Source organism: Paenibacillus sp. FSL F4-0100 (assembly GCF_037993005.1).
GTDB lineage: Bacteria > Bacillota > Bacilli > Paenibacillales > Paenibacillaceae > Paenibacillus_AQ.
The window spans coordinates 3,336,614-3,394,284 of record NZ_CP150303.1; the positions used below are offsets into that span (position 1 = coordinate 3,336,614).

Genomic DNA, 57,671 nt, shown 5'->3' on the forward strand with positions numbered 1-57,671 from the left:
GCGGGGGCCACGGCTCCATTCGCCAAATGGAGTCGCTTGTGCCACTTATCATTGCGGGAACTAACGAAAAGCCTGCAAATCTACGAATGGTTGATCTAAAAGCCTATTTACTTGATCTGTTGACGAATCACGTTCAGAAGACAAAATAATTTGCAAAGGCGATTCAGTCATGTTCCATGACTATGCCATTGTTGTGAAATTTTCAAGATATTAGGCACTCTTTTTCGATTTTATGGAAAAGGGTGCCTTTTTCGTAGAGATTTATTTGAACTTTACCGTTATAATATGATGTAACTTCGGCTTCTCGATGGTGAAGTGTAGAAGATAAATACACATAAATACACGGCAACGGAGGGAGAACATATTGAATCAAGCAGGGGAAGATAAAGAGCTGCAAATAACACCGCGGCAGGCATTAGGACGGTTGAAGCCTTACACGGCAGGTAAGCCAATCTGGGAAGTGCAGCAGGAATACGGCTTGGATCGCGTCATCAAATTGGCTTCCAATGAAAATTCGCTCGGTCCTTCGCCCAAAGCATTGCAAGCCATTCAGGATCAACTGCCTGGTTTACATCGTTATCCCGACGAACGTTCTTCGAGTCTCGGGCAAGCGCTTGGCGAGCACTTGGGATTGGCAGCGAATCAATTCATCGTGACAAACGGCGGCGATGAGCTTATCATGCTGATTTCTCGGGCATACCTTGAACCTGGCGACGAGATCGTGGTTCCTGATCCGACATTCAGCGAATATGAGTTCGGTGCTTTTCTAATGTCGGGTACGGTCATTAAGGTACCGCTGCGTGAGCAATACGCCTTTTCTGCGGAAGATATACTGTCCGTGATTACGGAACGAACTAAAATCGTGTATCTATGTACTCCCAATAATCCAACAGGCACCTACATTCCCGAGCTTGAAATGAAAAAGCTGCTGGACCGTCTTCCTACTCGCGTGCTGGTTGTCATTGATACGGCATATCGCCATTATGCAACAGCCCCTGATTACTCGGATGGGATCGATTTCATCAAGTCGGGATATCCGGTCATTACCCTCAATACATTTTCTAAAATTTACGGACTTGCGGGTATTCGCGTCGGGTATGGCGCCGCTTCGGAAGGCATCATCCGCACGCTCCTCCAGGTTAAGGAGCCCTTCAATGTCAATGCGCTGGCACAGGCGGCGGCATCGGCCGCACTTGGAGATGAGGAGCACGTCCAGGCATCATGCCGGATGAATGAACAAGGCAGACAGCAAATCTATGAGGGACTGAGTCGGTTATCAATTCCTTACTACGAGAGCATGAGCAATTTCATTCTGGCAGAGCTTGGAGAACATGCGGATATCCTATACCATAAGCTGCTGGAGCGGGGGATTATCGTCAGGTCCGCCAAAGGTTGGGGACTCCCCGGGCATATCCGGATTTCGGTTGGAACGGCGGAAGAAAATCAAGAGCTGCTTGATGCTTTGGGCGAAATCCTGGTCCCTGCAAAGTAAATCCATACAAATATGGAGCATTAAGAGGGATGCTGGAACTCAAAAAGCTAACAAGCAAGCAATTATATGAGAATAACAAAAGGGCCGCATGTGCGGTCCTTTTTGTTATGAATGAACATGCGGTTTGATCCGTTATCCTGGACTTACAAATTCTTAAGATTACCACGATTCTCAATGACGGTCGTTACACGAAGTTTAAAATCCAGATTAGGGTAGTAAGTGGTTCTCCAATCTCGCAGCTGTTCACGGTTCAGGTGGTTTCTGAAATATTGGCCCAAGGCAAAGATATCTGCTTGCTCTTTTTGCGTTTTCATAAACATTTGGATCCAGGCGAGAGGTCAGCAGGGCCTCCAGCTTCTTGTTGATCTGTTCTTCCGTCGGATGCCTCCTGGAGTCTAGGATGGTGACCTTCAGCCTGAGAGGGCTTCGGAGATTATTTATCATTTCCATCGCGGCCTTCGATTTATGCATAAAATCATAAGTTGATGTCACAATTGGATCGCCTTGTTTGTCTACATTATGATATAGATGAAAAAGGAGAGATATCAGATGGAGAACATGCTCATTATCAACGCACATCCGAAGGTGGAGTCAGCAACATCTGTCAGCTTGCGGGTGCTTCAGCATTTTTTGGAGGCGTACACGAAATGGAATCCAGCAGGAGCTATAGAACAAATTGATTTATACCGTGATTCTATACCCGCCATCGATCATATGGTTCTAGAGCTATGGAGCAAACAGGGAAGAGAGGAGCCGCTTAACGAAGAGGAGCAACAGATAACGGACCGAATGTCCGCCATCCTGCAGCAGTTTAAGGCGGCACGGAAGTATGTTATCGTCATGCCGATGCACAATTTCAACATTCCTTCCAAGCTTAAAGATTATATCGACAACATCCTGATTGCACGCGAGACATTTCAATATACGGAGAATGGATCGGAAGGTTTGCTAACCGATGGCCGCAGTTTGCTGGTCATTCAGGCCAGTGATGCCATTTACACGAATCATGACTGGTATGCCGAGGTGGAATACTCGCATAAATACCTTAAGTCTATGTTTAATTTTATGGGGATCATCGATTATCAGATCATCCGGGCACAGGGAAATGCGATCCTGGATCGAGATGATATCCTCGCACAGGCCTTTCAGGAAGCGGAAGAAGCTGCGAAACAGCTGGCAAGCACGAAGCCAACGATAAACATTAAATAGGAATGGATGCATGGAGAACAGAACAGTGACTTAAGCATTAAAAGGCTGCCTGATGGCAGCCTTCACTGTTTGGATGGAAGTTTGAAGGAATCTTGAGGTTGTTATAGGTACCCTTGATTCTTCAAATAAGCCTGCAGCAGTGAGATTCCACTGCGGATTTCAGCAGGTTCCAGGTGACCGTAGCCAAACAATAACTTGTTTGCATGGGTTCTTTTTTGAATACAATGGTAGTCCAGCGGCGTGATGCGTATCCGGTCTTGCCGGGTTTTCTGCCTGAAAGCCTCGTCAAAGATCCCCCCGGGAAATTCAACAGTCAAATGCAGGCCGGCTGCATCTCCCCAGGAACGCCAAGTATCTCCGAAAAACTCATGTAGCGAAGATAACAGGACCTGTCTCCGTTCGCCGTAGATCTTGCGCATTTTCCCGATATGCCTGTCAAATTTCCGGGTGTGTAAAAACTCGGCTAAGGCAGCTTGCTCAAAAGGGGGATTCTGCACATCGGTATGGGTACGCAGATGCCCCCAGCGCTGTTGAAGCTTACGGGGTACAATCGCGTACCCGATCCGAAGGGCCGGGAACAGCACTTTGCTGAAGGTGCCAACATAAATGACCCTATCGGGATCCATGGCATATAAAGGTGCGATCGAATCCCCGCTGTATCGGTACTCGCTATCATAATCGTCCTCGATGATATAGCTGCCGTTTTTTCTGGCGTAGCGGATGAGCGCAGCACGACGATCCGCCGGCAGAATCCCTCCAAGCGGAAATTGGTGAGAGGGTGTCACGTACACAGGACATCCAGGCTTGTCGTTCAAGTGCTCGGTCTGAATCCCGTGCTCATCCACGGGGACATGATGAATTCGATACCCTTTGTTTATAAACGTCTGCAGCATCTCGATGTTGCAGGGTTCTTCAAACCATATATCCTGATTTTCATGATAGAGTAAGTCCGCAAGGATATTCAGTGCATGTGTGGCACCTGCCGTTATGAATATATCTTGAGCATCAACCTTGAGGCCTTTGCTGCGATAAAGCCACAATGAAATTTCGTCACGAAGTGAGGGCAGGCCCTGAGGACCTGTATAACCTAGCAGAGTGGGGCTCATATCGCTGAGTGTTTTCATTGAAATTTGCTGCCATACGTACCGTGGGAATAGCCGGAGTTCAGGTTGTCCTGTCCGGAAATCCACTGCAAAATCAGGAGGAGCTTTTTTCCGCGGCGGCGGATCTACCTCAGCCAGGTTATCCAGTACAATGCCTTTCGCAACTCGTGTCGGAGCCCCTTGTCGGCTAACGACGTAGCCTTCGACGTTCAACATGTCAAACGCTTCATTGACCGTGTTACGAGATACCTTGAGTTCTATTGCTAATTGACGGGATGAGGGCATGGCTTCTCCTGGCTGCAAGATTCCTTGAACAATCCTTTCCCTTATAGCTAAATAAATTTGCCGTTTAAGCGATACTTCGCTGCTTCGGTGCAGTGTGATTCCCCACATGAGGCTCGTCCTCCAACTGGTCTGCATAATTTCACGTTTAACTGGATCTGTAACCATACCAGTCTATTCCCTATGATTGTAGCATAGATTCAGTCGCTATCGATCTGTGATATCTGGAGGATGTGATCTTATTGGAACGATGGAAAGGGATGTTTTATTTATGCGGGGCGTTCACGCTTGCAGGGACTTCGGTCATCACGGCATGGTTTTTGAACGGGAAATTAGGGACGTTTACGATCACAGCGGCCAGCTTGTTATTGGCTTTGCTATGTATGCTTCCTCTATGTAGGAAGGAGCTGGTGAGGACGGTTCGACAATTAACATTTCGGGAGTGGAGGCTTCTGTTCTTTCAGGCGTTACTCGGGATGTTTCTGTTTCGGATGCTTCTGCTGCAGGGCCTTCTTCATACCAGCACGGCAGAAGCGGGAATACTAACAGGCGCAACACCCGCCTTTACTGTCATGCTGGCATTTGGGTTTTTGAAGGAATCGGCGAACAGCATGAAGCTGGCAGGCATTCTTAGCACGGTGGCGGGCATTATGATCATACAAGGAATACTCACGCCGGGCCATGCATTCGAGGTACAACATCTGTACGGTAACCTGCTTGTGCTCTGCGCGGCATGTAGTGAATCCGGCTTTAACCTGCTGTCCCGCATCGGTTCGATGCAGCGCACGGCTTCACAAAACAAAGCCATTCATCCTATGGTCCAGACGACGCTGGTCTCGGTGATCGCCTTGATGTTATGCCTGATACCCGCATGGTTCGAGAATTCGCTGGCTTCACTGGCAGCATTAGAGCTGCAGGAATGGCTTGCGCTTGTTTGGTACGGACCGATCGTAACGGCCTTGGCCTTCATGCTGTGGTATGCCGGTATCAAGCGCTGCCCTGTATCCACAGCTGCCGCTTTTTCTGGTATGATGCCTTTTACGGCTTTGTTGTTATCGGTCCTCGTATTAAAAGAATCCGCAGGATGGGAGCAATGGTGCGGCGGCATCCTGGTTATTCTAGGCATGTTTCTCATCGGCTGGCATCAGGCAGCCATTAACCCGCTCCCTCAACAGCACTCGTCGGAACATGGAATCATCGATAAGGTTAGGATTGAGTAAAAAACAAAAAGAGGCAAGCTGGCCTCTTTTGTTGTATAGAAAAAGGGTTAGCGTCTGAGCAGATTAAGATGCCAACTGTCTGAGCGGCTAAGCGATCGCTTGTTGCGGGCTGTATTCACGGCGCTAACGAGTAAGAATATCAAGACAGAAGAACCCGTATTATTATTGAATAATACTTTATTGGGGTGCAAATCCCCGAAGCCTCCTCTGGCAATGAAAACTCCTGGAGAAGGTTGCGCCTCTACTTTAATGGCAAAAGCATCGTTATTGAATAAAAAATTAATGTCTTTTAAGACAAGTTTCTTGCCATTCCTCACATTGATTACAATTTGCTGTAATAGGACAGTTCTCCCGGGTCCCACATCAATGGAGGATTTACCGCCAACAATTCCATTCAACTGAAGCATCCAGCTTCACCCCTTCCAGTTAATTCTTACATTCTATTCAGGAGGGGATCATATGGTAATAGACAGATCGAAAACGAAAATTTTGAAGTGATAGAATTTAATATGATACAAACGAGATGAATAGAACAGAACAGCAAAAACACCCTGAGCTTCATCAGATCAGAGTGTTTTTTTGCTTGATTATACTATTCTCCTTCAGGTCTCTTGATTTGAAGCGGCGGCGGAATGAGCCAGCCTTTTTCCTTATTCATCTGAAGGATACGTACACCTAGCGCAGTCATGGTGAGATGATATTTAGCGAATAACGCTCCAATATCTTCTCGGATGGATTGTCCCATGATTTGACTGCATGCTACCAGTCCGAGCGATGTATCAGCAGCGATTTTGGCCGCAATTTCCGGATCCGTGAATCTTGCGCCCGCCGGAATATCCTCAAGTTTGACCGGGGGTCTTTCGGGAAGTACCGGTGCAGGGGCGATTCCGTTTTCGGTAAGCAATTCATCACATTCTTTAATCTCAAGTTTAGCTTGATCCAACAGATCATTGAGGATTTTTTTGAGGTCTTTATCGCCTGCATGATTCAAATAAGCCTCGTAGCAGGACACCATGCCTTTTGCCAACGTGGATGCTGTCCATACGCTAAATATTTCCCCATAATGCATGGGTTCGTTTTTAGGATTGCCGCTTAAAATTCCCAATCTTATTCGCTCCTTTAATATTTATTCAAACAGGGTTATTATGGACAGGAGATTGTTATTTAATTCTTTCGAAGTAAGCAGAATACATTCATTCAATTATGCAGGTTGGTTATTGAATAGAAAGAGGCAGTCATCGGGCTGCTTCTTTTTGTTATTTATTTGTTTTCAGTTGAATTTAGAGAGAAGTATAGATTAAGATAGAACACAATCCGATAGATCGGGATATCTCTTAAGATCATATAGTGCAACAAGGACGGGGGAGGTTGGCTTATGACTTTTGCTGTTGGCGGATGGATTTGAAGCTGTGGAAGCGAGTGTATTTACCGATGTACTGGGGTGGAACAAGCTGGAGGGCGACGGGACCACTCAGGTTGTGACAGCGGGGCTGCATGACAGGTTGAAATGCACATGGAACTTTACCGTCATTCCTGAGGTCACGCTGGACTCGGTTAAGGTGGAGGATTACGATGCTCTGGCGATTCCTGGCGGGTTCGAGGAAGCGGGTTTTTATAACGATGCATATGACTCCAGGTTCTCCAGGATCATTCAGGAATTTCATGCGCAAGGCAAGTGGATAGCTACAATTTGCGTTGCAGCCCTTACGCTTGGCAAAGCCGGCGTGCTGGAGGGACGAAAAGCCACGACTTATGATCACCCAACCAGTATCAGAAAATCGCAGCTGCGGGAATTCGGTGCCCATGTCATGGAAGAACAGATCGTTGTTGATGGGAACATGATCACTTCATGTAACCCGGCAACGGCTTTTGATGTGGCTTTCACTTTGCTGGAAAAGCTGACATCTTTGGAAAATACTCTGCATGTGAAAGAGCTTATGGGATTTACAAGCAAATCATGATTGAAGACTAAATGATTTTAAGCAGTAAGCCTGTCTGAAAGAAGACAGAGCTTATTGCTTTTTTTGTGATTACGACATACCGCGCTTTATATAAAAAATAGTTATAATCATACAGCCTATATGTAAGAGTTTGTCGAGGATGATACTCTTGAGTGCAAGGAGGGATTGGAATTGAGTTTATTTCCTGTCACATACTCGCTTCTGTCTAAACAAGCGGTAGGGTTACATATCCAACATCATTATGAGGTCGGTTCCGTTGTGAAAATTCAGTATTTTCTGCGGGGCATGAACGATACATACGAAGTAGAAACGGATGTTGATAAGTATATCTTCCGAATCTATAGGGCTGATCGAAGAAGCCTTTCTGACATCGAGTTTGAGTTGGAATTGCTGCGATTTCTCGGTGCGAACGGGATCAGCGTGTCAGAGCCAATTCCGGGAAAAGACGGCGCATACCTTAGAGGGTTTGACGTCATGGAGGGAATACGATACGGGGTCCTATTTCAATATGCGGAAGGGCACGAAAGGCCGATTCTCGCCGCAGCGGACAGTTATCGATTCGGTGAATCTATTGGCCATATGCATAAGGCGGCAGCGCATTTTGAAAGTCGTCATGCAAGGGAACAGTTGGATATGGAGTTTCTTATAGATCGACCTGTATCCATCATCGGACCCTATATGGAGCATCGGTTGACGGATTACAACTACCTAGGTGAACTGGCAACGCAACTAAAGAAACGAATCTCGGAATTCAAGGTTAAAGGGTTAGATTGGGGCGTATGCCACGGAGATCTTCATGGAAATACGAATGCCGCATTTGCAGAGGACGGAAAGCTGACCCATTATGATTTTGATTTATGCGGTTACGGCTGGAGAGCTTACGATATTGCCGAGTTTAGGCTGGCCAGAGAGATACATAGCGGGCATGATCCGGAGGAAGTGGAAGGATTATGGGAGACCTTTCTGAGAGGATATGGTAGTGTCAGATCTCTCAGCGAAAATGATCTTGCTGCGGTTCCTTTTTTTGTTGCCATTCGGCAGTTTTGGCTCTTTGGACTATGTTTTCAAGATTCGGAGTTTGTAGGGATTGCCGACATTGATGAAGGCTTTATAGATAGCAAAATGCAGTATTTCAAGAGTTTGGATTATGTCTAGGACGGAGGAGAACCTATGAAAGTTACCGTGGAGCTAACCGATACTTCCACCAAATTTATCATTAATAATATATATCCGCTGTATTTGCATGATTTATCAGGGATATGGGGATGGAAGCCGAATCGATATGGCGTCTATGAGGATGATGACACAAGAACCTTGAATGACCAGATCCAAGTATTTGATATATGGTGGGAGAAGCCCTCGATTTTGTTTCCTTACCTGATTCGAGTGGATGGCATCCCGGCAGGATTTGCTCTGGTAGCAACCCCGCCATATACATATGGCAGTGAATTTTACATGAATGAGTTTTTTGTTATGAAACCTTTCCGAGGCAAACATGTTGCGGAGAATGCTGCATCACAAGTGTTCGACAAGCATGCCGGAAGCTGGGAAGTCCAGACGAATGCCACAGATCGCAATAAGCGGGCGCAGGCATTCTGGAGAAAGACGATGAACAACTATGTTTCGGACTCGCGCGTGCAGGAATTTGTTGCTACGAGGGACGACAATGAGAAGTTGATCTTTCAGTTTGAATCATCGCGGGTATAGAAAAGCAGTAAGTCTTCATAGGTTGGCGAATGCTGTTTTCACGAAGCTAAGGAACGGTTTGGCCGTTTAAGCCGATATTTAAAAATAGATGATGCCCAGGTCCCCCGATCCTATGATCGGGAACCCGGGTTTTAACATGGGAAATAATGTTTAAGTTGCTTGGATGATAGACTCAATCTTATTGGGATCATCCATTACGGTGCGAATGGATTAAAGTATTCTGACCCGCAGCAAGGAGCCATGTGTCTTGGTCCTTGACCATCACATAGATTGCCAGGCTTCCTTGTCCGTCTTCGATGAGTTCCCCCTTCGATGTAGCCGGATACTGTCGTATATGCGCGATGGCCACATCCTGGCGTAAGAATACAAGTTTCTCAACGAAATACTTTGCGTATGAATGAAGAAGCGGCCCCTTTAAAACAACTTTATGTGCGTTATTTATTTGCTCCCAGCCTGAGAGCATCTCCCCCATAACATTGACCCAAGTGGAGTCTTGGGTAAAGTGACGATCCAAGGCATCGGCGGTATGTTGATTAAATGCAGATTCCATATCGGAAATCGTTTGTCTAATGATGCGACCTTCCTGCTCTTCTAGTACCTTGTGATTCTCCTGGTTGTTGGACATTGCATATAACCTCCTTTTATTTGTACTGCATTATGGGTCGAGAGCTCTTCATCCTTATCCATTGACTTCTGTGATTTCATCTTAGATGATAAGATATATAATTAAAAATATATTTTATGGCAAGAGTATATGCCCTCAGGTATATAAGCGAGATGTGGGATAATCAAGATGCTCGAAGATCTCGTTTCTGATAAAAGAAAAGATCGACATTGCATCAAAACAATTCATACTTGAGGTATGAGTTGTTTTTTTATTTATGTTACGGGTGTCCCTTTTTTGGCGGAAGAGGTGTTATACAAACGTAAATAAGATTTACGCGGAGGTGCGTCTTCGAATTGGATTCGATAGAGGAGTGCGTGAGGCGCGTTAAGGCCGGTGAGGTGGATTGTTTCGAGCCTATCGTTGAAACGTACAAAAAACAGATCTACATCTATTGCTGCCGGATGCTCGGCTGCAAGCAGGACGCGCAGGATGCCGTCCAGGATATCTTCATCAAAGCGTTCACCAAGCTTCATACCTATGAAGCGAAGGTTTCGTTCTCATCATGGTTATACAAGATTGCCTATCACCATTGCCTTAATCTGCTTCGCAAGAGACAGGTTCGCATGCGAGTGAGCCGTCTAATCAAACCAGCAGGTTATGCTGATAGCGTGGAACAGACACTCGAGCGCAGATGGTTCAGCGAACCGCTGGAATATGCCATGACGAAGCTCTCGGTGGAAGAGCGGAATCTGCTCGTGCTGCGGGTTTTCGAAGATAAACCGTTCACGGAGATCGCACAGATTCTGGATAAGAATCTTAGTGCAGTGAAGAAAAAGTATGCTCGAATGAAACAGAAAGTCATCAAGCTGATTCAGGAGAAGGAGGGGACGGAGTTATGCGAGATTCGGGAAAGCCGGAGCAAGATCGAATTCTGAGAAGCATGGAATTGCACTCCGTGGAAGAAGAGGTGGACGTGACCTCCGCTATCATGCATAAGGTGAGGCAAATCCACCAGAGTAAACAGGGGAGAAATTACGGGAATCGTAAAAAAACCTTTATTGCAGCGACACTCACTGCGGTTTTGATTCTTTCGTCAATTAGCGTTTACGCAAGCCAATACTTTATTCAGATCAAGAACAAGGAAGGCGAAGTCATTCTGTCTACCATGAAGCCATGGAAATACTCTGAATCGGAATATAATGCCAAACGTGTAAAAGAGTCGGAAGAAGAGTTGAGAAAGAAGTTAAAGCCGGGAGAACAGGCTGTATATTATATCAAGGACCTGCATATGACACCACTGGTCAAAGAGCAGCCATTGAATTATTTTTATATGTTGACTAAGCATTCAAATTATCAGGAACTCGCAAAAGAAATCGAGGAGAAGGGTGCTCCTGTGCTTCAAGAACCTGATTATGTACCGGATGGGTATCGATTTGATTTTGGACAGATTCAAATAAGGAACACGCCCGTATGGAATACGCCGGAGTATAAAATTCTTGCGGATGAACTCAAAGCGCAGGCTGAGAAGTCGGATGAAGAACAGGGACTGTTCTATAAGATTGTTCCTTGGTCCGATATTGCCTCTACAGGAATGGAATATCGTAAAGGCGAAAATCGGATCAAGATTGTAGCCTTTGCACGAGAGAAGGGCTCAAAAGCTGGGGTGCCCACAAACCAAGCCGTGAAATTGACGGTGAAAGGAAAAGAAATGATTTTGTCAGCCAGTCCCACAAGCCCATCGCGCAGCTTGACTTGGCTAAGCGACAGTGAAGAGGTACTGTATATACTTACGGATGATCCAAAGGATCCGCTGTCCAAGGATGAATTTGCGAAGATTGCAGCCGGTCTTGTTTCGGAATAAAAAGATTTCTACTTTTTTTTGGATAAATGTCCCTTTTGTTGTCGGCAAGGTGTTATACGAGATGTATTTAAAAATAACTTTAAAGGCCTTACCGCCGAAAGGAGCACACATTTTATCATGATGAAAAACAAGATGAAAGTCGCATTATTTCTCGCAGCAACGATGATGGTCGGATCCGCGAATGTTTACGCAGCAAGTAATGCAAGTACATCTGTTCCACAGATGACAGCAGCGGTTTCTTCTGCCATACCGGAGAATGCATCCGTTTCGTTTGATGATCGTATCAACGAGTTGAGTGACAAACTTAAGGCAGGACAGATGGTTGCCTATTATGTTGCGGACCAGGAATATAACCGTCTAGATGAAATCTATTTTACGTCTAAAGGTTTTGCCTATACCAAGTATGCGGACTATGTGGCAAAGGCGAAGGCCATGAACGCTCCAACGCTAACCATTCCTGCTGGCTTGCCGAAGAGTTATTCATTACAGAACGCGATTTTGTACTTAAAGAGTCCTGAAAGAACGTCAGACTTGTACGAGAAGCTGGACCAGGAATTGAAGGAGAAGGCCGCAAACGGCGAGAAATTCGTTTACTCCGACATCATGAAGGCGAATGAAGCATCCGTGGCGATCCTGAATTTTGATAAGGGAAAAGTAAATCTTAAAGTCATAGCGAGTTATATTGTTCCTGAACTGCCGCTGGGCGGAACGCCTGTGCCATATGAGAAACCGAACGAGAAAAAGGAAAATATTGTAATTAACGGAGTAGAATGTGTCTACACAGCCGACTCCAAGGGAAGGGATCACTTGGATTGGGTGGATGAAGAGCAGCAGATTCGGTACAGCATTTGGGCGGAGAGCGCAAAATCGGATGTACTGAACTATGCCAAGAAAATGATTGCAAAATAAGATTTCGCCTTAAGAATCCGGATTCATGTTGACCCATTTCCTGTCTGTTTTTATTTTTTCCTCTAGAGTCTACGCTCTTTGATATGACGAGCATAGGATGTTGTGTTCGGAAAAGTAAAGGAGGTTGGAACAATGGGTGAAGTTGCTGGATACGGTGGCGGAGGATACGGATCATCTGTTGGAGCAGTACTGGTTCTCTTTATTCTCCTGGTCATCATCCTTTCTGCTTTCGGATTTGGATTTGGGGTATAATAGGTAACGAAAAAGAAACCCGCACCGCTTACTGGTGCGGGTTTCTTCAGTTCAATGCAAAACATGTCTGACGGTTGGCAGGGTCCAACCATCATTCGGGATGGGTTCCAAAAGCAAGCTCAGCCACTTCCCATACAGCTCCCACGGTTTACCCGAGTCCAGCAGAGCCTTGCAAGTATAGATCCCTTCCTCGACGGATCTGACCTTATCCGCCAAGTGTAAGCGAACGGCTCCATTCAGCAGAACCTGGTAGACAAAAGCGATGTCCCCCTTACCCTGCAGAACCTGCTCGGTAACGTTAGCTTGTTCGGAGGGGGTCCAGCTTATGTCCGGGACGGGCGTATCGAGTCCATACGTTTCTGGATCGATGATCTGGAGGTTGGCTTCACCGTTCTCAACTCGGTAAGTCCGCGAGGGCCGGTGAATGAACAGTTCATCCGAGCCTTCACAGCCCTGAATGATGATCGCCTTCCGATATCCGAGTTTCGTGATTAACCGGCTTAAACGGTCAAAGACCGTGTTATGGTACACACCGAAGGTAAGGAACGGGGAATGGGAGTAATTCACAAACTTTTCGGCCGTGTTGAGTACGGTCCGCATACCCAGCTCCTCCCGGATCGGGCGAAGATGCTTAAGCGGGGGACACCAGTCTTCAGCATGTACATATAATACGCCCGATTGACGGGCAGCGCGGATGGATGATTCCTTTGCCAGTAACGGTCCGGTTATTCCCTTGGCCGCGAGTATATCCGACAATGTGATCCCCCATTTCGGGGGCAGTGATGCACTCCCGTGCAGAGTGACAGGCAGATCAGCAGCAGCCAGCACAAACGAGGTGGCTAACGTAGAGAAAAAGGAGGACTTTCTGCCATCATAAGGTCCTGCGCAGTCTACACCCTCATGTACAAACGAACGGTCCGCATATTCACGGCCAACCTTCACGAATGCCTCCAATTCTTCCACACTTTCCATTTTGATGCGTTCCGCAATGAAAAAGGCACCGATCTGTGCAGGGGTTGCCTGCAATCCGAGAATCGATTCTGCAGCCTGCAGCGCTTCCTCGTAAGTCAGGTCACGCGCGCCTCGTTTGCCGCGACCGACTTCTTTTAATAAGTGGATCATGATTTTTTTGCACCTCCTGAACCGGTCTCCTGGAGCAATTGATAGAACTTAACGATCGAGGTTGCGACATCCACCATTCTTTTTCTTTCATTCATCGCCTGTCTGCGCAGGACATCGTATGCTTCGGATTCCGAAATATTTTTCATCTTGCATAGAATGCCTTTGGCCATATCAATCCATTTTCGCTCTTCAATACGGGCAAGGAGCTGCGTTCTTTCATTATGCCACTGCTCTCGTTCGTAAAAATGCTTGGAACTAAAATGCAGCGTCCAATGCAGCTCATGCTCTTTCATAGTGGGAAATAAAAGTCCATCAACTGTAACATCATCCTCACATGCTTCGAGAGATTGTGAAGCGGCATGATCGCTGCACCACCACAGAACCGGAACGCGTTTTTGCTGATCGAGGGCGCTGAACCACGATTTGATTGCGGCAACCGGGAGGTGGAGAATCGTTCCGTCTGCTTCCATGATTTCGGCCAGCGCTTGCTTCTCACTGCAGGCAAGGTGGACCTTGTAGCCATATGAACGAAGGATAAACTCCGGAAGAAGCGCCTTGGCATCTGTGCCACTTCGCTCTGATGCAGGGACCGGATGGTGAATAACCAGCAATGAACGCATGGATTGACGCTCCTTTCATAACATAAATGATATCCTGTCAGAGTTTAAGCTGATAGCACAAAGCAGATTTTATGTTAAATTATATAACATAAATCACAGGTGAATGTCGACACTTAATAAAATTTCTATATTTAATGTCAAATATGTTGACAATGAGTTTGAGTGTAGTGTATATTTCCCTCAAGAACTTTAGATTTCCCGGATACAACGGTGTATCCATTAGCGGCAAAGAAGCCTGCTTTCGTTCCTGGTAAGAGTGTGCCTACTCTACTGGAGCGAATGCAGGCTATTTTAATTTCTTTAAGGCTTCTGATGCATGAACAAGTACATTCTAAGGTGTTAGACGGAGGGGAGCGAAAACCATGACAAAAAAGAAGTTAGTCATGATCGGGAATGGTATGGCAGGGGTACGGGCAATTGAGCATTTAATTAAGCTTGCGCCTGACGCTTATGAGATTACGATATTCGGATCGGAGCCTCATCCAAACTACAACCGCATCATGCTGTCATCTGTCCTGGCAGGTGGTACCGATATGAAGGAAATCATCATCAATGATTGGGATTGGTATAAGGAGAATCGGATCCAGTTATATGCGGGTCATACGGTGACACGGATCGACACCCAGAATCGTCAAGTCTTTTCCGATCAAGGAACTGTTGCTGACTATGATGTATTGATTATAGCCACCGGTTCCAATCCATTTATGCTGCCTTTGCCTGGTGCCGACAAGGAAGGCGTTATCGCATTCCGGGATATCAAGGACTGTGAAACGATGGTGAAGACATCGCAGCAATACAAGAAGGCGGCGGTTATCGGCGGGGGTCTGCTGGGTCTGGAAGCTGCTAGAGGGCTTCTGCATTTGGGCATGGATGTATCCGTGGTTCACCTTAACCCCTATCTTATGGAACGGCAATTGGACGAAACGGCGGCCAGAATGCTGCAGCGTGAACTTGAAACCCAAGGAATGAAATTTCTACTGAGTAAAAATTCGGAATCCATCTCAGGGCGGAAGCGGGTGAAGGCACTCCATTTTACGGACGGGAGCCGTGTCGATACCGATCTGATCGTGATGGCCGTCGGGATTAAGCCGAACGTTTCCTTGGCACAGTCCTCAGGGGTTGAAGTGCATCGCGGAATCATGGTTAACGACTATATGGAGACGAATATCCCCGGTATCTATGCGGTGGGCGAATGCGCTGAGCATCGCGGAATCGCTTATGGTCTTGTGTCACCACTATACGAACAGGGAGCAGTTCTTGCCAAGCATCTGGCGGGTGTGGAGACGAGTGGATACGCCGGTTCCGTAACGTCAACGAAACTAAAGGTATCCGGCGTGGATGTGTTCTCGGCAGGTCATTTTACAGACTCGGAAGGAACAAGATCGATGCGATATCAAGATGAAGTTGATGGAGTATACAAAAAAATCGTGATCCGCGAAGACCGGCTTATCGGAGCCGTTATGTTCGGCGATACGGGGGATGGACCAAAGCTGTTCTCACTTATGAAAAGCGGCGAGTCAATCAAGGGCCGAGAGAAGGAGTTTCTGTTAGGCTTCACGGGTCATGCCGGTACCGTATCGACGGAACAGCGGCTGGCTCAGTTGGCGGATGATGAGATCATTTGCGGCTGTAACGGCGTATCGAAAGAAGCGATAAAAGATGCTATTCTTACGAAAAATTGCAACACCGTTGCTTCCGTTAAAGCTTGTACAAAAGCATCGGGATCCTGCGGCGGCTGCAAACCGCTCGTTGAGGGACTGGTTCAGTTATACGCCGGAGATGCAGCAGGGAAGCCCGTGAAAGAAGGGGTATGCGGGTGTACATCGCTAGGACGGGATGAAATTATCAGCGAGATAACCCGTCTTGGACTTGGAACCGTCAAAGAAGTGATGAATGTGCTGGGATGGGACAATCCGGAGGGATGTTCTAAATGCCGGCCATCCTTGAACTACTATTTGGGCATGCTGTTTCCGGAATCCTACGTGGATGAGAAGGAATCCCGCTTCACGAACGAGCGATACCATGCCAACATTCAGAAGGATGGCACCTATTCCGTTGTTCCCAGAATATATGGCGGGGTGACGTCGCCTTCGGAGTTAAAGAAAATTGCAGAGATTGCGGAAAAATTCGATGTCCCGATGGTTAAGATTACAGGCGGACAACGGATCGACTTGCTTGGCGTTAAGAAGGAGGATCTGCCGAAGATGTGGGAGGAGCTGGATATGCCTTCCGGTTATGCTTACGGTAAAGCCCTCCGTACCGTTAAAACTTGCGTGGGGTCCACGTTTTGCCGATTCGGCACCCAGGATTCCATAGGCCTGGGTGTGCGCTTGGAGAAAGAGTTTGAGCGGCTGTGCACCCCGGCTAAAGTGAAACTCGCGGTTTCCGGATGTCCTAGAAATTGTGCAGAAGCGACCATCAAGGATTTTGGAGTCGTAGCGATTGATGGCGGATGGGAACTGCACGTCGGCGGTAATGGAGGCGTTCATGTTCGGGCAACGGAGTTATTATGCATCGTGAAGACGGAAGATGAGGTGCTCGAATGGGCCGGGGCATTTATCCAATACTATCGGGAAAACGCGCAGTGGAATGAGCGGACATCGGTTTGGATCGAGCGAGTAAGCTTGGACCATGTGAAAAAAGCATTAGAGAAGAAGGAGGACCGCGTCGCGCTCTTCTCGAGAATAAAGCTGGCTTTAAGCAAGCAGAAGGATCCGTGGAAGGAAATTACGTCGGACAGCGGGCTTCGTAAAAACTTCGTGCCTTTGCCTGATGCTGAACCTGTGACGAAATAGGGGGAATCCAAAATGACGAAACTTCAGGTAGGATATGTGAACGAAATTGATCATAAGGGCTCAAGGACCATTGAGGTCGGTGGAACGGAAATCGCGCTGTTCCGTTTATCGGATGGGGATATTCTGGCCGTGGAGAACAAGTGCCCGCATAAAGGAGGCAAGCTTTCGGAGGGAATGGTGTGCGGGAAGCAGGTGCATTGTCCGCTGCATGATTGGAAGATCGACTTATGCAGCGGGCAGGTTCAAGAGCCGGATACGGGCAATGTAAACACCTATCAGGTAGAAGTTGACCCGGTGAGCGGCGCGATTTACCTGCAGGATCGTACGGCTTAACGCATAAGAGAGGGTGCACGATATGGATTATGTGAAACCGAATCAGGTAATGAATGACATGATCGAGGCCGGTGCTGCGAAAGCCCGGCTGAAGACTTCGCAGATGCTCATCCGCGGCTTGTTGTCAGGCGCCATCCTGGCGTGTGCCACCACGCTAGCTTTTACCGCTTCAAACCAAACGAATATCCCGATGGTGGGCGCACTCCTATTTCCGGTTGGCTTTGTGATGATTGTACTTCTGGGCTTAGAGTTGGTAACTGGAAGCTTTGCACTCTTGCCATTAGCCGTCCTGCAAAAGAAGGCTTCAAGTGCTTCCATGCTTGCGAATTATGGATGGGTTATTCTCGGACATGTGATAGGCTGTCTGATTTATGGGGGGCTCTATGCTCTTACCGTGACCAAGATGGGGACGGATATGAGCCATCCGCTTGTTCAGATGATCATCGACACGAGCGAGACGAAGACACTCGGCTATAAGGAGCTGGGCATGAACGGCATGCTGCTGGTGATGATCAAGGCTATGCTCTGCAACTGGATGGTGACGTTAGGCGTTGTCATGGCGTTTACGTCAAGCTCAACGATAGGAAAAATCGTTGCGATGTGGCTGCCCATCCTGATCTTCTTCGGTCAAGGATTCGAGCATGCCGTGGTTAATATGTTTGTGATTCCGGCGGGCATGATGCTCGGGGCGGATGTCAGCATGGCCGATTGGTGGCTCTGGAACCAAATCCCCGTTCTCATAGGTAATTTTATTGGCGGAGCGGTATTTACCGGGGCGATATTGTACTTATCCCAATATGGATTCGGAAAGCGCAGCGAGGTTAAACCGATAGCGAAGACCCAGCATGGACTAAGGGTTATGGATGAGACGGCGGTTCCGGTCGATAAAAGACGATGAGGCCGGGCATGGTGTATATTGTTGGCGCAGGTCCGGGAGATCCGGAGCTGGTCACGCTGAAAGCCCTCCGGCGTATTCAGGAAGCGGACGTCATTATGTACGATCGACTGGTAAACGATGAGCTGCTGAGTTACGCGAAGAAGGATGCTTTGCTCGTATTCTGCGGTAAGGCACCCGGCAGCCATTCCCTTCCGCAGGAGAAAATTAACGAGAACATGGTGACTTATGCCCGTACCGGTCATCATGTCGTAAGGCTCAAGGGAGGCGATCCGCTGATCTTCGGACGAGGTGGCGAAGAGGCGTGCGAATTGGCTGCGCGAGGCATTCCCTTCGAGATCGTGCCCGGCGTTACCTCGGCTTTGGGCGCAGCCTCCTCCACAGGGATACCTCTGACCCACCGTGGAGCTAGCACTTCGGTAGCTTTTGTCAGCGGAACGAGCTGCCATGGAAACGAACGAAGCGTGAGGTGGGACTTGCTGGCTTACAGTGTGGATACGCTTGTGGTGTACATGGGCGTCAGCAGAATGGACGACATCTGCAAGGAGATGCTCGCTCATGGCAAGCCGCCGTCAACTCCCGTTGCTATCGTTGAACAGGGGACACGGGCAGAGAAGCGAACCATCACGGGAACGCTCGGAACCATCCACAAGAATGCCCTTCTTATGAACGTGAAGAATCCGGCGCTTCTGATCATCGGTGAAGTTGTGCGAGTGAGGGATCAGCTCCTGAAGCTGGCTTCGGAGGCGGAGGAACGAACAGGATAAAGCTTATGCAGGTGTGAGGACGATGGATGACGAAGCATGAGCATCGTTTAGTACATTGGAACGAAATACAGATACGCTGACAAAAAAAGTGAACCCTTATCCACTCGGGGTTCACTTTTATTTTGGTGTTAAACATGTTTGTGGCACAGGGAAGGCATACACTATATGAATGCGGCATGAGGTTCCACGATTCCAATTCGTAGTAAGAGGGAAACGCTTACACATCGGAGAATATCATGTTTACACAACCAGTCATGATATTGCCAGAGTGTCGTAGTTTTTGCTTGTTTATTTCTGAAAAAAATGGGGGTGGCACATATGAAATATGACGTAATCGTGGTGGGAGCAGGCTTATCCGGTCTGGTGGCAACCGCGGAGATGGCCGAGGCCGGCAAGCGGGTGCTACTGCTTGATCAGGAACCGGAAAGTTCGCTGGGCGGGCAGGCATGGTGGTCTTTTGGCGGGTTATTCCTTGTTGATTCGCCCGAGCAGAGAAGACTGGGCATCAAGGATTCCCGTGAACTGGCGTGGCAGGACTGGCTGGGAGCCGCTGGTTTCGATCGGGAGGATGACGAGGATCGATGGGGGCGGAAATGGGCAGAGGCCTATGTCGATTTTGCGGCCGGCGAGAAGCGGGCATGGCTTCATTCGTTAGGGGTTCGGTTCTTTCCGGTTGTAGGCTGGGCCGAACGCGGCGGATATCTCGCGGAGGGTCATGGCAATTCCGTGCCACGCTTTCATATTGTGTGGGGCACAGGTCCTGGAGTCGTACAACCATTCGAGTCCAGGGTCAGAGACGCCATACGTTCAGGAATGGTTGATTATCGCTCCCGTCACCAAGTGGATGAACTTATTACGCGGGATGGTGCTGTGACAGGCGTAAGGGGTTCAGTCCTTGCTCCGAGTTCGGCTTGTCGTGGCGAAGCAAGCACGCGGGAAGTGGTCGGCGACTATGAATTTTTTGCAGAGGCCGTCGTTGTCTCCAGCGGAGGAATCGGCGCCAACCATGAGCTGATCCGACAGCATTGGCCGTCTCGGCTCGGGAAGCCTCCCCAATCGATGCTCTCTGGCGTTCCCGCACATGTGGATGGACGGATGCTGGGAATTACGGAGCAAGCAGGCGGGCGGGTCGTCAATAGAGACCCGATGTGGCACTACACGGAAGGGATTAAGAATTGGAGCCCGGTGTGGTCACAGCACGGCATCCGGATACTGCCGGGTCCTTCTTCTGTTTGGCTTGATGCCAAAGGGCAAAGGCTCTCTGCCCCGAATTTCCCGGGCTTCGATACGCTGGGAACCCTGAAAGCCATTCAGGATACAGGCTTTGATTATTCCTGGTTCATTCTCACCAGAAAAGTGATAGAGAAGGAATTCGCCTTGTCCGGATCAGAGCAAAACCCGGATTTGACCGGAAAGAGCATCCGCAAAGTGTTAGGCAGAGCAGGTTCGGGTATCCCGGGGCCGGTGCAAGCATTCCTGGATCATGGGGAGGATTTTGTTGTTGCCGATTCCCTGCCCGAGCTTGTGGACGGTATGAATAAACTGACAGGCAGCGATCTGATCAAGCGGGTGGACATTGAGCGTCAGTTGGCCGCAAGAGACCGCGAGATGGATCATGCATTCACCAAGGATCTGCAGATTACGGCGCTTCGGGGAGCAAGGAATTACATCGGCGATCGGCTGATACGCGTAGCCAAACCGCATAAATTTCTTGATCCGGCCCACGGTCCTTTGATCGCGGTACGCTTACATATTCTTAGCCGAAAAACGTTGGGCGGGCTGCAGACGGATCTATCCGGGCGGGTACTGAATGCAAACGGCGAGCCGGTTCCCGGACTCTACGCGGCTGGAGAAGCAGCGGGATTCGGAGGGGGAGGCGTTCATGGATACCGTGCATTGGAAGGAACGTTTCTGGGAGGCTGCCTGTTCACGGGGAGACAGGCAGGACAGAGCATTGCGAAGCTCTGATGATAGGCTGTCCGTGTTTTGGGTCAACGTACGGCAGATTGCCGTTTAGTTAGCAAATCCTGTATAAGGAAGCGAAATGAAAATTTCTTCTTACTGTAAGATAGTCTATGGTATTCTGTTTGGTAGCACATGAAAGGAGAATGTCCATGTCCCATGAACAGGATATTACTGAAACCAACACAAAGCGGCTGTCTCATATTCAATCTTACATAGATTCGCCCGACTTGCAAAACAAGCTGTATAAGAAGACCCTCATCGTTGTGATCCTCTCGCAAATATTCGGTGGGGCTGGTCTGGCCGCAGGATTGACGGTCGGTGCGCTTTTGGCACAGGATATGCTCAAGACGGACGGATATGCAGGAATCCCGGTTGCTCTTATAACGGTCGGTTCCGCACTGGGGGCCTGGTATATTGGCCGGCTTACCCAGCGATATGGAAGAGGGCCGGGTTTGGCTGCCGGATTCCTGGCGGGCGGTATTGCCGCGATCGGAGTCATATTGGCTGCCGTTTATCAAAATATTTATCTGCTGTTCGCTTCGTTGTTGATATACGGTGCAGGTACCGCAACGAATATGCAAGCTCGTTATGCAGGCACGGATTTGGCTAAACCTTCACAGCGGGCAGGAGCGGTCAGCATGGCGATGGTTTCCACCACCTTCGGTGCCGTTGCAGGTCCGAATCTGGTGGGGGTTATGGGGAACGTTGCGGAATCCTTCGGGATTCCTGGATTGGCAGGACCGTTTATGTTGGCGGCCGTGGCTTTTATTCTGGCAGGCCTGATACTGCTAGTATTCCTGCGTCCGGATCCCTATGCGATTGCCCAAGCGATTGAGGAAGCTAACATTAAAATTTCCGGTGATTTTTCGGCCGGAACGGTAAACGGATCAGAACGAAACAAACGGGGAATCATGGTTGGAGCCTGCGTGATGATATTGACTCAGGTGGTCATGGTCTCAATCATGACCATGACGCCCGTCCATATGAAACATCACGGCCATGATCTGAGTGCGGTCGGTTTGGTGATAGGCATTCATATCGGAGCAATGTACCTGCCTTCGTTAATCACAGGTTTCCTCGTGGACAAAATCGGCCGCATCAGCATGTCAATCGCTTCCGGAGCCGTGCTTCTGAGCTCCGGGATTCTAGCCGCTGTGGCTCCTGACGAATCCATGGCGCTGATCATAACGGCGCTGGCTCTGCTGGGTCTGGGTTGGAACCTTGGCTTCATCAGCGGAACGGCACTCATCATAGATGCAACCCATCCTTCCGCCCGCGCCAGAACGCAGGGAACGGTGGACGTCTTGATTGCTTTAGCGGGAGCATCGGGCGGCGCTTTATCCGGTATGGTGGTTGCCCATACCAGTTACGGTACACTCTCGATTGCGGGAGGTTTGCTGTCGCTGGTGATGATACCAGTTTGTCTAAGCTCGCTGAACAAGCGCAAACCTTCGTCATCCTCAAACAACGCGGCATTATAATGAAACAGCCTCCTATCGTAGTCGATAGGAGGCTGTTTAGTAATGGCCATTAAGGAAGGATATTGCCTGCCGCACGGTAAATGGCATACCATTCTTCGCGGGTGAGCGTTACATCGCCGGCTTTAATACAGTCTTGCAACCGACTGATATTCATCGTCCCGATAATCGGCTGCATGTGTGCAGGGTGACGAAGAAGCCATGCAATGGCAATCGTCGTGTTGGTTACGTTGTATTTTTCCGCAATCTCATCGATCTTCTGATTAAGTTCAGGGAACTTGTCGCTTCCAAGGAACACGCCTTCAAAGAACCCGTATTGGAAAGGCGACCAAGGCTGAATCGTAATGTCGTGAAGTCGGCAGAAATCCAGTACGCTGCCATCACGGTTAACTGCGGCATCATTTTCCATATTGACGTTGATTCCGCTTTGAATCATGGTGGTGTTCGTGATGCTAAGCTGCAGCTGGTTGGCTACGAGCGGCTGCTTCACTGCTTTTTTCAGAAGCTGGATTTGCATCGGATTCTGGTTGGATACGCCGAAATGACGCACTTTACCGGAGCTTTCGAGTTGATCGAATGCTTCAGCCACCTCTTCAGGCTCAACTAACGCATCCGGACGGTGAAGAAGGAGTACGTCGAGATACTCGGTTTTGAGTCTTTTCAGGATGCCATCGACGGAATTCAAGATATGCTCTTTGGAGAAATCGAACATGCCTGGACGAATCCCGCATTTGGATTGCAGAATGATCTTCTCGCGGACTTCTGCATTCATATGTATAGCATCCGCAAAAATTTCCTCGCAAGCTCCGCCGCCATAGATGTCGGCATGGTCGAAGAAGTTAGCGCCTTCCTCCAGTGCGGATAACACAAAACGCTCGGCTTCCGCTTTTTCCAGCGAATTTATACGCATGCAACCCACGGCTACAACAGGTACTTCTAGTGAACTAGTTCCAAGCTTCATCGTTTTCATGATTACGGTCCTCCAATTCAAAAATAGGTTGATTGTGCGACCACCTCGCTGTAGTTGCAGGGGGCAGCAGAGAACTTGTAAGCGAAACTACGTAGATGAATAGGTCCATGCTAACAGTCTCTAGTTTATTGTGACATGTAGGTGGTGTGGTGTACAAGCTTAAATTTGACAAGAGTGCTGGGATGAAATAAATAGCATGGGACTTGGCTTATTACAGTCCTTTGACATTCCGGATGACGATACGGCTGTGAGGAAGAGACGGCATATTATGAAAGCTGAAGCTTGCGTCCTGTACAGGCACTTCATAACTCATCTTGTTCGCAAGAAAGTCGAGGCTCTCCTTCATGATCTCGAGCGTAATCCACTCCCCGGCACAGCGGTGTCCCATATGATGGTCTCCGCCTCCTTGGGGGATGAAATTAAAGGGGCTCCCGTTCCAATCGTCGAAACGATCCGGGTTGAACAGCCCCGGCTGATCCCATAGATCCGGATGATGGTTCGTTCCGTATAAATCGAGGATTGTGAGCACACCTTTATCGAATGCATATCCGTCCCAGGTAAAATCCTTCCGTGCACGCGCAGGCGCAAAGGGGAAGAAGGGGTAGAACCGCCGCACTTCTTGAACAAAATTCTTGAGCAGCTTCTCGTCGGACGTCATCAATTTCTCACGTTCTTCGGGCTGCTGAATGACAGCTAAAGCAGTAAAGCACACGTAAATGGCAACCGCTACGATGGGACGAAGAATGTTAAGGATTTCTACCGCTGCGGTTTCCTTGTCCAGGAGCTCGCCCCTAAGATCGCGGTGCCAGGACATCGTATGCAGGGTGCTGCCCTGTTGCGGATCTATTGCTCCACTGCGCACGTCATCTACGAGGTACTGTATCCATTTTTCCGCTTTGGCACGGGCATATCTTCCCTTCCTATGCTTGATACCCAAGGCTGCTGTAGCCTCAATCATGTCAGCAAGCCAGCCCGTTTTCTCTTTCACTTCCGCTTCGGGAAGTGGCACAGCCGCCACGGTCGCCTCCTGGATATTCAAGATTAGAAATGATTACGTGCTTCCAACACAATATCTTAAATACCCGTTCTCATCCGATTTGAACAAACCAAGCTTCTACTCCCATGTCTAAAGACTGGCATCTGTTTTAGAAATATGTGGGCTTATGGTCCATCCTTTGCAGGATTCTCATGCTTGCGAGAGAAATCAATTAGAATGTACATAACTAAAAATGAGCAGGAGGGTGAGGATCGTGACAGCAGGAGTAACCAAGGTATATAAAGAACATATCCCGTCAGCGCGCTTGATCGGCAAACGGTATTCCGATGAGCATCGGAATGCGGCCGGAAGCTTTGCGGACCGATGGGATGAATGGTCCGCCAATGGCTGGTTCGAAGAGATCGGGAAGCTTGGCGCACTGCCGGAATCTGAGGGTTCTTCTTACGGTATCATGCGAATGAGCGGGAATCAGTTTGAATATTGGATCGGGATGCTGTTCCCGGAGCACACGGAAGTGCCGGTAGGGTTTGATTATGCGGACCTGGCGGAAGGCGATGTGGGGATCTGTTGGTTGTACGGCAATAGGGATAATGGTGAGCTTTTCGGTATGGAACCCCATAACGCATGTATGGCTAAAATCGCCGAACAAGGCTGGATCATGGACGACAATCCGTGGTTCTTCGAACGCTATCACGATATCCGATTCATGACGCCGGATGAACAGGGGAATGTCATATTGGACTACGGTGTTTACGTGAAATGAGACGTACGATTCGCGTTGTATGATTAAGGGGGCCGTCCCAAAAGTAGAATTAGTTTCTTGGCGTACGGCTCTCCTAAACAGAAACCAGATGGTGCCTAAGGATATCTTCCTCCAAATCCATTGGCAGATCGAGTTGGTCCAAGGTAAATTGAATGTACAAAAGAAACCGTTCCTTTCGTAAATGGTTTGGGTCGCACCTCCATTTTACCAAAGAACGGTTTCTTGCGTCTAAAAGTAAGCAATCCGCACGGCGTAACGGAGAGGACGAATCGATTCCGGACAAGCGTCAGCGCTCGCCTTTGCTCCCACATTTCGTCCTTGCTCAGAACCATTCCAAGAAATGTGGGGGCAACAGCGATGGTAGGTACGATTCGTACATGGAGCGTCTTCTAACAGCAAAAAGGGGGCCTCCCGCAAGATCTAAGATCTTTTGGGACACCCCCCTTATCTATTCCTCTGATTCAGTTATGCAAACTACATGCCAGAACTTGATCGCCAAACGATCGGATAATATGAATGCTGCGCCTAGCTTCTGCTCGCGAATTTCTTAGCGTTGTCTACTTTCAGCCTTTTAACGTGTTGAGTAAATAGATTCTTATCACTTACGATCCAAGTGTGATTTTTGGAGTTCTGTCTCCGGTTCGCTATGAAATGGTAGGGACTGCCAGAGTATATTCTAAAGTTACGAGTTATACAATCAGCACAAAATTTGACGCACTCGCTGCGGTTTTGGTTCGGAAATGCTACCTGATTGAATACGTTCCGTTTAACTAGAAGGGTCGCCCCTTGAACAAGGGGAACCCATTGATTGGCCATGTTGGGGTAACGGTACAGAAGATCCTTTTGACCGGCAAGCTGCATGAAGTGAGCCCTTTTTCCTACAATATCAGCACGAGTCTTGATCATGAGGTGGACGCTATCTTTCAGATAATCGGGAGCGTAATAATCATCGTCGTCAAACTTAGCAATGACGCTGTGCTTAGAGACCTTTACTCCAAAATTGAGGCACCTGCCGAGCGATAATTCTTCAGGCTTACTATATATTCTCACGTTGCGATATGGCTTGGCTGCCATTTGATATTCCGATATCTTCAGGCTGCTATGATTTAATATGACGATTAACTCTTTGTGCCTGTAATTCTGTCTGGTGTAATTCTCTAACAGATCGTGTAGGCATTCCGCTCTTTTGGTACCGGTGATGATCGAAACAGTGGGCTGTGATGGAGAAATTGACGTTCTCGTCAAGTTCGATCGCCTCCGGATTTCCGTTGAACGAATGTTTTGTAGTCTTTTACGTACGGAACTTTAGGGTGATTGTTGGTGAGTTCTTTATCACTGATGACCCACGTATGGCTTGATACATTTTTCCTTCGGACTGCCGCGAAATGATACTTATCACCGGAATAGATCCTGTAACCCTTACTCTTACTTCTCATGCAAAATAGATCGTCTTCACCAACGTTTTGATTTGGGAATCGTACTTTGTTATGGACGTTCTTTTTAAACATGAGCGTAGCACCAGGTAGTTTGGTTACGGAGCGATTCTCATCGTTAGGAAAACGTAGAATTAGAGTTTTGGAGCCTTGTAAATACATATAATGTGCGCGTTTTCCTATAATATCGGCGTTCGATCTTCTTAATGACTTCAGGCTGTCCGACAAATAGTGGGGGGCGTAATAGTCGTCGTCATCGAATTTGGCGATAATGCTGTATCTCGTTTTGCTCACGGCGTAATTTAGGCACGCACCCAGCGTGACATGTTCGGGCATGCGGTAAACTTGTATGTTTCGATGCTTGTTGGCCAGTTGTTGGTAAGGAGAGAGGGCGATTGAACTATCGTTGATGACGATAACGAGCTCTTTCTTGGAGTGCGATTGTCTAGTGAAATTACGAAACAAGTTTTTAATATAATTAGGGCGATTGGTACAGGTAATAACCGATACGCCTTGCGGTGTTGAACTATTTTTAAAGCTAGCTGCCATTATATCACTCTCCTTATCTGTGAAGATAATTTCATATATCACATTAGAATATGTAAACTATAAATAGAGGTAACGGCATTACTGCATGTCAACTTTAAAATTTTTATAATAGGAGGGCATCGAGATGAAAGAAGGATGGGAACGCGCAGTGCCGCCGATGCAACTAGACATCACACAAATTCATGACATCATTTCACCCGTATTCCCCGGTAAAAAAGTAGCAACCGCGGAACGGATCGGTACCGGACTTAGCAATACCAACTACAAAATTCGTCTGGAAGGCAGTGCAGAGCCTTATGTGCTGCGCTTGTTCAGGAAAGGTCGGGAGATTGCCGAAAAAGAGCTTGCTATCATTCGAAGAGTACGCCAAACCGTTCCTGTTGCCGATTATATCTATGCGGATATGAGCTGCGGCGTATTCGATAAGCCATGGGCGATAATGGAGTGGAAGGAAGGCGGTCTTCTTCGTGACGTGATGCGCGACGGAAGCGAGCAGGATCTCGTTGCCGCTGCAGCCTCTGCCGGACGCACTCTCGCCAACATCCATAAACACACATTTACGGAATCCGGTTTCTTCAATGGGGACATGGAAGTCCAGGATCCGATGAGGATGGACGGGGAACGGTTTCTCGCATTTATTGAACAAAGCCTCTTTCAGGATCTATGCGGCCAATGGCTCGGGGAAGAGCTAGCTCAATCGGTATGGTCCTTCAGTCAAACGTACAGTCATTTATTGTCGGAGATTGAAGATACGCCTATGCTTGTTCACTCAGACTATAATGGCTTAAATATATTAATGCGGCATGGTCCTGAAGGTTGTGAGGTCTCGGCAGTGCTTGATTGGGAGGACGCCTTTTCATGGAACCGATACGTAGATATAGCCAATATGCTTCGATACGAACCCGATGGATCTGTATTTGAAAAGAACTTTGTTCGTGCATATCGTGAGGAAGGTGCGGTTCTGTATGATCATTGGAAAATCCTGTCCAAGCTTGAGGATCTTGTTGCCTTGTGCGATATGTTAACCCATTCCAGCTTGGCTACGCCCAATCGAATGCATGATCTTCAGCGATTAATTGCGGGAACCGTTCAGGTTACGAAGGGCTGAGTTTTTTTGATTCGTAAATCAAAATAAGAATTGCATTATAGACTCAGTTTATCTATAATAGACATTGTAAGTCTGTAATAATGAATCTTGGTGGCAGTCTTCCTTGAGCACGAAGAAAAACAAGAAGGAATGTCTTCTTGTACTTTTATTATAGACATTAAAGATCCAGAAAGGTGTTGGTATAAATGAGTGAACAAATGCATGATGTCCTTATTATTGGTGGGGGGCCGGCAGGCTTGAATGCTGCGTTGGTATTGGGGAGAGCTAGAAAACATGTGGTGCTGATGGATGAAGGGAAGCCGCGAAATCGGGTTACCCGCGAAACCCATGGTTTTCTTACCCGAGATGGCATTAGCCCATCGGAATTTCGCAGGATCGCAAGGGAACAGATTAGCGTTTATCCTTCTGTTAGTTTTGTAGAGGATACCGCCGCTTCGGTCGCAGGTGTCGATGGTGATTTTCAAATTACGACAGGACAGGGGACGGTATACCGCAGTAAAAAGCTGCTCTTTGCCGTCGGAAAGAAAGATAGCCCCTTGGATATTAACGGATTGGCAGACGTATATGGGAAAAGCGCCTTCGTCTGCCCATATTGCGATGGATGGGAACTGCGGGATCAGCCGCTTGTCGTGATTGCCAAGGGTGCGGGTGCAGCGCATTTAGCCAAAGTCATTGCAGGTTGGAGTGATCGTTATACGATCTGTACCAATGGGCCGGATGAACTGACGGATGAACAGCGCCAAGAATTGGAGGAGCATAACATCCCCGTATTCAGCTCCCCAATTCATCGCATTGAGTCGAACGAAGGGATGGTACGTCAAGTCGTGCTGGAGGATGGAGAGATCATTCCTTGCACAGGCATCTTTTTTGCGCCGAAGCTGGTCTCCGGCTCTGAATTGCCGGCCGCCATCGGCTGTGATATCAATGAAGCCGGAAGCGTGGTCATTGATGCCTTCGGAAAAACGAGCGTGCCAGGCGTCTACAGCGCCGGTGATGCAGCCACCCAAATGTATCAAGCCATTGCCGCCGCTTCGATGGGGGCCTTGGCTGCGGTAGCCATCAACGGAGAACTGCTTAACGAACGTTGGAATCGTTAAAACTTGAATAAACGAAAGGCAGGCTTGGTTTTATCTATGCCTGTCTTTTTTTATGCCATTAGGGGATTTTTTGATTATAAATGATTCTTACACTCCGGGGAGGTACTGTTTTTGGGTATGATGGAGTTATCAAGTAAAAGGAAGGGTGTTTAGAGTGAGAAAAACAATGGACTATATCATGAATCAAGTTTGGAGGGACATGAACATTTAACCCTCCGACATTATGGAGGAGATCGATTTGAATTCTCGAACCAAGAAATTTTTGTCCTATTATAAACCGTATCTGGGGTTATTATTTGCAGACTTGGCATGCGCTTTTGTGGTTTCGACCATTACACTCATGCTTCCGCTGTGTATACGATATATCACCATCAACGTGTTGGAAGGGAATTCCCCGAATCCGCTGAACCAAATCTATGCGGTGGGTGCCGTCATGCTGGCCATGGTCCTCATCCATACCTTCTGCGATATGTTCATTTCTTATAAAGGACATATGATGGGAGCTTATATGGAGAGTGACATGAGACGGGAGCTGTTTGACCATTTTCAGAAGCTGTCTTTTGGGTTCTACGATGAGAACAAAACCGGGCAGCTCATGACCCGCACCACCAATGACATTCTATCGCTAACCGAATTGTACCACCATGGACCCGAAGATATCCTCATTTCCGTTCTGAAGTTCCTCGGCGCATTCATCATCTTGATGTATATTGACGTGAAGCTTACCCTCATCGTGTTTCTCTTTCTGCCGGTGATGGCTGTGTTTGCTTTTTATTTTAATAAGAAGATGAATGTGGCGCTGCGGGTAAGCAAGGATCGGATCGGGGATATCAACGCGCAGGTGGAGGATTCTCTATCGGGTATCCGCGTGGTGAAGTCGTTTACGAACGAACATGTGGAGAGGAAGAAATTCGCCTACGCTAACGGGCGGTTCGTTGACAGCAGAAGGGAAGGGTATAAGAGTGAAACCTACTTTCACGAAGGGTTGGTCGGGTTTACCCAACTCATTACCATCGCGGTCATTGTGTTTGGCGGAGCCGCCATCGTGGATGCCTCGCTGGAACTGGCGGATTTGCTGACCTTTTTCTTGTGCATCGGCATTCTCATCGAACCGATCCAGCGGCTGGTTAATTTCGCTAGGCTGTATCAGGAGGGGATCACGGGATTCGACCGGTTCATGGAAATTCTGGAGGTAGAGCCGGATATCGAGGATTCCGTGGATGCTGCGGCGATCACGCAGGTTCAGGGGAATATCACATTTCAGAACGTGAGCTTTAAATATAAAGATAACTATGAATATGTGCTGAAACATGTATCGCTGGACATCGAGCCCAGCGAATATGTGGCATTGGTAGGCCCCTCCGGCGTCGGCAAGACGACATTGTGTTCGTTGATTCCGCGCTTTTATGAAGTGAGTGAAGGACGCATTATGCTGGATGGACGCGATATCCGGAATATCACACAGCACTCGTTAAGAAGTCATATTGGGATTGTTCAGCAGGATGTGTATTTGTTTGCGGGGACCGTCTTCGATAATATCCGGTATGGCAATATGGAGGCCAGCGAGGAGGAAATCATCGAAGCTGCAAAAAGAGCGAATGCCCATGATTTCATCATGGCACTGCCGGACGGTTATGATACGGATATTGGGCAGCGCGGCGTCAAGCTGTCCGGAGGGCAAAAGCAGCGGCTCAGCATTGCACGCGTGTTCCTAAAGAATCCGCCGATCCTCATTTTTGATGAAGCGACTAGTTCCCTGGATAATGAAAGCGAGAGAGCTGTCCAGGATTCGCTGGAGCGGTTAAGTAATAACCGCACAACGCTTGTCATCGCTCATCGCCTGACAACGGTACGGAATGCACAGCGAATCGTCGTTTTATCCGAGGACGGAATTAAAGAACAGGGCACGCATGATGAATTAATTGCTCGTCAAGGCGCTTATGCCAATTTATATAATATGCAGTTAACCATATAAGCAGGAAGAAAGGCGATTTGTGATCGGTTTATGCACCGGTCAGCAAATCGCCTTGTTCCTGTTGTTGGATCGATTTATGGATTACGTTGTCTTGTTTCATCCGAAACAGGATTTACCCTTGAAGCGTTTTTCCAGGCTGCTGATCTTCCACTTCCTTGATTGCATTGTCCTCGTCTTGTACCTTCTCTTTCGATGAACTAAACCATCCGATAACGGCAATCAGCACAAGAACAATATAGAAGGATGCCTTCCAGATCGTGCTCTCCGGGAAGTGATGGTCGATAAGGGCAACATCGGGATGCGCAAGGGTGATGACTGCAAGTTTGACCCCAACCCAACCGACAATGAGGAATGCCGCCACTTCAAGTCCGGGGCGCTGCTGCAGCAGCTTCACGAAGTAGGATGCCGCGAAACGCATGATGATCAGACCAATGAATCCTCCCAGGAAGATGACGATAAATTGACCTCCGTCCAAGCCGCCGATGTTCGCCAGACCGCTTGGAGGCAGTGCCACAGCCAGCGCTACGGCTGCAAGTATCGAGTCTACGGCAAATGCGATGTCTGCAACTTCCACTTTGAAGACGGTCATCCAGAAGCCGGATTGCTTCTTGGGTTTGTCGGGTTTCGGCTTGGCGTCTTCCGTCGGTTTCTTGCCTTTGATCACGTGTTTCAATGTGTGATTGATCGAAATGTAGAGAAGATAAAGTGCGCCAATGGCTTGTACCTGCCATACGTCCACCAGGAACGAGATTAAGAACAGTGATCCGATGCGGAAGACAAACGCTCCGAGCAACCCGTAAAATAAAGCCTTTTTACGCTGTTCCTCGGGTAAATGTTTTACCATAATGGCAAGGACCAGCGCATTATCTGCTGCAAGCAACCCTTCCAGTGCGATGAGCACCAACAGTACCCATCCATACTCCAACAAAAGCTCCATACCAGTTCCTCCTAGTTTTGTAGTATTGAAGGCACAAAAAGACCTCCACCGGCAGGTGAAGGCCCTTTATAATCCAAAAGAGACCTTCACCACAGAGTGTGGTAAAGGTCTCGCAAACAACGTATCGTTGCCAACAAAGCCGGGGAACTTTCCCGTAATGACGACTTTGTTGTGTCAGCTACTCCCCTTTAATCACGTTCCTGCATAACTGATATCGTCATCAGTTAAGCCGTGATATAAAGATATAAATTTTTGGGGCATAAGTCAAGCTTTTTTGCTTGAATTCAGCAGAATACGACTCCATCGGAACGGTCTATTCTTGATGGTAGAGCGTCTCCTCGCTTTTACATTAACGCTTGATAAAACCACGCTAAGGAACACAAGGACAGCGCCCCAATATTGATTGGAATTCATGATCTCGTGAGCAAACCAGAATCCGACCAGTGCCGCGAATACAGGTTCCAGGGAGAACACAAGTCCCGTCCGGGTAGCCGTGGTATATTTTTGGGCGATCATCTGGAAGATGAACCCGACCGCGGTGCATACAACGCTAAGAACAAGAACGGCAATCCATGAGTGGGTCGTGCTTGGCCATACTGGAGTTTCAAAGAGTAGAGACGAGATGTACGCATACAATCCCGTGAACCCAAGCTGCAGGATGCCGAGGCTTAGCGTATCGACCTTCTGCGCGGCAGTGCTTACCATATTAATATGAAGCGCATAACATAATGCCGCCGCTATGCAGAACAGATCACCGATCTTAAATGTAAAAGGAAGCTGGATGGTCAACAGCGCAATGCCGGTTAAGGCTAGCAAAATACTGACAATCACTTTGTTCTCTATTTTTTTCTTAAATAGAAACGTATGTAATAAAGGGACAAATACCACCGTTAAACTGACCAGAAATCCGGCATTGGATGTTGTCGTGGTCTTAAGACCGAAGGTAAGCGCGGTGAACATGATAAATAATATAAAGCCTAGGAGCATGGCATACCGAATCGTCTTTACGTTAACCTGGCGCAAGCGGGGGAAGAAAATCACTCCTGCGAGTATAAAGGCCAATCCGAAGCGTAGGGCTATCAAATTAAACTCTCCTAGCGAATCCAGTCCCACTTTCATAAAAAGATAGGACGAGCCCCAACAAATGGTGATGAACAAAATCATAAGATCGGCCTTCAGCGGTTTCAAGTTCTTTTTCCTCCTTCTAGTGATTGAACAAAATCAGTATACTCACGTACAATAGACAAGTAAAACGAATGTTTCTAATAATAAATATGAGTAAAATTCATGTATGAAATGATCAGGAGGATTTCCCATGAGTATAAATAAATTCAAAGTATTATTGAAGGTAGTCGAGCTCGGCAGCTTAACCAAAGCCGCCGAAGTTATGGGATTTACACAGTCCGGTGTCAGTCACATGATCAACAGCCTGGAAGATGAGTTTGGTTTCTCATTGCTGATACGGAATCGTTCAGGAGCGAAGCTGACGACCAATGGCGAGGAGATTCTGAAGACGTTACGTGAAATCCTGAAGTGGAACGAACATTTGGAGCAGCAGGTGGCTTCCATTCATGGTATCGAGCTGGGTACCATTCATATCGGTACCTTTACGAGTGTCGGTGTTCACTGGCTGCCGGGGATTATTCAGGATTTCCAGCGGGATTATCCCCATATCGACATTCGATTGGTTGAAGGAGATTACCGGGAAATTGAGGATTGGATCGCGGAGGGCAAGATTGATTGCGGCTTCCTGTCACTTCCAACTTCGGATATATTCGATGCGATTCTCCTGCACCAAGACCCAATGCTTGTATTGCTGCCAATGGAACATCCGCTCAGTTCGGAGGACTCTATAACATTGTCCCAGATTGAGAATGAACCGTTTATTATGCCCAGCCAAGGTTCCGATTATGATGTGAACCGGATGCTGGAGAAGGCCCGGATCAAGCCGGATATCAAATATACACTTGGTGACGATTATGCCATTATGGCCATGGTGGAGAAAGGCCTTGGCATTAGCATTCTTCCTGAACTTGTGCTGCGAGGGCAGCAGCGAAATATACGGTTGATCGAATTGAAGGAGAAGAGCTTCAGATCGCTCGGCATTGCCGTAAACTCCATGCGAGAAATATCTCCAGCTACGAAGCGATTCTTGAATTATGTTAAGAGTTATCCCAAGCTGTAGCTGCTAAACGGACGCTAAATGAAGCTCATACCCAGCATCTAGGCTCTATTACAAGGCAAGAGCTTCGTTCATGTTATTTCACTACATAAAACAATTCGTGTCACAAAATCGCTTGTTGGGATTGTTATATAGGTAAACAAAGAAGGAGGTGAGCTCGCTTGCAGCCAACCATCCCCGGGGAAGCGGAAGGAAAGAGAGAAGCCATTGAAGCGGTTGTAGAACAAGTCAAAGCAGGAGACAAACAAGCATACCAAGCGATCATCATCCAGTTTGAGCGGCAGATGTACACGTACTGCTACTATATTCTTAAAAATCATGCGGAGACCGAAGATGCGGTACAAGAGATTTTTATTCGTGCCTATGAACATCTTCATCAGTACAAGAGACAAGTGTCTTTCTCCGCCTGGTTGTATAAAATGGCCTATCATCATTTGATCAATATTAAAAAGAAGCAGAGCCGCTTTCTTAACCTGATCGAGCATTACAAGGAACAGCAGCCGGTTGTGCAAATATCTCAGCACGAGCCGGTTGTGTACGAGCTGTTAACATATCTTACATCAGAAGAACGACACATATTGCTGCTGAAGGCGGTTGAACAGTATACCTTTGAGGAAATCAGCGACATTATGGGAATCAAATCAGCAACGATACGAAAGAAGTATGAACGGTTACGACATAAACTGATGGACCGAATAAGCCAAAAAGGAGAGGTGGCACGTGGGACAATCGCCGAAACAAACGGAATTCGCTGAAATGAATGCACTAGAAGAAATGATTCGTGAATCGACTTTACCGAAGAATAGCATGAGCTATCAAATTATGAACAGGATTGGAGAACGTGAAATGACAAGGACAAGAACATCATCCAAACGAAGACCGAATGTTTTAAAAAGAACAATACTCGTTGCATCCGCAGCAGCTGTGCTGGGAGGAAGCGTAATCGGGTCAGGATTTGTATCGCCGGTCATGGCAGCAACCTTGAAGCAAATCCCAGTGCTCGGCGTGTTATTCGAAGGAACCAGCGAAGATGCAGTTAAAGCCGCTATAGAGCAAGGGATTCTATCCGAACCTAACTTGAGCGTAACTCACGATGGCGTGACGTTGAAGGTAGCTGACCTTCTATATGATGGAACCCGGTTGTCCTTTATACTGGAGCGTGAGGGAGTGGATTTACCGAGTACAGCTTCTCCGTATTTTAGCGAAGATGCTAAATTCATCAGTAATCCCGATAGCGAGTATGTTAAGTCGAGGACAGTAGCTAAGGAAGATCAGGAAAAAGGCTATATCGAAATGCCGCGAATTCTGGTAGACGGACAAGAAGTGGCGATGGGTGAGGGCAACTTCGGAGACTATCCTAAACAGGACAATGCCTATATCGTTGAGCTTACCAAGGGTTTGAATTTGCCTGATCAATTCGAGCTGACCATTCAGGCCAACGTAACTCAAGTGAATGAAACCTTTGAATTCAAGGTCCCTGTGAACGTCACTAATAAATCGGTTGTCGTGAAGCCGGAGCAGGCTACGAAATCGGATGGACAATTCAGTTATACCGTCAAGCAATTGGATATTTCACCGGTATCGACCCGCCTGGTTCTGGATAGTAAAGGCGAGGTGCCGGCTTCTGCAGAGCAAACAGGCGATTATAGCGCCAGCATGGTATATTACGAACTTGTGGATGATCAAGGGAATGTGCTGAATCCTCGAAAGTTTGAATACTTTAACAGCAAGCCCGAGACTGAATATCATATCGATCAATTGTTCAGTCCTGTAAACGGAACTCCGAAATCCATAACGATAAAGCCGTTTACCCTGACCGTAAACAACAAGGATTGGAGCGTTGTCGGTCAAGGGAAGGACAGCAACGGGGATAAAACATATCTGAAGGATCTGGAAATGACCATTCCGGTTCAACCATAACAACGAGTGTAAGTATAGGAGAGGCCCGCATAGCTGCGGGCCTCTCTTTCATATGGTTACGTTTCGGCCCGAAATGTTTTGCCTAACGGATTGCCAAGGCCATAATAATGCCGAAAATTATAGATTAGCGGACTCCATTTGGCGGGATCAATGTGATGTTCATTCAAGATGATATTGTTATGGGCGTGTACATGGATCGCCTGTGTTTCGACCATGGCAAACATGGAAGAATAGTCGGGAATCCGAATGTTTTTCACGGTAGCCTCGATTTGAATGGGACACTCCATGATGCGCGTAGGTTTTACAGTGACGGAATCCGCAGGAGTTAACCCACTTATCGCATACTTATCTTTTTCATATGTAAAACCGTTCTTTATCTTATCATCCGGAACCGGATATTTTCCGGTATGAGGGGCTAATTGCTCAACATTCTCCCACAAGGAAGGGTCGGGAATGTTGATGACACATTCAGGATGCCTTTCCAAGTTCTCTATCGCTTTACCCCCGAGTCCGATTCCTAAAATAATATATTCCCCGAGCGCCCATGAAGAGGATATGGGACTAATATTTACGGTATCATCTTCATTTAGCGTATTGAGTAAAATAACCGGAGTTCCATAGTAAAGAATTTTCGGTTTAATGATGTCCGTGCCGATCATGCCAGTAATTTCCTTCATAAAAAGATTCCTCCCAAATGATCTGTTCTATCCAAAATCATTGTAAAATAGAAAAGATTCGATGCTCATCGAAATGTGGATTACATGAGGAGGGATGTAGATGTATGCGAATCCAAATGCAGCCTTGGTAGCATCACTCGTTAGTGAGGCATCGAGAGCGGCCATATTAACCGTCTTATTGGATGGGCGCTATCACCCGGCAAGCGAGCTGGCGTACATGGCAAAAATTAAACCGCAAACGGCCAGCTTCCATTTATCGAAAATGGTAGCCGCGAATCTGGTCACCGTCGAACAACAGGGAAGACATCGTTATTACGGAATACAGGATCAAGAGGTTGCCCAGGTCATGGAGACACTTCTATCCATAACGCCTCCTGTCGAAATAAGATCATTAAACCAAGCCAGGGAGACTGAAGCCATACGTCAGGCAAGGACTTGCTACGATCATCTTGCGGGGAATTTGGGAATCCAATTGACAAATTCGCTGCTCAGCGCAGGGGTCATATCCGAAGTGGAAGATCAATATATGGTTACAGAAAAAGGGGAGAACTTCTTCAAGGAATTTCAGATTGATCTGAGTCGTGTTAAGCGCCAACGCCGCTCTTTCGCACATCGATGCCTGGATTGGAGTGAAAGACGCCATCACCTGGCCGGAGCATTGGGCCATGCCCTGCTAGAAAGGTTACTCGAGTTACATTGGATACAACGCGTTCCAAGAACAAGAGCCATACAAATTACGCCTGAAGGCAAGAAGGGATTAAAAGAAACATTCCATATTGATATGGAGTAGGAACGGGACTTAGGTATAGGACTGATGGTGTTGATCGACGATGCAGATATACTTATGGATGCAGAAAAATGGATGCAAAAAAATAAAAAGGACTGTCCTCACTTCATCAGAAGATGAAGGGGACAGTCCTTGAATTAGAGATTAACGCAGTGTTTTCAATGCTCCGCTCCATGCAAGCACTTGGTCAAGCATGCCATTCAGGTTGACGAGATGAAGATCAGCCGGTTTGAACACGGAGCCACTCTCAAAATCAGTAAATAACGACAGGGCTGGGTGTACGCGAACATCCGCTACGGAGAGCTCGCCTAGGATTCCACGCAAATGTTCGGCAGCGCGAGCGCCGCCAACAGAACCATAACTCACGATACCTGCAGCTTTATTGTTCCATGGCTCACGAGCAAAATCGAGTGCATTTTTCAAAGAGGCAGAAATACTGTGGTTGTATTCTTGTACGATGAATACAAAGCCGTCAAGACTATTCAGCTTATTGTTCCAAGCGGTTGCTTGCTCTGTAGCATCAGCCTCGCCCAAAAGCGGAAGCTTGTAATCAGCGATGTCAACGATTTCGTAGTTTGCATCTCCGCGCTCATCGGCGATACGCTTAACCCATTCACCTACTTGTGGGCTCAAACGGCCTTGACGTGTGCTGCCTAAAATGATACCGATATTCAATTTGGACATTGTTGTTACCTCCTGATTATTTTGAATTTATTTTTATCTCGATGTGTTTGTTATTTTGCATGAGCTAATCATAATCTCAGGGGGTTAACTTTGTCAAGTAGCTTACAAAAAGTTTGTGATGTATATTGAGTTTTTTTGTATCCAATGTACGGTTGGATTTGTGCCTGACTCTGACGGTATTTTGTATCCCTAGAGGCAGCAGCAATGTTATACTGATCTTAATGCCCTGGAACAAAAATTCTGTGTCAAGAAAAATGGTAATTCAACAGCAAAAGTACATATAAAGATTGGTGAGGTGAAGCAAGTATGGAACTTAGACAATTAAGAGCCGACGAGTTTGAGATCAGTACAAAATTATCCGAATACGCCTTTCAATATACGCTAACACCGGAGCAGCGAGAGTCCAGTCAAAAGCATTTTAAACCTGAACATTTCTGGGGGATTTTTGATGGAGAAGAGCTGCAAGCGAAACTGACCATCATCCCGCTGCAAGTTTATATGCATGGAAACATATTCGATATGGGCGGTATTGCCGGCGTGGCAACATGGCCGGAGAACCGCAGACAGGGACATGTATCTACATTGCTCAAACATGCATTGCAAGAAATGAAGAGCAAAGGCCAGACCCTTTCCTTCCTGCATCCGTTTTCGATTCCGTTCTATCGTAAATTTGGCTGGGAACTTTACGCGGAATTTAAAAAGTACATCATTCCGGTACCTAAATTCCCACGTAAGGTGGAAGTGCCTGGCCGCATTGTCAGAGGCGTAACCGATATTCCTACACTAGACGGCATGTATCAAGCATATGCTAGCCGCTATAACGGTACGCTTGTGCGGGATGAAGCATGGTGGACAAGATCCGTGCTGCAGGGTGACAGTCATAGCGTTGTTTATTATTCAGCTAAAGGCAAACCGACAGGCTACGCGTTATATGAGCTCAAAGACAAAGATCTCGTGTGCGACGAATTTGTGTACCTGGATGAAGAAGCCCGAAGCGCACTCTGGACCTTTTTTGGGAACCATGATTCCAGAATTGAGCAGGTTACGATGACGATGGTGCCTGGAGATGATCAGCTGCCATTTATGCTGCCGGATCCACGCGTTACCCAGGAAGTGGTCCCATACTTCATGGCCCGCATCGTGGATTTGAAATCCTTTGTGGAGCAGTACGCTTTTGAAGCGCATCGGGAAGCCGTGATGACTATCGAGGTGGAAGATTCCGCTGCACCTTGGAATGCAGGCCGATGGAGTTTGTCGGTTAATCAAGAGGGGAAAGCGGAGCTGTCGGAGCTTCCGTCCGATCATGGGGAGCAGGCTGATCTGTCGACCGATATTCAGACGTTGTCGGCACTGTTTGCGGGATACAAAAGACCGCAGGCGCTGCATGCCATTCACCGTCTGACCGGAAACCCCAAGGCTATAACACAATTGGAGTCGATGATTCCCGCCGGTCAAACCTACCTCATGGATTTCTTTTGAGAAAGGGAGAAGGCTTGTTGACTCGCAGACTTTTGCCTGAAGAGCTGGGGAGCCTCTTGGATACGATCAACAGAGATCAGCATTTCTTATATTATTCCTACCTTACGTGCCGGAAGAATCAGACCGTTCATTATGGGCAGTTCTCAGAACATGGAGAGCTGCTGGGTGTTACGGCTTTTCTGAAAGGATTGCCTTTCTATGCCTTTTCGGTGTAGCCTCTTCAGACATCATTTCGATTTCAGTCCGTGCTGTCCCGAATGAAACGAGATCTGGAATTACCCGATGGGGCAATGGGGAGCTTTATCGTGAATGAGGATGAATGGGAGGTTCTTAATTCTGCGATTGATGTGATGAAACCTCCCGCAGGTATCCTACTCATGAAGCATCGGCATCTTGAAGATTTGCCGTTAGTGGATGACGAGGTGTTTCGTTTAGACCCCTCATACTTTGATATGGTCGAGTCGAAAATGGTTGAATTCCATTCGATGGCTTTTGCAAGGGAAGAGCTTCAAAACCCCTTCTATGGGGTTGTTCAGAATCAGGAGCTCATCGCTCTCGGCGGATACCATATCTATAGCGATGATTATGTTGAGCTTGGGAATATTGGCACGGATGCTGCGTGGAGAAGACAGGGGTACGGCAAAAAGGTATGCGCGGAATTGACCCGTAAGGGGCGTGCAATCACTCCCCATGTGTATCTGAATGTGCTGGAGAAGAACGTAAACGCGATACGTTTATATCAGTCTCTGGGATATGTTACGGTGTGCAAACAGTGCATCGTTGAATTCGCTTTGTAGATAGAAGCAAGGAAAAGAAGCCTGACCAATCAGGCTTCTTTCGTATGATTAGGTCAACCAGAAACAGCTGGTTGGCCTTACTTTGTATTTGCTTTAAATGGTCGATATCCGGTATAACGAGGGGCTTCTAGCGGAACCGACCCGAAACAAAACTGTTCTCCCACTACAGTCCCGTGAGTTTCTCTCCGTTTGTACGATTTTTGGTACAAATCTCTTACAGCCACTGGCATTTGGATCTCGTTTGTACGATTTTTCATACAATTGTTCTATTACGGCTCCCCTTCGTGCCCGTTTTGTGCGTTTTTTCGTACAAATCTCTTGAAACAGCTAGCATTAGACTCTCTGTTGTACGATTTTTCGTACAAATGTTCTATAACGGAACCCTTTCCTGCCGATTTTGTACGATCTTTCGTACAACTTCGTCGGTGGTACCTCTTAACCCACAGATTGTAAGTTGTTCCGCACAATTTTATGTTGGACTAAATGACGCACACATGTTGGTGATCATAACGCAGAATTCAAGTCTATTATAAGTCGATTACTATAGTGAATATAGCGAAAAAGAGTGGAGTAAGCTTTATTTACGCACTAAACCAATTCGAGCAATATCTTGTTGACGCGTTGCAAAACAAGAAACCAGAAGAGGTTATGAATTCACTGATTAATGGCAACGACAGGTTAAAACGTTCTATTAACTCTTTTATGATTTTTTAAAACTCTTTGAAAAAACAGAACTAAATAGTCAGTACATCGATCTAACTCTAGAAAAGATCGATGAAGCTACGTTTCCGGATTTCCTCTCAGATTGTTTCGAGAGACAGGAATATAGCCCGTTAGAAGTCGCTTATATTGCACTTTTCGTATGATTAGGCCAACCCAAAATAGCTGCTTAGCCTATTTTGTAGCTAGCTTCGAGGGGCGTTACAACCTGTTTTCCAAAACGACGTTCCGTGCGCTTGCGGGTAGCCTACGGGGCGAAACTGAGTCAGAAAATCTGGAGAAGAGACAGGAAGGTCTCATGCAAAATCAAGGTGGGATAACCTATATAAGATCACTCGAGAACCTCCCTTTTGGGAAAAATATACAACTTACCGTTATCTCCATACTCCGCATAAGCAATATCCTCCAAGGAGTCAAAACCTTGTTCCCGGGCTTTCGATTTGATCTCGCTATGATCAATGGGTTTGCCGAGCATCGATTCCTCGAGCAGCTTTCCCTTGTCGATGACCGTTACCGTAAAGGTGTCCGCCTTGGCTTCCATACCTATATCCTGGGCTGAAGGCGGTTCGTATTCGGGTTTACGCATGACGGACAGCGATCCGTCCGTTTCCAGAATGGCGTATTTGACTTCAGTTAACGAGTAAATGCTTTGTCGTCTCAGCATGGATAACAGCTGTTTATATTCCATATCGTATTTGTTCAACATTTTTTGGTTGAGCTTTCCGTTATCGATCAGAAGGACCGCCCGGCCTTCCGTTAAATATCCGAACTTAACAAAGCGGGTGGTTGCCTTCTCGAAGAGGTAAGACATCGTCGTCCAGAGCGCAAGAGCGAATAACAAATGATATATGTTTACCTTATCATCGTAGAGGCTTGCCCCGACGATTTCACTCAGAATTAAGGAAGATAAGAAGTCAAGCGGTGTAAGCTGGCTGATGGTTTTTCTCCCCGTAACAAAAGTGATAATCCATAACCCAAAAAAGCTGATGACCAGTTTAACCCCTAAATCCATATACATGTCCATGGGTCAGCCTCCTTGAATGGCAATATAATATGCTAAGATATTAAACGTTTTGGCTTCAAGCAGAAACAAGGCAGATTCATCCGGTCATTTCGAGATGGTGCCGTTTAAAGCCTATCAACATGAGACTTAGAGAATCTTTCTGTTTCTATCATATAGCCTACACTCTAAGATTGTCTGATTCATATAATAAAGGACGACTGGACAGAGAGGGGTAGGATCTTGGGCAAAAAAGCAGCGGCAGATGGCGTTTCGATCATCGTTTGCACCAATCGGCCACAATTTTTTGAGCAAGCGATTGATAATTACAGGAGACAGAACTACAAGAATAAAGAGCTTATTATCATTCTGAATAAGGATTGCATGGATTTGAAGAAATATCGGGACAAAACCCGGGCTTACGAGAATGTCAAGGTGTATAAAGTACCTGAGAGAATATCGTTAGGAAAGTGTTTGAATTTTGGTTTTAAAAAGGCCAAATACCCTTATCTTGCAAAGTTTGACGATGATGATTACTACTCACCGTTTTACTTGAAAGAGCAAATTAAACAGCTTAATCGTACGAAGAGTGATATTGTCGGAAAACATTCATGTTTGGTATATCTAACAGCCACCAAGCAGCTGATCATACGTTCTCCTCATGAGAAGAATAAATATGTGGAGTTTGTACAGGGAGGAACGATTTTATTTAAGAGGCATGTGATGGATAAAGTCCGCTTCTCGGATCGCTCGATCGGTGAGGATGTGGCCTTCTTAAGACAGAGCAGGATGAAAGGCTACAGGGCTTATGCGACATCCCCGTATAATTATGTATACGTAAGAAGAAAAAATAAACAGAGTCACACCTGGAGAGCTAATGACGCCTTTTACCTGAGAGGGAGCAAGCCGGTAGGATTCACTGAAAATTACCGTCTAATCGCTGATCGGGATCTGTAAAGATGTGTGTCTATTGTGGGTGTGAATCTTGGAAGAGGAGGGAGCGCTTTGAAAGGACTTATTCTATGTGCGGGCAAAGGATCGCGTTTGTATCCATTCACTCGCTCCTACCCTAAATCTTTGCTTCCCGTAGCCAACGCCCCGTTGCTGCACGCCTGCATAGACAAATTAGTGGAACAACAGATTACTGAGATTGGGATTGTCATCCATCCCTCGCAAGAAACACTTATTAGAGCCAGTTTGGAGTATGTGAAACGATGGAATGCGGATTTTACGTATATCTTCCAATATGAGCCAAAAGGGATCGCGAATGCGGTATTATTGGCACAGTCCTTTATCGGTAATCATTCATTCATTATGCTGCTAGGGGATAACCTCATATCCATCTCGTTGTCTGAGCTGAGAGAGCGTGCAGAAGCCGAGGGAAACCATGCCACCCTACTGCTTGGAGAAGTCGATACACCCCAGGATTACGGGATTGCCGAGGTTAAGGATAACCGGATTGTTAGGCTGGAGGAAAAGCCACAGGCACCGAAATCCAATCAAGCGGTGCTGGGGGCTTATGTTTTCACGCCTACCCTATTTGAAGCTGCCCGGAAGATTAAGGCATCGGCCAGAGGCGAATATGAGATTACCGATGCTATTCAGTGGTTAATAGAGAGAGGTTATCAGGTATCGTATGCCGTAGCGGACAAACCCAATATCGATGTCGGAACCGTACCGAGATGGCTGGAAGCTAACCGTGTAACCCTTCAAGCGAGACGGACAAGTGATATTCACCCTTCTGTAGTCCTTGAAAACTGTACACTTATCGAACCCGTATCAATTGCTGAGGGTACAATTCTGAAGGATTGCACGATAGGTCCTTACGTATCGATCGGCGCAAGCTCCTTCGTTGAGAATTGCCATCTGGAGAATTGTGTCGTTATGGGTCAGGTACATTTAAAGCAACTTCTACAGCCGCTGGAAAATACGGTGATCGGGCATGGGTCTGTCTTATTAGGCGTGAGATGAACATGATAGTTTAAAAGCAGCCGACTGTCAGCAGTTACAACATGCTGATAGTCGGCTCTCTACCTAAATAGAGTAATGAAGAACACATGTTTAATATGATCATAGAATAGCAGTCCTCCAATACCAATACCAAACAAGAATAATACTAAGCAGAATATGTATGAGACCGGAGCAAATTCCGTTAACCCCTCCCACGATCCCCATAAACCTTACTTTTTTACGTTAACCCCTTGAAAGTGACGCGACGTCATCTTGTAAGATGTATTTTGTGATAGAAAATTACGATCTATGTCATAAATACATACAGAGGGAGATGGACGGAATGAATAAGGGAGATGTCATTATTTACGCTTGCGTCATCATCGGGGCGGGTATTGGTTTAGCGCTAGGAAGTGCGTTTCCAGGAGTTCTGGTCGGTTTAGGTGTTGGATATCTGATTAAAATATCTATGAACAATGAAGAAAAGTGACCATGATAGAGATGCTGACATGGGATGTATTGGGAGACTGAAAGTTATCCATATTACATGGATCTGTCAGTCAGATTCTGTTTGACAATTAGAAAAAACTGACTTATAGTCTTTACTATCAGCAACCATCAAAGACATGATTCTTGAAACGACCTGCCCAGAGAGGGAAGCGATTGGTGAAAGCTTCCTCCGTGCTTGCTTCTTGAATTACCCCTTTGTAGCTGTGTTTTTGAACCCTGATCGGTCGTTTGACTATCGAGATATGGAACTAGAAAACACCGAGTCATCCCCGTTATCGGATGTCTGAATGAGGATCGAAAAGAGCACGCTGGCCGTATGAGCGGATGCAACTTCCGATCAAATTAGGGTGGAACCACGAGCTGAACGCACTCGTCCCTTAGGGATCGAGTGCTTTTTTGCGTTCAAACAAAATTTGATGGAGGGATAACAATGTCAATTGTAGTAACGCTGCCGGACGGAAGCCAAAAGGAGTATCCCGCACAAACGACGATGAGCCAAATCGCGGAATCCATTCATTCAGGTTTGAGGAAACAGGCTGTTGCAGCCAAAGTGAATGAGAAACTCGTGGATATGGATTATGAGCTGCGTCAAGATGCGGAAGTAAGTATCATAACGCTGGATTCAGAGGATGGATTATACGTGTATCGGCACAGCGCGGCTCATCTGATGGCCCAGGCCGTTAAACGGATCTATGGCAGGAAGTCCGTCCATTTTGGGGTAGGACCTGTCATTGAGGATGGTTTTTATTACGATATGGATCTGGGGCATTCGATTACAACCGATGACTTGATTGCCATTGAGCGAGAAATGCAGAAGATCGTTCAGGAAGACCTGCCGATTATTCGCAGGGAGGTTGGTCGTCAGGAGGCCGAACGTATTTTCAAAGATGACCCATACAAGATGGAGCTGATCCGTGAATTGCCGGAGGACGAGGTCATTTCGGTGTATGAGCAGGGGGAGTTCGTTGATTTATGCAGGGGCCCGCATCTTCCTTCAACGGGCAGAATCAAGGCATTCAAATTAATGAGTGTGGCGGGTGCTTATTGGCGGGGGAACTCGGACAATAAAATGCTGCAACGAATATACGGAACAGCGTTTCCGAAAAAGTCGCAGCTCGAGGAGCATCTATTGCTGCTGGAAGAGGCCAAGAAACGGGATCATCGGAAGCTGGGAAAAGAGCTGGGGCTCTTTATGTTCTCTGAGGAAGCGCCCGGCATGCCTTTCTTTTTGCCAAACGGGATGATCATCCGCAATGAGCTGGAGCAATTTGCAAGAGAACTTCAATTCCATAGCGATTATGATGAAGTGCGCACGCCGCTGATGATGAACAAGCGGCTGTGGGAAATGTCCGGTCATTGGGATCACTACAAAGACAATATGTATTTCACGCAAGTGGACGAGACAGAGTATGCGCTAAAGCCGATGAACTGTCCAGGGCATATGTTAGTCTACAAAAATTCGCTGCACTCCTACAGAGAGCTGCCCATTCGTATTTCCGAATTTGGTCAGGTGCACCGCCATGAGTTCTCAGGCGCGCTTAACGGCATGATGCGGGTGCGCACGTTTTGTCAGGATGATGCGCATATTTTTGTGAGACCTGATCAGATCCAGGAAGAAATCAAGCAGGTTATTAATTTTATCAGCCAGGTTTATCAAATTTTTGGCTTTGATTATACAATCGAGTTATCGACAAGACCTGAAGATTCTATGGGCTCTGAAGAATTGTGGGAGCAGGCGGAGTCATCGCTCCAGCAGGTGCTGGATCAACTAGGGCTGCCGTACCGAATTAATGAAGGGGATGGCGCGTTTTATGGACCGAAAATCGATTTTCATATCTTGGATTCCTTAAAGCGAAGCTGGCAATGCGGCACCATCCAACTGGATTTCCAATTCCCTGAAAAATTCGATCTTTCGTATATCGGAGAGGATAACCAGAAGCATCGGCCGGTTGTTATTCACCGGGCGGTATTTGGATCCATCGAGCGATTTATCGGGATTCTTACAGAGCATTACGGTGGGGCTTTCCCGATGTGGCTCTCTCCCGTACAGGTTATGATCATTCCGGTGTCAGATCACTATATCGATTACTCGTTAAAGGTGAAGAAACGTCTGGAGAATGCTGGAATTCGGGTGAACGTCGATGTAAGAAATGAAAAGCTGGGTTATAAAATCCGTGAAGCGGGTCTGTTGAAAACGCCTTACACGCTGGTTCTTGGCGAGAAGGAAATGAACTCCGATTACGTATCGGTCCGTAAACGGGGCGAGGGCGAACTTGGTGAGAGTGCCCTAGATGATGTGATCGCAAGGCTTCGGAAAGAGATCGAGTCCAGAGGATATGAATCCTAAGATCAAACCCTGTTTCTAATTTCTGTTGAATGACAATGGGTTGTCTTCAAGAGGTTTGGAGCGTACAATGCAGCTAACGCAAGATTACAGGGATAAGAAGGTGTCACCATTGACTTTAAATATCGTGAATGCCGAGGTTCATAGCCTTTTTGATCAGTTCACAGATCTCGTTCAGGGATCTTCCCAGTTTAGCGAATGGCAGGAGCATATCTCCGTACCACCGGCGGTGGGACAGGGAAGCATCAGGAGGACACGGATTCGTTCAGGCATGGAGATCGTAGTGACGGATATTACCTTCGCACAAGATATGAAGCTTCACATTCAGGAAGCATGCCAGCTGTTTGAGTTAAGCTACTGTTTGAACGGCGAAATTTATTGTGAGTGGAATGGAAGGGAAAGCTTCACGGAGAAGATGACAGGCAACGTTCTCTTTTTTGAGGATGAGCTGGTATATGAAGAGAAGAAGGCCGGCATTAGGCAGCATATGCTTGAGATTCGTTTGTCCCCCCAAGAGCTGCTTCATTATGCTGGAGACATCACCGAGAAACACAGGATGGAATCATGGCTGCATCGGCATAAAGGGCAAATCGACGAATATCCGAACACGCCTGCTATCCATAAATGCGTATCGGATATGATGAACTGCAGTTATAACGGTACGATGAAACGGTTGTACATGGAGAGCAAGGCGATGGAGCTCATCGCATTGTTTGCGGAGGTTGAAGGACATGAGACGGTGGGCGGCAACCGTTTTCTAAGCCGTGACGATCTGTCCAAGTTGGAGCAAGCCAGACAATTAGTCATCCATCATTTTGAACAGCCGCTATCGATTCAACAGTTAGCAAGAAGAGTTGGACTGAATGAATTCAAATTGAAAAAGGGGTTCCGCGAACGATTCGGCATCACGATTTTCGAACTTGTGCGCAAGCAAAGAATGGAGAAGGCCATCTGGTACATGGAAACGGAAGGCTATAATGTCGGAGAAACGGCCGTATCTGTCGGCTACAGCAATGCCAGCAATTTCGCGACTACCTTCCGCAAGTATTATGGCTGTAATCCGGGAGAATATCTGAAAGCTATAGGTCACAGCCGTACGTCAAGCCCTTAAAATAAATACGAAGAAGAAAAAGGATTCTAAACATGTTTGTCATGTTTGGAGTCCTTTTTTTGTAGATCCTGACTCCCTCTACAAGGAAAGAAAATACCTTGGCAGGTAGATCAAAACGCCATCATCGATGATAATGATTATCAATTGGTTGAATTGATACGCCAAGTCTATGAAATCGATAGTGATCTTTATGCGAATCCGCTCAATGGGAGGGTGGCATTTGCTTTAAAATGCGGACGCAGCTCATGAAAATGGAAGAGAGGGAAACTCATGAATAAAATCGCTATAACGGATATGACAGCACAACAGGTAGTCCAGCCAGCTGATCCACGCCGCTGGGTCGCTCTTATTCTGATCCTGCTTCCGACTCTTCTGATCTCTCTGAACAATTATATGATGCAGGTTGCACTTCCTAATATGCAAGACAGCCTGCACGTCAGTTTTGCCGAAGCACAGATTATTTTCTCAGGGTATTCATTAGGTCTTGCTGTGGCCTTGATCTTTGGCGGAAGGCTGGGTGACATGTATGGCAGAAAACGAATGCTGCGCATTGGGGTTTTGGGTTTTACGGTGATGAGTGTTTTCGGGGGATTCGTTTCAAGTCCAATTCTATTTATTATCGTGCGCGTCACCCAGGGGTTATCGGCGGCGATGATTCAACCACAGGTCCTATCCATAATCCAGCGAACCTTTCCTCCAAGCGAAAAAGGGTTGGTTTTTGCAATCTACGGAGCGGTGATCGGGACGGGATTCACGCTTGGTTTAATCCTGGGCGGAGTTTTGGTGGATTGGAACTGGTTTGGGCTTGGCTGGCGATTGGTATTTTGGTTTAATGTGCCTTTTGGCCTCCTTGTGATTACAGGCCTGCCTATGGTCCCTGAGTCCAGCGGACCTGGAAAGCAAAGCATTGATTGGATTGGGACATTGCTGCTCATGTTCGGGTTATTCTTGCTGATTTATCCACTCACGGTGGGGCAAAAACAGGGATGGCCATCATGGACATGGGGATGCGTACTGTTATCGATTCTGATTCTCCTTGCCTTTATTGCTTTGCAGAAACGGAAGGGAAAGGCGGAGGATACACCGCCGCTCATGGATCTTTCCATTTTTCGATTACGTTCTTTTCGTCGGGGAGTCTTCACGGAGATGATGATTTACCTCAGCATGTTCTCATTTTTCTTCATATTGAATTACTTTCTGCAAACAGGATTGCATTTCAATCTGAAGACAACAAGCTTGGTGTTTCTGCCCCTGGGTTTGGGATTGTTCGCTACCTCATTGCTGTCATCCCGGATGGTCAATCGATGGGGGAACACTGTATTAAGGTCAGGCGCGCTAACTATGGGCATTAGTATACTCCTGCTTGTAGTATCACTGAATAGGAATCCCATTCATTTGTTCCATATCCATAATATCCTTATCCTATCGTTGTATGGGATAGGTCTAGGTATGGCGACAACGCCGCTTGCGAATATGATTCTTAGCAGTGTACCAGCGGCATCAGCAGGAACAGGCTCGGGTTTGTTCACCACTATGATGTATTTGGCTAACGTATTTGGCGTTGCATTCATAAGCATTTTGTTCACTCACTCGCTTGGGCTGTCCCTCTCAGATGCAAGCCTGGCGGATTATGTAAGAGCCTTCTCGATCACTGCTGGAGCAAGTGGATTATTAGCTTTCGTGGCTTATATTTGCTTAGGTTTAAAGCGCTACCGGGAAAAGAGAGCCTAGATGATATTCATCACTATGCATGATCCTTGGACATGGTATAATTTGGATATGTCTGTGGAGTGAAGCCTGCAAATGATGAAGGAGAGGGTACCGTTGCAAACGTACCAGAGTAAAGAAGCTTTAATCACTGAAATTCAAAAAACGTACAAGCTTTTTGACCAAGAATTTGATGATGTTCCAGAGGATAAAAGGAATCTGCGTATAGGCGAAGTGGACAGAACACCCCAAGAGATGATCGCCTATCAGCTCGGATGGCTAACGCTGGTGATGAGCTGGGAGAAGGATGAACTTGCGGGTAAAGAAGTTACGACGCCAACCCCTGACTATAAATGGAATCAATTGGGGGCTTTGTATCAGCAATTCTATCATACGTATGATGCACATTCTTTGGAAGAATTACGTTCGTTGTTGAAGCAGAGGATAGAAGAATGGTGTGAATGGATCAACCAACTGAGTGAGGAAGAGTTATTTCATTCGGGTGTTCGCAAGTGGACGGTAACCAGTGCCAACTGGCCGATGTGGAAATGGCTGCATATCAATTCCGTCGCACCGTTCAAAAGCTTCAGAACCAAAATCAGAAAGTGGAAGAAGTACGACGGTTAGACTATATCGCTCGGCAGACATGAGAGGCCGTCCCATTTAGATCTAGTTGCTTGACGTACGGCTCTCATAAACAGAAAGTGTGTCAAATAAAGCTATGGCGGTGCTCAGGATGTTATTCCCACACCGCTATAGTTTCTGTTTGATCAGATCGAGTTGGTCCATGGTATATTGAATGTACAAAAGAAACCGTTCCTTTCGTAAATGGTTTGGGTAGCACCTCCATTTTACCAAAGAACGGTTTCTTTGCGTCTAAAAAAGTAAGCAATCTTCACGGCGTAGCGGAGAGGACGAATCGATTCCGGACAAGCGTCAGCGCTCGCCTTTGCCCCCACATTTCGTCCTTGCTCAGAATCATTCCAAGAAATTTGGGGGCAACAGCGATGGGAGGAACGATTCGTACATGGGGCGTCTTCTAAGAGCAAGAAGGGGGCCTCCCGAAAGATCTAAGAAGCCCCTTTTTTTGGTTGGATTCGAGCGAAAAGGAACAGGCTTGTTCCATTTCTACCACCCTAGAGACCCGAAAGTCAAAATATTGCACATCAAGGCAAAAATCGGCTCTACAAGAACGGGGTGACTCTCCTTATCATGAATCGTAATCATGATCGATTTGAAGGGAGCAAGAGGTTATGTGGAGCAGTGCGATTAAAGACGCCGTAGAGAAAATCCGGAAGAACATGGATACCTACGGGACAAGATTTCCCCACGTCAGTAGGGACGGAGCTTATTTGTTGAATGACAATGACGACTGGACGAACGGCTTCTGGAGCGGCCTTCTCTGGCTATGTTATGAATACACAGGTGACGAGGCCTTCAGATTGGGGGCGGTGCGAACCGTAGAAGATTTCCGCCAACGCTTTGCGGATAAGCGGGTGCTGGATCATCACGATATCGGATTTCTGTATTCCTTGTCCTCCAAAGCGGAATGGATCGTTGATAAGAACGAAAGTGCCCGCGAGTTGACGCTTCAGGCTGCGGACTTGCTGCTGAAACGCTGGCGTCCAGGCGGAGGATATATTCAGGCCTGGGGTCCTGAAGGGGATGAACAGGAGGGTGGCCGCATCATTATCGATTGTTTGATGAATCTGCCGCTCCTGTTCTGGGCTGAACTGCAAACCGGAAAGTCCCAATATCGAGAAGTTGCAATCATGCAGGCGGAGAAGACAAGGCGTTATCTGGTGCGGGGAGATGACAGTTCATACCACACCTTCTTCTTTGATCCGCATACCGGGGAGCCGATCGGAGGTGCTACGCATCAAGGCTATACAAACGGGTCGACATGGACGCGGGGACAAGCCTGGGGGGTATACGGCTTCGCACTGGCTTACCATTATACAGGAGATCATGTATACCTCGATACTTCTAAACGAATGGCGAGATATTTCCTGAAACACTTACCGGAGGATCATGTCGCCCTTTGGGACTTTAATGCTCCCGTAACCGCCGAGACTTATCGCGACAGCTCGGCCTCCGCCATTGTGGCAGCAGGCTTGCTGGAACTGATTGGACATCTGGAGGAGGAGGATCTCGAAAGAGCCGACTTTGAACAAGGTCTGAAGGATTCCATGACCTCGTTGGTACGTAATTACTCCACGATCGGCCAAGAGGCAGAGGGCCTGCTGCAGCATGGCTCTTATCATGTGCGCGGCGGATTGTCCCCGGATGATTTCATGATCTGGGGGGATTATTTTTACCTGGAAGCTTTGATTCGGATGGAGACCGGCAGCAAGGGGTACTGGTATGAACGCTGATGCTACGGAAGTTTCGGTGGATGCCGTTTTAGCGGTTTTGAATCTGGAGGATCCCGCCATGCGTCCGATGCAAGATGCAGACGACCAAGGTCAACGGCACGATATACTGAGTAAGCTGCACAAGTACTTCTCTTGTCGGAAGACACCCGGATGGTGGACGAGCAGTGAGGATAAGCAGAGAATTACGGAATATGTGAAGCAATACTGTGCAGATGAACTGGAAACCGTGATGAAGACAGCGGATGAGGTGGTGCGGCAGACGTTCCTGTTCCGCTTTCCATGGGATATGGAACGGAGTGTAGTGCCGGTCACATTTGACGGTGATATTGACTGGTGCCATATCCCCGATCAAGACGTGGAGTGGGCTTATATGCTGAATCGCCACCGTTACTGGGTGGCGCTAGGACAAGCGTATGCGATGACAGGCGATGAGAAGTATGCGGAGGTGCTTGGCCGCCAGCTTGAAGACTGGATAGATCGGAATCCTGTCCCCCAAGAACCTACGACGGATACGTTGACATGGCGCCCGATCGAAGCGGGCCTGCGCAGCGCGAACTGGATCAAGGCACTTCGATACATGATCGGCAGTCCATCCCTGACTCCATCGCTGCTTAGTAAAGCGCTGATTTCGCTTCACGAGCACGGGGAGTATCTGGATGCTTCCTTCACCAGCTGGAAGCATATCAGCAACTGGGGTGTTCTGGAAACTTGCGGTTTATACCATATTGCACTGTTCTTCCCCGAGTTTAGCAAGTCGGCAAGGTGGCGGGAAATGGGGGAAGAGAGACTGAAGGAGACGGCCCGGCTCCAGATCATGGCGGATGGCATTCACTGGGAGCAATCGCCAACGTACCATCATGAGGTGCTGGCTTGTTATCTTGACTGCGTTCACCTCGCCAATCTCAACGGGTTGGAGCTTGACGGTCCATTTCGGCGTACGGTCCGCGAGATGGCCGGAGCCTCCTTGTACTGGGCGAAGCCGAATCACAGGCAGCCGATGCTGGGAGACAGCGACGACAGTGATATCCGTTCCATTCTGACCTATGCCGCGTGGTTATTTGGGGATTCCGTTCTGCGCTTTGGCGGCAATGCTCGGCCGGATTATGATAATGCCTGGCTGTTCGGCATAGAGGGAATCCGGGATTACAAAGCGATGGCTCCCGCGGAGCCGCCATGCCGGAGCCGAGCTTTTACCCATTCCGGTCATTATACGATGCGAACGGGCTGGGACGAAGAAGCGCTGTACCTTTATTTTCACTGCGGTCCGCTCGGGGGAGGTCACGGGCACGCCGACATGCTGCACATAGATCTCCATGCCTACGGCCGTGATCTGCTCACTGATTCTGGAAGGTACAACTATAGCGATCATACACCGCTGAGAAAAGCATTAAAGGAGAGCTCAGCCCATAACACAACTGTTGTCGACGGAATCGGATTTACCGGGGTCAAGGACACCTGGTCTTTCGACCGGATTGCCGGGCCTCTTGGCTGCAAATGGATCAGCAGGCCGGAGTTTGACTATGTCGAGGGGGCGCATGACGGCTATCTCTATGGGAATGAACCGTTGTATCCGCGCAGAAGGATCATCTTTATCAAGCCATACTATTGGCTGCTGATCGACAGCTTGGTGTGCCTTGAGCAGCATACCTTTACTCAGCATTTTCATTTTCCGCACCCTCCAGGAGAAGCCTTGATGGAAGCGGAATCATTGATTTGCCGTACAAACACCCTTGGGGAAGCGAATCTATCCATCATCCCCGTAACCACAGACGGCCTGCGTGCGGAAGTGGGCGAGGGCGTGATCTCCCGTGAATATAACCTGCTGGAACCTAATGCGAATGCGGCCTACTCCCGGACAGGGAAAGGTTTGATCAGCATCATGCAGGTGCTATATCCTCATCGTCCAGGCGAAACAGCCGCTCCGCGAGTCCGTAAGGTACCTGTATATCGTCATACGGGCGAACGGGTTCATGACGGGCAAGCTGAGGCATGCGGGGTTCAGCTCCCGGGAATGGAAGAGGAGTTTATTCTCGTTGTTAGTCACCGTGCGCCATCCGGTCATTATGATTCTTATGTGGTGGAGGGCATGCAGATCTTCGGAGAGGTTGTGCTGATGACCCTCCAAGGAAGAAATAAGCAAGTAACCGTAATCATTTAATGAATGCTTCCGGCACAGAGGACTGATAGAATAAAGAGGACAATAGCATAAGAGAGGCGCAGAGAAAAATGTTCAAATTCACCTACTACAAACGCATCCAGCTGTCGTTTCTTTTGCTGATCTTTATTCCGCTGATTGCGGTTTCTATCATTTCGTTTGTTCTGATCCGGGATACGATGGTAGAGAAGCTGCAGCTCAGCAACGAGAATTTCCTGAACGTCATGACGGATGAGCTGAGTAAGACAATTGACGATGTAACGTTTGCTTCCCATTTTATCGTGAACGATACGAATGTTCGCAATATCCTGAAGTCATTTGCAGACACAAAACGGCTGGCTACTTATCAGGATTATGTGCATTTTAGACAAATTCAGGATGTGTTTTCCCTGATCAACTCCAAGCCGCTGAATAATAACGTCCGCATGTACTTGGTCAACCGTCAGCATTTCGTCATCTCTTCAGGCACGGAGGATTTGACCGCCATTAACGGAAGTGTCGACAAGCTGATGCAGCGCGTCGATCTCAATAAACCGGAAAGCCTGCAATGGCTTGGGATGGCGGGCGGCGACTCGGCAGGGAAGGGGAAAAGTTACTATATCGCCAGGGTCATTTATGACAGCCGCGAGAAGAGGCAAGTGTCCGTATTGCTCAGCGCCATTTCCGATACTTACTTCAACAGGCTGCTTGGTACGGTCGACTTTGGCAAGGTGGCGCTCTTTGATACAACAGGGGAATTCATCGCAGGCGACTCGGGGCTAATCCCGAATCATACGGAGACTAAGGGCAGTGTCCGAACGGACAGGACCATTTTGAAATCGAACTGGAAGCTGGCCTATGAGGCTTCGGAGAAAGAGTGGTCGGGGCAAATCTCCCGGACTTTTTATACCGGTCTAGCCGGGGTCATTCTGCTGTTTCTCGTTTTCTCCGGGATGTCCATCCTGATCGCCAAAAGGCTGCACAGTCCGATTCTCAAGCTGCAGCGGGTTGTACGCCAGTTCGGAATGGGAAACCTGGATGTCAGACTGGAGGTCAAGGGCAAGGATGATATCGCCGAATTGGGGCAGACGCTGAATACGATGCTGGATCAATTACAGCGGCTGATTCACGATATCGAACAGGAGCAGGAACAGAAGCGGGTGATGGAGCTCGAAGCCTTGTTTATGCAAATTCGCCCTCATTTTTTGATTAACACGCTGAATTCGATCAAGTGCAGTCTGATCTTGACGAAAGATACACTTCATAGTGGAATTATTGATTCCTTGATGAGTTTGCTTCGAGCTTATCTCAAGGTCAATGAGCCGGCCACTTTACGCGAGGAATGCAAGCTGCTGGGCCATTATATCGACATTATGAAGATCCGCAATGAAATCCCGCTTCATTTAGAGGTCGATCTGGATCCGGAAACCGAGGGGCTCATTTTGCCGAAACTTATTTTGCAGCCTGTCGTTGAGAATGCCATCGTCCACGGGCTTGTCGATCATCAGACTCCACGCATTGAGATCCGTTCCCGAAGCAATCCGGACGGAGTCCGAATTGAGATTACAGACAATGGCTTCGGGGCAGATGAAGATATGCTCCAATGTCTGAACCGTAGGCTGGGAAAACCAAGCGGCGAGCAGGATGGAGCTTATGAGAGAGTGGGTCTAATGAACATCGTCCAAAGACTCCGATTGACCTTCGGACCGGAAGCGAGTTTGACACTCGCCAACCTTCCGCAGGGTGGAATGTCAGTTTCACTGTATTTGCCCCAAAGTCATCATCATGGTTTTTTACCGGAGGGAGAGGAAGAATGATGTATAGAGTAATGCTCATAGACGATGATGTTCCTATGCTCAAGGTACTGCAACAGATGATTGACTGGGAGGCAAACAATCTGCAGATAGCCGGCAGTACGTATTCCAGCGCGAAAGCGCTGCATATGTTTGAGGAATTACGTCCGGATATTGTCATTACGGATATCGGACTGCCGCAAAAAAACGGCATTGAGTTGGCAGACCATTTTATTCGCGTGAAGCCGGAGGTTCGGATTATCTTCCTGACCTGTCATGAGGATTTTCATTACGCCCAGCAAGCCGTAAAGCTGCAAGCGGATGATTATTTGATCAAGGATCAGCTTACGGCTGAGCAGTTGGAGCAGAGTCTTGGCAAATCCATGCACTTGTTAAAGACGCGGGCCGGTCTGATTAATCGCGAGGCGGCGAGTTACAACAGCCAGCTCTTTCGGCAGGATTTGCTGCAAAGGGTAATCAATGGCTCGCCGTCCGAAGCCACTTTGGCTTATGCGGCACAGATCGGCATCTCTTGGACGTATCCGTGGTTTATGCTGGGACTGGTCAGCATTCAAATGTCCAGCTTTGACCAGCGTTTCAGACAAACGGAATTTCCACTGATTTTATACGCTGTCTACAATATCGCGACGGAATTGTCCGAATCGTATGAAGGAATTACGCCGTTCATGGAGCAGGGAAACATTGTGATTCTTCATAACTTTAGGGTGAATCTCGCACAAAATGCCAGCTTGAATCTTCATAATTATTTGCAGCGGCTGTGTTACCAGTGCGTTCACTTTCTGAAAATTCAACCAAACGTTATCGCGGTCACGGACAAAATGGAATTAAGCTCGATTGGTTCTATCTATCAGGAAATTCTCCATGGCAAGTGCGAGTTTTACGCAAATACCGACTATACGATATCCGAAATTTCGCAAATAAGGTCGCGTTGGTTTCAAGCTGCGCCACAGGGGTTTCTTGACAGCTATGTTTCAGAGCTCGAACGGATGCTCATCAAGCAGGATCTCGACGGAATACGCGCTGCGCTTCAAAAGATCGCCGGGACCGCCAAAGAGCTGTCGATTGATCCGAAT

55 protein-coding genes (2 of these 55 running past the window's edge) are annotated in these 57,671 nt (G+C 47.5%); 39 read left to right on the forward strand and 16 right to left on the reverse strand.

Annotated elements, in window-relative coordinates; translation table 11 throughout:
- Window positions 1-149 carry the end of an alkaline phosphatase family protein gene (locus MHH48_RS15190; RefSeq protein WP_076326069.1) on the forward strand. It extends 1,465 nt beyond the left edge of the window, so the window shows 149 of its 1,614 coding nt (coding positions 1,466-1,614); the start codon falls outside the window, past its left edge; its stop codon occupies window positions 147-149.
- A 215-nt stretch (window positions 150-364) separates the two neighbouring features.
- Window positions 365-1,492: a histidinol-phosphate transaminase gene (gene hisC, locus MHH48_RS15195; RefSeq protein ID WP_076326070.1), complete on the forward strand. Its 1,128-nt coding sequence runs from the start codon at window positions 365-367 to the stop codon at window positions 1,490-1,492.
- 143 nt (window positions 1,493-1,635) lie between these two features.
- On the opposite strand, the gene MHH48_RS15200 is transcribed toward hisC, so the two are convergent.
- Window positions 1,636-1,806: a Ger(x)C family spore germination C-terminal domain-containing protein gene (locus tag MHH48_RS15200; RefSeq protein ID WP_256720825.1), complete on the reverse strand. Its 171-nt coding sequence runs from the start codon at window positions 1,804-1,806 to the stop codon at window positions 1,636-1,638.
- A gap of 235 nt (window positions 1,807-2,041) precedes the next feature.
- Between MHH48_RS15200 and MHH48_RS15205 the strand changes: the two genes are divergently transcribed.
- A complete protein-coding gene (locus MHH48_RS15205) occupies window positions 2,042-2,701 on the forward strand; it encodes an NAD(P)H-dependent oxidoreductase (protein WP_076326071.1) in 660 nt (219 codons plus the stop codon).
- A 101-nt stretch (window positions 2,702-2,802) separates the two neighbouring features.
- Here the strand turns inward: MHH48_RS15205 and MHH48_RS15210 are convergent, their stop codons facing one another.
- Complete coding sequence (locus tag MHH48_RS15210; RefSeq protein WP_076326072.1) at window positions 2,803-4,197, reverse strand: PLP-dependent aminotransferase family protein; 1,395 nt, start codon at window positions 4,195-4,197, stop codon at window positions 2,803-2,805.
- Window positions 4,198-4,319: 122 nt separating this feature from the next.
- Between MHH48_RS15210 and MHH48_RS15215 the strand changes: the two genes are divergently transcribed.
- The gene (locus tag MHH48_RS15215; RefSeq protein WP_076326073.1) at window positions 4,320-5,306 is read left to right on the forward strand and encodes a DMT family transporter; all 987 of its coding nucleotides are present in this window, start codon (window positions 4,320-4,322) and stop codon (window positions 5,304-5,306) included.
- A 47-nt stretch (window positions 5,307-5,353) separates the two neighbouring features.
- Here the strand turns inward: MHH48_RS15215 and MHH48_RS15220 are convergent, their stop codons facing one another.
- Together MHH48_RS15220 and MHH48_RS15225 are read right to left on the reverse strand one after the other, a co-directional pair.
- Window positions 5,354-5,713 carry a hypothetical protein gene (locus MHH48_RS15220; RefSeq protein WP_076326074.1) on the reverse strand — a complete coding sequence of 120 codons (360 nt, stop codon included), beginning with the start codon at window positions 5,711-5,713 and terminating at the stop codon, window positions 5,354-5,356.
- Window positions 5,714-5,898: 185 nt separating this feature from the next.
- Window positions 5,899-6,411 carry a DUF3231 family protein gene (locus MHH48_RS15225; protein WP_076326075.1) on the reverse strand — a complete coding sequence of 171 codons (513 nt, stop codon included), beginning with the start codon at window positions 6,409-6,411 and terminating at the stop codon, window positions 5,899-5,901.
- Window positions 6,412-6,688: 277 nt separating this feature from the next.
- Here MHH48_RS15225 and MHH48_RS15230 point away from each other — a divergent pair, with 277 nt between their 5' ends.
- The 3 genes from MHH48_RS15230 to MHH48_RS15240 all read left to right on the forward strand — a co-directional run bounded on the left by MHH48_RS15230 (window position 6,689) and on the right by MHH48_RS15240 (window position 8,974).
- Window positions 6,689-7,267 (forward strand): DJ-1/PfpI family protein, encoded by a 579-nt coding sequence (locus tag MHH48_RS15230; RefSeq protein ID WP_076326076.1) that lies wholly within the window; start codon window positions 6,689-6,691, stop codon window positions 7,265-7,267.
- Window positions 7,268-7,438: 171 nt separating this feature from the next.
- Complete coding sequence (locus MHH48_RS15235; RefSeq protein ID WP_076326077.1) at window positions 7,439-8,422, forward strand: phosphotransferase; 984 nt, start codon at window positions 7,439-7,441, stop codon at window positions 8,420-8,422.
- A 15-nt stretch (window positions 8,423-8,437) separates the two neighbouring features.
- Entirely contained in the window at window positions 8,438-8,974 is a 537-nt protein-coding gene (locus MHH48_RS15240; RefSeq protein ID WP_076326078.1) for a GNAT family N-acetyltransferase, read from the forward strand.
- Between the two features lie 187 nt (window positions 8,975-9,161).
- Here the strand turns inward: MHH48_RS15240 and MHH48_RS15245 are convergent, their stop codons facing one another.
- Complete coding sequence (locus MHH48_RS15245) at window positions 9,162-9,599, reverse strand: SgcJ/EcaC family oxidoreductase (RefSeq protein WP_076326079.1); 438 nt, start codon at window positions 9,597-9,599, stop codon at window positions 9,162-9,164.
- A gap of 356 nt (window positions 9,600-9,955) precedes the next feature.
- Between MHH48_RS15245 and MHH48_RS15250 the strand changes: the two genes are divergently transcribed.
- The 4 genes from MHH48_RS15250 to MHH48_RS15265 all read left to right on the forward strand — a co-directional run bounded on the left by MHH48_RS15250 (window position 9,956) and on the right by MHH48_RS15265 (window position 12,603).
- Window positions 9,956-10,516 (forward strand): RNA polymerase sigma factor, encoded by a 561-nt coding sequence (locus MHH48_RS15250; protein WP_256720828.1) that lies wholly within the window; start codon window positions 9,956-9,958, stop codon window positions 10,514-10,516.
- Window positions 10,477-11,442: a hypothetical protein gene (locus MHH48_RS15255; RefSeq protein WP_256720829.1), complete on the forward strand. Its 966-nt coding sequence runs from the start codon at window positions 10,477-10,479 to the stop codon at window positions 11,440-11,442. Before MHH48_RS15250 ends, MHH48_RS15255 begins: the two co-directional genes overlap by 40 nt.
- A gap of 117 nt (window positions 11,443-11,559) precedes the next feature.
- On the forward strand, window positions 11,560-12,351 hold the full coding sequence (locus MHH48_RS15260) for a hypothetical protein (RefSeq protein ID WP_076326081.1): 792 nt from the start codon (window positions 11,560-11,562) through the stop codon (window positions 12,349-12,351).
- A gap of 132 nt (window positions 12,352-12,483) precedes the next feature.
- Entirely contained in the window at window positions 12,484-12,603 is a 120-nt protein-coding gene (locus tag MHH48_RS15265; RefSeq protein WP_256720830.1) for a YjcZ family sporulation protein, read from the forward strand.
- 51 nt (window positions 12,604-12,654) lie between these two features.
- Here MHH48_RS15265 and MHH48_RS15270 read toward each other — a convergent pair whose 3' ends face one another.
- Window positions 12,655-13,725 carry an anthranilate phosphoribosyltransferase gene (locus MHH48_RS15270; RefSeq protein WP_076326082.1) on the reverse strand — a complete coding sequence of 357 codons (1,071 nt, stop codon included), beginning with the start codon at window positions 13,723-13,725 and terminating at the stop codon, window positions 12,655-12,657.
- Window positions 13,722-14,345, reverse strand: coding sequence for an ANTAR domain-containing protein (locus MHH48_RS15275; protein WP_076326083.1), 624 nt, complete (start codon window positions 14,343-14,345; stop codon window positions 13,722-13,724). The genes MHH48_RS15270 and MHH48_RS15275 overlap by 4 nt, the downstream gene beginning before the upstream one ends.
- 362 nt (window positions 14,346-14,707) lie before the next feature.
- Here MHH48_RS15275 and nirB point away from each other — a divergent pair, with 362 nt between their 5' ends.
- The 6 genes from nirB (at window position 14,708) to MHH48_RS15305 (ending at window position 22,581) form a co-directional block, all read left to right on the forward strand.
- Window positions 14,708-17,140, forward strand: a complete 2,433-nt coding sequence (gene nirB, locus MHH48_RS15280) for a nitrite reductase large subunit NirB (protein ID WP_076326084.1) — start codon at window positions 14,708-14,710, stop codon at window positions 17,138-17,140.
- A 12-nt stretch (window positions 17,141-17,152) separates the two neighbouring features.
- Window positions 17,153-17,473: a nitrite reductase small subunit NirD gene (gene nirD, locus MHH48_RS15285; RefSeq protein WP_076326085.1), complete on the forward strand. Its 321-nt coding sequence runs from the start codon at window positions 17,153-17,155 to the stop codon at window positions 17,471-17,473.
- Window positions 17,474-17,495: 22 nt separating this feature from the next.
- A complete protein-coding gene (locus tag MHH48_RS15290; RefSeq protein ID WP_076326086.1) occupies window positions 17,496-18,371 on the forward strand; it encodes a formate/nitrite transporter family protein in 876 nt (291 codons plus the stop codon).
- An 8-nt stretch (window positions 18,372-18,379) separates the two neighbouring features.
- The gene (cobA, locus tag MHH48_RS15295; RefSeq protein ID WP_256720831.1) at window positions 18,380-19,135 is read left to right on the forward strand and encodes a uroporphyrinogen-III C-methyltransferase; all 756 of its coding nucleotides are present in this window, start codon (window positions 18,380-18,382) and stop codon (window positions 19,133-19,135) included.
- Window positions 19,136-19,453: 318 nt separating this feature from the next.
- Entirely contained in the window at window positions 19,454-21,103 is a 1,650-nt protein-coding gene (locus tag MHH48_RS15300) for an FAD-binding dehydrogenase (protein WP_076326088.1), read from the forward strand.
- A gap of 146 nt (window positions 21,104-21,249) precedes the next feature.
- Window positions 21,250-22,581: an MFS transporter gene (locus MHH48_RS15305; RefSeq protein WP_076326089.1), complete on the forward strand. Its 1,332-nt coding sequence runs from the start codon at window positions 21,250-21,252 to the stop codon at window positions 22,579-22,581.
- A 49-nt stretch (window positions 22,582-22,630) separates the two neighbouring features.
- On the opposite strand, the gene MHH48_RS15310 is transcribed toward MHH48_RS15305, so the two are convergent.
- Together MHH48_RS15310 and MHH48_RS15315 are read right to left on the reverse strand one after the other, a co-directional pair.
- The gene (locus tag MHH48_RS15310; RefSeq protein WP_076326090.1) at window positions 22,631-23,548 is read right to left on the reverse strand and encodes an aldo/keto reductase family oxidoreductase; all 918 of its coding nucleotides are present in this window, start codon (window positions 23,546-23,548) and stop codon (window positions 22,631-22,633) included.
- A gap of 211 nt (window positions 23,549-23,759) precedes the next feature.
- The gene (locus MHH48_RS15315) at window positions 23,760-24,566 is read right to left on the reverse strand and encodes a cytochrome P450 (protein WP_256720833.1); all 807 of its coding nucleotides are present in this window, start codon (window positions 24,564-24,566) and stop codon (window positions 23,760-23,762) included.
- Window positions 24,567-24,798: 232 nt separating this feature from the next.
- Here MHH48_RS15315 and MHH48_RS15320 point away from each other — a divergent pair, with 232 nt between their 5' ends.
- On the forward strand, window positions 24,799-25,308 hold the full coding sequence (locus MHH48_RS15320; RefSeq protein WP_076326091.1) for an AraC family transcriptional regulator: 510 nt from the start codon (window positions 24,799-24,801) through the stop codon (window positions 25,306-25,308).
- 525 nt (window positions 25,309-25,833) lie between these two features.
- On the opposite strand, the gene MHH48_RS15325 is transcribed toward MHH48_RS15320, so the two are convergent.
- A complete protein-coding gene (locus tag MHH48_RS15325; protein WP_076326092.1) occupies window positions 25,834-26,553 on the reverse strand; it encodes a glycosyltransferase in 720 nt (239 codons plus the stop codon).
- Window positions 26,550-27,290 carry a glycosyltransferase family 2 protein gene (locus MHH48_RS15330; RefSeq protein WP_076326093.1) on the reverse strand — a complete coding sequence of 247 codons (741 nt, stop codon included), beginning with the start codon at window positions 27,288-27,290 and terminating at the stop codon, window positions 26,550-26,552. The genes MHH48_RS15325 and MHH48_RS15330 overlap by 4 nt, the downstream gene beginning before the upstream one ends.
- Before the next feature lie 124 nt (window positions 27,291-27,414).
- Between MHH48_RS15330 and MHH48_RS15335 the strand changes: the two genes are divergently transcribed.
- The 3 genes from MHH48_RS15335 to MHH48_RS15345 all read left to right on the forward strand — a co-directional run bounded on the left by MHH48_RS15335 (window position 27,415) and on the right by MHH48_RS15345 (window position 31,470).
- On the forward strand, window positions 27,415-28,398 hold the full coding sequence (locus tag MHH48_RS15335) for an aminoglycoside phosphotransferase family protein (protein WP_076326094.1): 984 nt from the start codon (window positions 27,415-27,417) through the stop codon (window positions 28,396-28,398).
- 185 nt (window positions 28,399-28,583) lie between these two features.
- The gene (locus MHH48_RS15340) at window positions 28,584-29,495 is read left to right on the forward strand and encodes an NAD(P)/FAD-dependent oxidoreductase (protein WP_076326095.1); all 912 of its coding nucleotides are present in this window, start codon (window positions 28,584-28,586) and stop codon (window positions 29,493-29,495) included.
- 238 nt (window positions 29,496-29,733) lie between these two features.
- Complete coding sequence (locus MHH48_RS15345; protein WP_076326120.1) at window positions 29,734-31,470, forward strand: ABC transporter ATP-binding protein; 1,737 nt, start codon at window positions 29,734-29,736, stop codon at window positions 31,468-31,470.
- Between the two features lie 112 nt (window positions 31,471-31,582).
- On the opposite strand, the gene MHH48_RS15350 is transcribed toward MHH48_RS15345, so the two are convergent.
- A complete protein-coding gene (locus MHH48_RS15350; RefSeq protein WP_076326096.1) occupies window positions 31,583-32,407 on the reverse strand; it encodes a TerC family protein in 825 nt (274 codons plus the stop codon).
- A 264-nt stretch (window positions 32,408-32,671) separates the two neighbouring features.
- A complete protein-coding gene (locus MHH48_RS15355; protein ID WP_076326097.1) occupies window positions 32,672-33,595 on the reverse strand; it encodes a DMT family transporter in 924 nt (307 codons plus the stop codon).
- Window positions 33,596-33,722: 127 nt separating this feature from the next.
- Here MHH48_RS15355 and MHH48_RS15360 point away from each other — a divergent pair, with 127 nt between their 5' ends.
- The 3 genes from MHH48_RS15360 to MHH48_RS15370 all read left to right on the forward strand — a co-directional run bounded on the left by MHH48_RS15360 (window position 33,723) and on the right by MHH48_RS15370 (window position 36,509).
- On the forward strand, window positions 33,723-34,592 hold the full coding sequence (locus MHH48_RS15360) for a LysR family transcriptional regulator (protein WP_076326098.1): 870 nt from the start codon (window positions 33,723-33,725) through the stop codon (window positions 34,590-34,592).
- A gap of 158 nt (window positions 34,593-34,750) precedes the next feature.
- On the forward strand, window positions 34,751-35,344 hold the full coding sequence (locus tag MHH48_RS15365; protein WP_076326099.1) for an RNA polymerase sigma factor: 594 nt from the start codon (window positions 34,751-34,753) through the stop codon (window positions 35,342-35,344).
- The gene (locus tag MHH48_RS15370; protein WP_083659834.1) at window positions 35,310-36,509 is read left to right on the forward strand and encodes a DUF4179 domain-containing protein; all 1,200 of its coding nucleotides are present in this window, start codon (window positions 35,310-35,312) and stop codon (window positions 36,507-36,509) included. The genes MHH48_RS15365 and MHH48_RS15370 overlap by 35 nt, the downstream gene beginning before the upstream one ends.
- A gap of 56 nt (window positions 36,510-36,565) precedes the next feature.
- Here the strand turns inward: MHH48_RS15370 and MHH48_RS15375 are convergent, their stop codons facing one another.
- On the reverse strand, window positions 36,566-37,186 hold the full coding sequence (locus tag MHH48_RS15375; protein ID WP_076326100.1) for a flavin reductase family protein: 621 nt from the start codon (window positions 37,184-37,186) through the stop codon (window positions 36,566-36,568).
- A 100-nt stretch (window positions 37,187-37,286) separates the two neighbouring features.
- Here MHH48_RS15375 and MHH48_RS15380 point away from each other — a divergent pair, with 100 nt between their 5' ends.
- On the forward strand, window positions 37,287-37,976 hold the full coding sequence (locus MHH48_RS15380; protein WP_076326101.1) for a winged helix-turn-helix domain-containing protein: 690 nt from the start codon (window positions 37,287-37,289) through the stop codon (window positions 37,974-37,976).
- 141 nt (window positions 37,977-38,117) lie between these two features.
- On the opposite strand, the gene MHH48_RS15385 is transcribed toward MHH48_RS15380, so the two are convergent.
- A complete protein-coding gene (locus MHH48_RS15385; protein WP_076326102.1) occupies window positions 38,118-38,657 on the reverse strand; it encodes an NAD(P)H-dependent oxidoreductase in 540 nt (179 codons plus the stop codon).
- A gap of 306 nt (window positions 38,658-38,963) precedes the next feature.
- Here MHH48_RS15385 and MHH48_RS15390 point away from each other — a divergent pair, with 306 nt between their 5' ends.
- The 3 genes from MHH48_RS15390 to MHH48_RS15400 all read left to right on the forward strand — a co-directional run bounded on the left by MHH48_RS15390 (window position 38,964) and on the right by MHH48_RS15400 (window position 40,933).
- Window positions 38,964-40,136 carry a GNAT family N-acetyltransferase gene (locus MHH48_RS15390; protein ID WP_076326103.1) on the forward strand — a complete coding sequence of 391 codons (1,173 nt, stop codon included), beginning with the start codon at window positions 38,964-38,966 and terminating at the stop codon, window positions 40,134-40,136.
- Between the two features lie 17 nt (window positions 40,137-40,153).
- Complete coding sequence (locus MHH48_RS15395; RefSeq protein WP_256720834.1) at window positions 40,154-40,351, forward strand: hypothetical protein; 198 nt, start codon at window positions 40,154-40,156, stop codon at window positions 40,349-40,351.
- A gap of 90 nt (window positions 40,352-40,441) precedes the next feature.
- Window positions 40,442-40,933: a GNAT family N-acetyltransferase gene (locus tag MHH48_RS15400; protein ID WP_256720835.1), complete on the forward strand. Its 492-nt coding sequence runs from the start codon at window positions 40,442-40,444 to the stop codon at window positions 40,931-40,933.
- Between the two features lie 1,051 nt (window positions 40,934-41,984).
- On the opposite strand, the gene MHH48_RS15405 is transcribed toward MHH48_RS15400, so the two are convergent.
- Window positions 41,985-42,677, reverse strand: coding sequence for a DUF421 domain-containing protein (locus MHH48_RS15405; RefSeq protein ID WP_076326104.1), 693 nt, complete (start codon window positions 42,675-42,677; stop codon window positions 41,985-41,987).
- Between the two features lie 219 nt (window positions 42,678-42,896).
- Between MHH48_RS15405 and MHH48_RS15410 the strand changes: the two genes are divergently transcribed.
- From MHH48_RS15410 to MHH48_RS15460, 11 genes are all read left to right on the forward strand, one after another.
- Complete coding sequence (locus tag MHH48_RS15410) at window positions 42,897-43,610, forward strand: glycosyltransferase family A protein (protein WP_256720836.1); 714 nt, start codon at window positions 42,897-42,899, stop codon at window positions 43,608-43,610.
- Window positions 43,611-43,658: 48 nt separating this feature from the next.
- Window positions 43,659-44,624, forward strand: coding sequence for a sugar phosphate nucleotidyltransferase (locus tag MHH48_RS15415; RefSeq protein ID WP_076326106.1), 966 nt, complete (start codon window positions 43,659-43,661; stop codon window positions 44,622-44,624).
- 322 nt (window positions 44,625-44,946) lie between these two features.
- The gene (locus MHH48_RS15420) at window positions 44,947-45,093 is read left to right on the forward strand and encodes a hypothetical protein (protein ID WP_179090733.1); all 147 of its coding nucleotides are present in this window, start codon (window positions 44,947-44,949) and stop codon (window positions 45,091-45,093) included.
- Between the two features lie 450 nt (window positions 45,094-45,543).
- A complete protein-coding gene (thrS, locus tag MHH48_RS15425) occupies window positions 45,544-47,460 on the forward strand; it encodes a threonine--tRNA ligase (RefSeq protein ID WP_076326107.1) in 1,917 nt (638 codons plus the stop codon).
- A 67-nt stretch (window positions 47,461-47,527) separates the two neighbouring features.
- A complete protein-coding gene (locus MHH48_RS15430) occupies window positions 47,528-48,568 on the forward strand; it encodes a helix-turn-helix domain-containing protein (protein WP_256720837.1) in 1,041 nt (346 codons plus the stop codon).
- 270 nt (window positions 48,569-48,838) lie between these two features.
- Window positions 48,839-50,299 (forward strand): MFS transporter, encoded by a 1,461-nt coding sequence (locus MHH48_RS15435; RefSeq protein ID WP_076326108.1) that lies wholly within the window; start codon window positions 48,839-48,841, stop codon window positions 50,297-50,299.
- Window positions 50,300-50,392: 93 nt separating this feature from the next.
- On the forward strand, window positions 50,393-50,902 hold the full coding sequence (locus MHH48_RS15440; protein WP_076326109.1) for a ClbS/DfsB family four-helix bundle protein: 510 nt from the start codon (window positions 50,393-50,395) through the stop codon (window positions 50,900-50,902).
- Between the two features lie 626 nt (window positions 50,903-51,528).
- Window positions 51,529-52,650: a glycoside hydrolase family 88 protein gene (locus MHH48_RS15445; protein WP_076326110.1), complete on the forward strand. Its 1,122-nt coding sequence runs from the start codon at window positions 51,529-51,531 to the stop codon at window positions 52,648-52,650.
- Window positions 52,640-54,808, forward strand: coding sequence for an alginate lyase family protein (locus MHH48_RS15450; protein WP_076326111.1), 2,169 nt, complete (start codon window positions 52,640-52,642; stop codon window positions 54,806-54,808). The genes MHH48_RS15445 and MHH48_RS15450 overlap by 11 nt, the downstream gene beginning before the upstream one ends.
- Window positions 54,809-54,876: 68 nt before the next feature.
- The gene (locus MHH48_RS15455) at window positions 54,877-56,601 is read left to right on the forward strand and encodes a histidine kinase (protein ID WP_076326112.1); all 1,725 of its coding nucleotides are present in this window, start codon (window positions 54,877-54,879) and stop codon (window positions 56,599-56,601) included.
- On the forward strand, window positions 56,598-57,671 hold the 5' portion of the coding sequence (locus MHH48_RS15460; protein WP_083659836.1) for a response regulator. 516 nt of this gene lie beyond the right edge of the window; only the first 1,074 of its 1,590 coding nucleotides appear in the window; it begins with the start codon at window positions 56,598-56,600; its stop codon lies beyond the right edge, outside the window. The genes MHH48_RS15455 and MHH48_RS15460 overlap by 4 nt, the downstream gene beginning before the upstream one ends.

Bases quoted from the DNA above. Each gene is read 5' to 3' on its own strand.
- MHH48_RS15200 (WP_256720825.1), bottom strand. From the start codon at position 1,806: ATGAAAACGCAAAAAGAGCAAGCAGATATCTTTGCCTTGGGCCAATAT.
- MHH48_RS15205 (WP_076326071.1), top strand. From the start codon at position 2,042: ATGGAGAACATGCTCATTATCAACGCACATCCGAAGGTGGAGTCAGCA.
- MHH48_RS15210 (WP_076326072.1), bottom strand. From the start codon at position 4,197: ATGTGGGGAATCACACTGCACCGAAGCAGCGAAGTATCGCTTAAACGG.
- MHH48_RS15220 (WP_076326074.1), bottom strand. From the start codon at position 5,713: ATGCTTCAGTTGAATGGAATTGTTGGCGGTAAATCCTCCATTGATGTG.
- MHH48_RS15240 (WP_076326078.1), top strand. From the start codon at position 8,438: ATGAAAGTTACCGTGGAGCTAACCGATACTTCCACCAAATTTATCATT.
- MHH48_RS15245 (WP_076326079.1), bottom strand. From the start codon at position 9,599: ATGTCCAACAACCAGGAGAATCACAAGGTACTAGAAGAGCAGGAAGGT.
- MHH48_RS15255 (WP_256720829.1), top strand. From the start codon at position 10,477: ATGCGAGATTCGGGAAAGCCGGAGCAAGATCGAATTCTGAGAAGCATG.
- MHH48_RS15260 (WP_076326081.1), top strand. From the start codon at position 11,560: ATGATGAAAAACAAGATGAAAGTCGCATTATTTCTCGCAGCAACGATG.
- MHH48_RS15265 (WP_256720830.1), top strand. From the start codon at position 12,484: ATGGGTGAAGTTGCTGGATACGGTGGCGGAGGATACGGATCATCTGTT.
- MHH48_RS15270 (WP_076326082.1), bottom strand. From the start codon at position 13,725: ATGATCCACTTATTAAAAGAAGTCGGTCGCGGCAAACGAGGCGCGCGT.
- MHH48_RS15275 (WP_076326083.1), bottom strand. From the start codon at position 14,345: ATGCGTTCATTGCTGGTTATTCACCATCCGGTCCCTGCATCAGAGCGA.
- nirB (WP_076326084.1), top strand. From the start codon at position 14,708: ATGACAAAAAAGAAGTTAGTCATGATCGGGAATGGTATGGCAGGGGTA.
- nirD (WP_076326085.1), top strand. From the start codon at position 17,153: ATGACGAAACTTCAGGTAGGATATGTGAACGAAATTGATCATAAGGGC.
- MHH48_RS15290 (WP_076326086.1), top strand. From the start codon at position 17,496: ATGGATTATGTGAAACCGAATCAGGTAATGAATGACATGATCGAGGCC.
- cobA (WP_256720831.1), top strand. From the start codon at position 18,380: ATGGTGTATATTGTTGGCGCAGGTCCGGGAGATCCGGAGCTGGTCACG.
- MHH48_RS15300 (WP_076326088.1), top strand. From the start codon at position 19,454: ATGAAATATGACGTAATCGTGGTGGGAGCAGGCTTATCCGGTCTGGTG.
- MHH48_RS15305 (WP_076326089.1), top strand. From the start codon at position 21,250: ATGTCCCATGAACAGGATATTACTGAAACCAACACAAAGCGGCTGTCT.
- MHH48_RS15310 (WP_076326090.1), bottom strand. From the start codon at position 23,548: ATGAAAACGATGAAGCTTGGAACTAGTTCACTAGAAGTACCTGTTGTA.
- MHH48_RS15330 (WP_076326093.1), bottom strand. From the start codon at position 27,290: ATGGCAGCTAGCTTTAAAAATAGTTCAACACCGCAAGGCGTATCGGTT.
- MHH48_RS15335 (WP_076326094.1), top strand. From the start codon at position 27,415: ATGAAAGAAGGATGGGAACGCGCAGTGCCGCCGATGCAACTAGACATC.
- MHH48_RS15340 (WP_076326095.1), top strand. From the start codon at position 28,584: ATGAGTGAACAAATGCATGATGTCCTTATTATTGGTGGGGGGCCGGCA.
- MHH48_RS15350 (WP_076326096.1), bottom strand. From the start codon at position 32,407: ATGGAGCTTTTGTTGGAGTATGGATGGGTACTGTTGGTGCTCATCGCA.
- MHH48_RS15360 (WP_076326098.1), top strand. From the start codon at position 33,723: ATGAGTATAAATAAATTCAAAGTATTATTGAAGGTAGTCGAGCTCGGC.
- MHH48_RS15375 (WP_076326100.1), bottom strand. From the start codon at position 37,186: ATGAAGGAAATTACTGGCATGATCGGCACGGACATCATTAAACCGAAA.
- MHH48_RS15380 (WP_076326101.1), top strand. From the start codon at position 37,287: ATGTATGCGAATCCAAATGCAGCCTTGGTAGCATCACTCGTTAGTGAG.
- MHH48_RS15385 (WP_076326102.1), bottom strand. From the start codon at position 38,657: ATGTCCAAATTGAATATCGGTATCATTTTAGGCAGCACACGTCAAGGC.
- MHH48_RS15390 (WP_076326103.1), top strand. From the start codon at position 38,964: ATGGAACTTAGACAATTAAGAGCCGACGAGTTTGAGATCAGTACAAAA.
- MHH48_RS15405 (WP_076326104.1), bottom strand. From the start codon at position 42,677: ATGGACATGTATATGGATTTAGGGGTTAAACTGGTCATCAGCTTTTTT.
- MHH48_RS15420 (WP_179090733.1), top strand. From the start codon at position 44,947: ATGAATAAGGGAGATGTCATTATTTACGCTTGCGTCATCATCGGGGCG.
- thrS (WP_076326107.1), top strand. From the start codon at position 45,544: ATGTCAATTGTAGTAACGCTGCCGGACGGAAGCCAAAAGGAGTATCCC.
- MHH48_RS15430 (WP_256720837.1), top strand. From the start codon at position 47,528: ATGCAGCTAACGCAAGATTACAGGGATAAGAAGGTGTCACCATTGACT.
- MHH48_RS15435 (WP_076326108.1), top strand. From the start codon at position 48,839: ATGAATAAAATCGCTATAACGGATATGACAGCACAACAGGTAGTCCAG.
- MHH48_RS15445 (WP_076326110.1), top strand. From the start codon at position 51,529: ATGTGGAGCAGTGCGATTAAAGACGCCGTAGAGAAAATCCGGAAGAAC.
- MHH48_RS15450 (WP_076326111.1), top strand. From the start codon at position 52,640: ATGAACGCTGATGCTACGGAAGTTTCGGTGGATGCCGTTTTAGCGGTT.
- MHH48_RS15455 (WP_076326112.1), top strand. From the start codon at position 54,877: ATGTTCAAATTCACCTACTACAAACGCATCCAGCTGTCGTTTCTTTTG.